This is a genomic window from Bradyrhizobium sp. ARR65 (genome assembly GCF_000472385.1).
In the GTDB taxonomy this organism is placed as follows: Bacteria; Pseudomonadota; Alphaproteobacteria; order Rhizobiales; family Xanthobacteraceae; genus Bradyrhizobium.
Genome location: NZ_AWZU01000056.1, coordinates 1 through 46,237 on the forward strand (window position 1 = coordinate 1; position 46,237 = coordinate 46,237).

Annotated in this window: 33 protein-coding genes and 1 pseudogene; 17 read left to right on the forward strand and 17 right to left on the reverse strand. The window is 58.2% G+C overall.

Translation table 11 applies throughout. The features are described from left to right. The 3 genes from F758_RS0136750 to F758_RS0136765 all read right to left on the reverse strand — a co-directional run. Positions 1 to 260, reverse strand: a 260-nt coding sequence (locus tag F758_RS0136750; protein ID WP_024506404.1) for a helix-turn-helix domain-containing protein, incomplete at its 3' end; no start/stop codon positions are given. A 349-nt stretch (positions 261 to 609) separates the two neighbouring features. Then, positions 610 to 1,686: a glycosyltransferase gene (locus F758_RS46845; protein WP_198026651.1), complete on the reverse strand. Its 1,077-nt coding sequence runs from the start codon at positions 1,684 to 1,686 to the stop codon at positions 610 to 612. 172 nt (positions 1,687 to 1,858) lie between these two features. Continuing rightward, positions 1,859 to 3,040 carry a hypothetical protein gene (locus tag F758_RS0136765; protein WP_157450338.1) on the reverse strand — a complete coding sequence of 394 codons (1,182 nt, stop codon included), beginning with the start codon at positions 3,038 to 3,040 and terminating at the stop codon, positions 1,859 to 1,861. A gap of 636 nt (positions 3,041 to 3,676) precedes the next feature. Between F758_RS0136765 and F758_RS0136770 the strand changes: the two genes are divergently transcribed. Next, positions 3,677 to 4,393: an FkbM family methyltransferase gene (locus F758_RS0136770; RefSeq protein WP_024512528.1), complete on the forward strand. Its 717-nt coding sequence runs from the start codon at positions 3,677 to 3,679 to the stop codon at positions 4,391 to 4,393. A gap of 41 nt (positions 4,394 to 4,434) precedes the next feature. Here F758_RS0136770 and F758_RS48645 read toward each other — a convergent pair whose 3' ends face one another. Then, on the reverse strand, positions 4,435 to 5,400 hold the full coding sequence (locus F758_RS48645) for an aldo/keto reductase (RefSeq protein ID WP_084305960.1): 966 nt from the start codon (positions 5,398 to 5,400) through the stop codon (positions 4,435 to 4,437). Continuing rightward, positions 5,397 to 7,073, reverse strand: a complete 1,677-nt coding sequence (locus tag F758_RS48650) for a GMC oxidoreductase (protein ID WP_084305962.1) — start codon at positions 7,071 to 7,073, stop codon at positions 5,397 to 5,399. The genes F758_RS48645 and F758_RS48650 overlap by 4 nt, the downstream gene beginning before the upstream one ends. A 609-nt stretch (positions 7,074 to 7,682) precedes the next feature. Between F758_RS48650 and F758_RS0136800 the strand changes: the two genes are divergently transcribed. Further along, entirely contained in the window at positions 7,683 to 9,041 is a 1,359-nt protein-coding gene (locus F758_RS0136800) for a polysaccharide biosynthesis/export family protein (RefSeq protein ID WP_024512529.1), read from the forward strand. Here F758_RS0136800 and F758_RS0136805 read toward each other — a convergent pair. Then, a complete protein-coding gene (locus F758_RS0136805; RefSeq protein ID WP_024512530.1) occupies positions 9,011 to 10,759 on the reverse strand; it encodes a Wzz/FepE/Etk N-terminal domain-containing protein in 1,749 nt (582 codons plus the stop codon). The two genes, F758_RS0136800 and F758_RS0136805, sit on opposite strands and share 31 nt — an antisense overlap. Positions 10,760 to 10,994: 235 nt before the next feature. Between F758_RS0136805 and F758_RS53545 the strand changes: the two genes are divergently transcribed. Next, entirely contained in the window at positions 10,995 to 11,147 is a 153-nt protein-coding gene (locus F758_RS53545) for a hypothetical protein (protein WP_502689207.1), read from the forward strand. A gap of 97 nt (positions 11,148 to 11,244) precedes the next feature. After that, positions 11,245 to 12,456 carry a DegT/DnrJ/EryC1/StrS family aminotransferase gene (locus tag F758_RS0136810; protein ID WP_024512531.1) on the forward strand — a complete coding sequence of 404 codons (1,212 nt, stop codon included), beginning with the start codon at positions 11,245 to 11,247 and terminating at the stop codon, positions 12,454 to 12,456. 67 nt (positions 12,457 to 12,523) lie between these two features. On the opposite strand, the gene F758_RS0136815 is transcribed toward F758_RS0136810, so the two are convergent. Beyond that, positions 12,524 to 14,071 (reverse strand): hypothetical protein, encoded by a 1,548-nt coding sequence (locus F758_RS0136815; RefSeq protein WP_157450339.1) that lies wholly within the window; start codon positions 14,069 to 14,071, stop codon positions 12,524 to 12,526. Between the two features lie 147 nt (positions 14,072 to 14,218). Beyond that, on the reverse strand, positions 14,219 to 15,226 hold the full coding sequence (locus tag F758_RS0136825) for a glycosyltransferase family 2 protein (RefSeq protein WP_198026653.1): 1,008 nt from the start codon (positions 15,224 to 15,226) through the stop codon (positions 14,219 to 14,221). A 150-nt stretch (positions 15,227 to 15,376) separates the two neighbouring features. On the opposite strand from F758_RS0136825, the gene asnB reads away from it, so the two are divergent. Continuing rightward, positions 15,377 to 17,299: an asparagine synthase (glutamine-hydrolyzing) gene (asnB, locus tag F758_RS0136830; protein WP_024512534.1), complete on the forward strand. Its 1,923-nt coding sequence runs from the start codon at positions 15,377 to 15,379 to the stop codon at positions 17,297 to 17,299. A gap of 59 nt (positions 17,300 to 17,358) precedes the next feature. Here asnB and F758_RS0136835 read toward each other — a convergent pair whose 3' ends face one another. Both F758_RS0136835 and F758_RS0136840 read right to left on the reverse strand, forming a co-directional pair. Beyond that, positions 17,359 to 18,312: an aldo/keto reductase gene (locus F758_RS0136835; RefSeq protein WP_084305970.1), complete on the reverse strand. Its 954-nt coding sequence runs from the start codon at positions 18,310 to 18,312 to the stop codon at positions 17,359 to 17,361. Next, on the reverse strand, positions 18,305 to 19,888 hold the full coding sequence (locus F758_RS0136840; RefSeq protein ID WP_024512536.1) for an FAD-dependent oxidoreductase: 1,584 nt from the start codon (positions 19,886 to 19,888) through the stop codon (positions 18,305 to 18,307). Before F758_RS0136840 ends, F758_RS0136835 begins: the two co-directional genes overlap by 8 nt. Positions 19,889 to 20,353: 465 nt before the next feature. Between F758_RS0136840 and F758_RS0136845 the strand changes: the two genes are divergently transcribed. From F758_RS0136845 to F758_RS0136860, 3 genes are all read left to right on the forward strand, one after another. Beyond that, positions 20,354 to 21,643, forward strand: a complete 1,290-nt coding sequence (locus tag F758_RS0136845) for a hypothetical protein (protein WP_024512537.1) — start codon at positions 20,354 to 20,356, stop codon at positions 21,641 to 21,643. 562 nt (positions 21,644 to 22,205) lie between these two features. Next, positions 22,206 to 22,931: an FkbM family methyltransferase gene (locus F758_RS0136855; protein WP_035724383.1), complete on the forward strand. Its 726-nt coding sequence runs from the start codon at positions 22,206 to 22,208 to the stop codon at positions 22,929 to 22,931. 45 nt (positions 22,932 to 22,976) lie between these two features. Next, on the forward strand, positions 22,977 to 23,780 hold the full coding sequence (locus tag F758_RS0136860) for a class I SAM-dependent methyltransferase (protein WP_024512540.1): 804 nt from the start codon (positions 22,977 to 22,979) through the stop codon (positions 23,778 to 23,780). Positions 23,781 to 24,043: 263 nt separating this feature from the next. Here F758_RS0136860 and F758_RS0136865 read toward each other — a convergent pair whose 3' ends face one another. Continuing rightward, positions 24,044 to 24,847 carry an FkbM family methyltransferase gene (locus F758_RS0136865; protein WP_210200106.1) on the reverse strand — a complete coding sequence of 268 codons (804 nt, stop codon included), beginning with the start codon at positions 24,845 to 24,847 and terminating at the stop codon, positions 24,044 to 24,046. A gap of 794 nt (positions 24,848 to 25,641) precedes the next feature. Here F758_RS0136865 and F758_RS53550 point away from each other — a divergent pair. Then, positions 25,642 to 26,415 (forward strand): response regulator transcription factor, encoded by a 774-nt coding sequence (locus F758_RS53550; protein ID WP_024512542.1) that lies wholly within the window; start codon positions 25,642 to 25,644, stop codon positions 26,413 to 26,415. Positions 26,416 to 26,732: 317 nt separating this feature from the next. On the opposite strand, the gene F758_RS48660 is transcribed toward F758_RS53550, so the two are convergent. Continuing rightward, entirely contained in the window at positions 26,733 to 27,584 is an 852-nt protein-coding gene (locus F758_RS48660; RefSeq protein WP_024512543.1) for an exopolysaccharide biosynthesis polyprenyl glycosylphosphotransferase, read from the reverse strand. Positions 27,585 to 28,018: 434 nt separating this feature from the next. On the opposite strand from F758_RS48660, the gene F758_RS0136880 reads away from it, so the two are divergent. The 7 genes from F758_RS0136880 (at position 28,019) to F758_RS0136915 (ending at position 38,759) form a co-directional block, all read left to right on the forward strand. Further along, positions 28,019 to 29,239 (forward strand): glycosyltransferase family 4 protein, encoded by a 1,221-nt coding sequence (locus F758_RS0136880; RefSeq protein ID WP_024512544.1) that lies wholly within the window; start codon positions 28,019 to 28,021, stop codon positions 29,237 to 29,239. 51 nt (positions 29,240 to 29,290) lie between these two features. After that, the gene (locus F758_RS0136885; protein WP_024512545.1) at positions 29,291 to 31,459 is read left to right on the forward strand and encodes a Gfo/Idh/MocA family oxidoreductase; all 2,169 of its coding nucleotides are present in this window, start codon (positions 29,291 to 29,293) and stop codon (positions 31,457 to 31,459) included. Positions 31,460 to 31,470: 11 nt separating this feature from the next. Then, positions 31,471 to 33,237, forward strand: a complete 1,767-nt coding sequence (locus F758_RS0136890; protein WP_024512546.1) for a heparinase II/III family protein — start codon at positions 31,471 to 31,473, stop codon at positions 33,235 to 33,237. After that, positions 33,234 to 34,502 carry a nucleotide sugar dehydrogenase gene (locus tag F758_RS0136895; RefSeq protein ID WP_024512547.1) on the forward strand — a complete coding sequence of 423 codons (1,269 nt, stop codon included), beginning with the start codon at positions 33,234 to 33,236 and terminating at the stop codon, positions 34,500 to 34,502. Before F758_RS0136890 ends, F758_RS0136895 begins: the two co-directional genes overlap by 4 nt. A 1,004-nt stretch (positions 34,503 to 35,506) precedes the next feature. After that, entirely contained in the window at positions 35,507 to 36,682 is a 1,176-nt protein-coding gene (locus F758_RS0136905; protein ID WP_024512549.1) for a GNAT family N-acetyltransferase, read from the forward strand. A gap of 50 nt (positions 36,683 to 36,732) precedes the next feature. Further along, complete coding sequence (locus F758_RS0136910) at positions 36,733 to 38,007, forward strand: carboxylate--amine ligase (RefSeq protein WP_024512550.1); 1,275 nt, start codon at positions 36,733 to 36,735, stop codon at positions 38,005 to 38,007. Further along, positions 37,986 to 38,759 (forward strand): metallophosphoesterase family protein, encoded by a 774-nt coding sequence (locus tag F758_RS0136915; protein ID WP_024512551.1) that lies wholly within the window; start codon positions 37,986 to 37,988, stop codon positions 38,757 to 38,759. Before F758_RS0136910 ends, F758_RS0136915 begins: the two co-directional genes overlap by 22 nt. Positions 38,760 to 38,942: 183 nt before the next feature. Here the strand turns inward: F758_RS0136915 and galE are convergent, their stop codons facing one another. The 5 genes and pseudogenes from galE to F758_RS46855 form a co-directional block, all read right to left on the reverse strand. Further along, complete coding sequence (gene galE / locus F758_RS0136920; RefSeq protein ID WP_024512552.1) at positions 38,943 to 39,953, reverse strand: UDP-glucose 4-epimerase GalE; 1,011 nt, start codon at positions 39,951 to 39,953, stop codon at positions 38,943 to 38,945. 1,136 nt (positions 39,954 to 41,089) lie between these two features. Continuing rightward, a complete protein-coding gene (locus F758_RS0136925; protein WP_024512553.1) occupies positions 41,090 to 42,526 on the reverse strand; it encodes an HlyD family type I secretion periplasmic adaptor subunit in 1,437 nt (478 codons plus the stop codon). After that, the gene (locus F758_RS45430) at positions 42,513 to 44,702 is read right to left on the reverse strand and encodes a type I secretion system permease/ATPase (protein ID WP_502689208.1); all 2,190 of its coding nucleotides are present in this window, start codon (positions 44,700 to 44,702) and stop codon (positions 42,513 to 42,515) included. The genes F758_RS0136925 and F758_RS45430 overlap by 14 nt, the downstream gene beginning before the upstream one ends. 156 nt (positions 44,703 to 44,858) lie before the next feature. Next, positions 44,859 to 45,251, reverse strand: a pseudogene (locus F758_RS53555) (cysteine peptidase family C39 domain-containing protein); the annotation flags it as partial. Positions 45,252 to 45,328: 77 nt separating this feature from the next. Continuing rightward, positions 45,329 to 46,039, reverse strand: a complete 711-nt coding sequence (locus F758_RS46855) for a hypothetical protein (RefSeq protein WP_024512555.1) — start codon at positions 46,037 to 46,039, stop codon at positions 45,329 to 45,331. 1 nt (position 46,040) lies between these two features. Here F758_RS46855 and F758_RS51470 point away from each other — a divergent pair. Beyond that, the coding region (locus F758_RS51470) for a hypothetical protein (protein WP_024512556.1) at positions 46,041 to 46,237 on the forward strand (197 nt) is incomplete at its 3' end.

Here is a 46,237-nt window from a genome sequence, read left to right on the forward strand (position 1 = left end):
CGCGTCAGCTTGCGCAAGGTGAATGGCCCTGAGCGAATGCGCTTGCGCAGCCAGTCGGCATTGGCGCCGGACAGGACCGGCTTCTTGTGACCGCCGATCTTGCCGGGTGAAAGGCTTCCGGTCTCCCGTCTCAGATTCTTCCACTTCGTCACACAGGAAGNACTGATCTGAAGCGCTTCGGCAATCGAGCGAACCGTCTCGCCCGCGTCAGCCCGAGCAAGAGCGCGCTCGCGAATGTCTTCCGAAAAGGGTCGTGTCATCCATGCTGGCCCCCGTTCCCCAGCATGGAGCTTGAATCAGAAATCCCTCCAAAGGGGAATCTTGATTCCGGTAAAAAACAACATGCTCTAAATCTTTTCGCCGCGACGGCAGCACCGAGTCGCGAATTCTCGGTTTTGGCGGGTCCAAAAATTCGATCACGGCTTGTTCCGCGAACGCGCTAGGCGTCGGCCCAGGCCGGCTTACCGAACTTCAGACCGGATTAAGCGCGCGGGGCACGATCAAAAATGTCGCTCGCCGACAGAATGTCCATGGGGAATGCTATCTCATGCGCCAGCATGGTCGACGGATTGAGCGCAGCAACGGACGCATCACCCCTGACACACAATCTCATGAGATGAAGTGCCGTTTTGTCTGGATAAACGGAATGACAGTTTCAGCAAAGCTCGACGCCGGCAGCCGTTTCGACATCTCGATGCTCGCGTTCGGAACGCTCTCAAGAAAATCTTCGGATTCGGAAAAGATCCTCATGGCGCCTGCTAGCGCATCGACATTACCGGTCGGCACGATGAATCCGTTGATGTTTTGCTGCACGAACACGTCTCCGGCTCCGCATTCATCGGTACAGATTACTCCGAGGCCGGCCGCGACGGCCTCCTGGATCACGACGCCCCACGGTTCCAGAATGCTGGGCAGGACAAGGCACGCCGCTTCCGCCAGCACCTCAGGCAGCTGTTTCGTCTGGACGAATCCGATGTCTCGGATTCCAGGCACTCCGGAAAAAAGATGCTTGAGGGGCCCGTCACCAGCAACGATCAGGGGCCAGGGTTCAGGGCTCTGGCGCCTGTATGACCGATATGCCTTCACCAGGATCGCAATGCCTTTCGCGGTCGCATAACGGCCCAGGAACAGGAATCTCTTTCGTTCGCGAGCGCTGGCGGGATGCCGTTCGGGCGTCAGCATATGCCAATCACAAACAGCAAAGCCCTCACAAATGTCGTTCGGACGAAAGCCCATTTTGAGCGCGAAGTTCATTTGTCTCGTCCGCTGCGCAGTAGGACCTCTTTGACCGTCGACATACTTGGGACCAGCGAGCAGGGCGCCATCAAACAACGAGTGGAAGAAGTATCGCCGTAGAGCTAACCCTCCCCACTGTTTTAGGAGAAGCGGCAACTCCCTCCTGCTCAGGAGAGCTCCCAGATGGCCGCGCCATTGGCTGTCGAGACATACGATGCGCACGGCCCTCCCGGCCCACCGCTTCATCAACTGGCGGTACGCATCCCTGCGCCACGACAGAACGATGATTCCGTCCGGCTCGAATTTACGGAGAGCACGATCGAGGGCATCGACATCGATTTCAGCGCCGTAGCTCAATTCAGCCTCGACCGGCCCGAAGCTGTCGTCGGCAAACCTGTACTGATCATTTAAAATGCCGACGTGTCCCTGCTGACGCGCACGAAAAACCATTACGTGATGCTCGGACCGAAGATATTGCACGGTCGCGTCGATATACCCGGTCCAGTATGCCCAAAGGAATGCGAGCCGGAGGGGTCGGCAAGAACCAGCTTGCGCGGATCGCCCGCTCATTTCCGCAGCGGCAGTTCTGCCCATGTCGCGCTCCAAATTGTCGCGTCCGAAATTACCGGCTAGTTTGCAAGCGCTCACCTAATTGCAAGCCTTGGGAAGCGCTGCGGGTCGACCTGCTGGCTAGCGGATAGCGAGCCTTCGTCCAACGAAACGTAAAAGCCGCAATGACAAACATAGGCGTCCACGCCGGAGCGATCACGACGGCTCCCATGGTTTGCCCCATAAGTGTCGCCCCGAGCAGCACAAAACCAATTTCGCGGACGCCCAGTTTCGCCAGCGCAAACGCCACGACGGCAGCCACGATGGCGCCGCCGAGAATGCCAAAGGAAATCCAAAACTGCCAAAACGAGTTTGTGAGCAGGTGACTTGTTTTTCCCTCCCTGAAATTGATGGCCATGCCCGGAACGCTGTCCACGTCTAAAGCGTTCACGCCCGCCAGCATGTTTTCGATGGCGGGCCCGAACGCGTCCATCGCGTAAGGCGTCATCTCTGCGTCACCTCCCAATCCGAAACCAAAGAAAGGACTGGTATCAGCCATGCTGGACGCAAGGCGGTACGGGCCAATCTGGCGAGAGTAGAAACTATCTCCTTTGACTATATCCCCGATCACTCCTCCGAACTCGTCGGCGGCTTGCATAAGCAGTGAAGTTGACGTGATGACCAGGATGAAGCAGGCAAACAGCAATGCCGATTTGGCCAATCGCGCGCCGGGATTCGGGCTTCTTCTCAATCGGTGAACGATCAGCCCGATCACGCAAATAGCGACGGCGTAGAATATGGTGGGCGAGCGAATCACAAAGATCGCAGAGGCGGTCAGCAATGAAGTGACAATAAGCCGTCCGACCCCCCACCTATCCGCATCGGCAAGTAGCCATCCGCATAGAGCCAGGCCCCAGAAGATGCCCACGAGCGATGGTTCCGAAGCAAAGACGGTCGGCCGCACAGCGCCGTACAGTTCCAAGTCCCGTGCTGTATCATCGTAATTCTCCTGATGAATCACCGACCGGATTTCGTCGACAAACGGTCTTAATCCGAAATGCACCTCCAATGTCGCAAGTACCAGAACGATGACAGCAACGGATAGGAACAGGCGGGAAGCCGTACGTGATTTCAACGAAGATAGTCCGAGAAAAAGGCCGTAGTTCGTGATGAGGGCCGCGTACAGCTGGACCAACGAGAGCAGCCGGCGTGATGGTTCGATCGCGTAGGGAATCGACAAAGCGAATAATGCCACGGTCGCCACCAATAGGAGACACGCCGCGATGACCACTCCCTTTGAGATTCGTCGCCACTCGAGACAGATTAGGGCGAGAGATGTTGCGAACGCCGCAGCATAGGGGAACAAGAGCCGTCCTGAGACCCAAAGATGGATGGATAGGAAGATCGAGAGTAGGGTGCTAACGGATAGCAGTATGCGAAGATGCGCCCCGCCGAAAAGGCCCGCGGTTGTTGCGCTTGATTGCGCTGCAGCGTGCATGTGCTTTTCCGGGGTACACCGATTGGGTCATCTGGCGGCCGAGCTGGTCCGATGGAGCCACGCGCCACCGACGGGACAGACCTCAGCCGGAACCGGCTGCATATAAACGGAGGCGGGAGTCTAGAAAAGCGTCCCATCCCCCGAACCGTATTATAGCATAGCCGCCAGCAAGTGCGATGGCCGTCTGGCGCGGTCATTCAAGCCACGAGTTACGATGGCATGTGCAAGGTAAGTCTGGAGCGGCTGGCACAATGAGGATGTCGAGCGCTACGGAGACGTTGGCGACCGGCCCTGACACTCGCGTTCGGCAAGAACGTTCGGCAGAAAAAGTCGCCGACCTGGAGATCGGCGGCGAGGCTGCATTGCGTGTGCGCCCAACATAGGGAGGTTGTCATGAACTATGCAAACCCGCTGTTGATCCGAATTCGAGGACTCGCGCAGCAACTGCATATTCTTCGTCCAATCGTCAGGATTTACAGAATGATTCTCAGCGAGGCCTACGAACGGAAGTTTCGCGATTTACTTCTGACCAAAATAAGCGAAGGCGATCTTGTCTGGGACGTAGGTGCGAACGTCGGCCTATATACCAGGCTATTTGCCGATCGCGTGGGTCGCGACGGGAGGGTCATTGCGTTCGAACCGTCGCCTCGAGCTTTTGCGCAATTGCAGTCGTCGTTTGCAACGGAACCGAATGTCATTTTGCAGCAAATTGCATTATCTGACTTCGACGGAGAGGCCGACTTCTATGTGGCTGAGAGAGGCCCAACCGTTACAGACAGCTTAGTTGTTCATTCCGGGAGCAGCGCATCCATTCGAACGCCGGTGAAACGTGGCGACTCAATGTATTCCATCAAGGCACCTGCGATTATAAAAATTGATGTCGAAGGAGCCGAGCTCGAGGTGCTGAAGGGCATGACAAAAGTCTTGGGGAATCCCGGATTACGCGGGGTCTTTGTAGAAGTTCATTTTCTTGCTCTCGCGCGGCGCGGAATGCGAACTGCTCCAGCTGAAATTCAGAAAATTCTGCAGCAGGCCGGTTTTCAGGTAGCCTGGACTGATGCGTCCCATATTGCGGGCTTGAGAAAATCGACGCTTGAGCATCAGCGATGAAGATCAGACTTAAAACGATGAACCGCATCGTTTGGTGGTGGTCAGATATATCTGTTCTTTAGCAGTGAATAGACCTTAGCTGCGAGATCCGCTGTCGGGCGTTTCGCTGCAAGTGAGCAATTGTGATCAATGTGCCACGCGTTAAACATCGATGTTATGACCACACCATCTGGATTGTTAGAAAACGCAAAATGCAACAACAGATCCGCTACAAGTTCCGTTGCATGTGGGTCGTACTCTTGAAGCCAAAACTTCAGAGTTTCTGATGCTCGGGACGAGAGCATGGATATTTCGTTAGAGTTCTCTGTCCCGAATACGCCATGCGTGACGAACTGAGGTCGATAATCGCGCGGCAGCTCGGAACGCAATCTGATGGCGACGCCATTATGCGGCGCATCGCGAAACTGCGCATAGTCAACGTGGAGGCGTCTTGATACCGACGCGATAATGCTATCGGGTGGTCCGGCAACGCAAATTGCTCGGATAAGTCCGCGGTCCAGTAACCGCTCGAGTACATCAAAAATGCGCTTATCTGCTGCCTCTTCCGGCGTTGGCTCGTGAAGTGCCAAGACGTCAACATGATCAGTCCGCAATGATCGTAGGCTCTGCAGAAGGGATGATTCGATGAGGTCTGGATGAATGGTTGTACGGGCAGGAAGCATATGAGCGCGCCTCACAACCGAACGCGCGGCCGGAACGCGAGATACGACAGTTCGGGCCAAAGGCCGTAACAGGCGCTTTGACACCGAAAGGCGAGGACGCGGAATGCCAACTTTGGTGCAAATGACAACTCGATCGCGCCGGCCTCGCAGGCAGCTGCCAAGTAGCTCCTCAGCCTGTCCATCTCCGTATGAAGGCGCAACGTCAAACCACGTCACACCATATTCGAGAGCCATATCTACGGCACGGCGACCACCGCTTGGCGAGATGCGAGAGCCGAGAGATGCACAGCCGAAGCCTATTGCCGACACATTGCGCCCAAGCGCTTTGGAATAAACCTCTCTCATGGCGCAAGACGACGTTTGTGGCTGGCCGCAAACCTTTCTCTGGCTATTTGGCTTGCGAGGTGAGCCGACAATCTGAATCCCAGAGCCACGGTAGGAAATGTTGGACTGGCTTGGCCGGGTGAAGAAAACACCGAACTCGATGCGATGTACAGGTTTTCAAGATCGTGCGTGCGACAATCGGCATTCACGATGCTTTGCTGAGGATCAAAGCCCATGCGGGTGGTTCCGATTTGATGAAAGCCATCCTTTGCGTGGCGAAGCACATACTGAACGCGAGACTCCGCTTCGGTTTCACCGAATTCGAGATAGCCCAATCCTGATTGCCTCAACGCCGTGTCAAGAATTGAATGAGCTCTCACCACGCTTCGCGCATCCGCTTCACTAAACCTGAGCCGGACGTTCAAGTACGGCAACCCAAACGCGTCGAACTTGGAGCTCAAGGTGACTCGCGACTGCGGACTTGGCGATTGCTCGGCATGGTAGTGAAGAGCGTATCGCCCGCGTGCGTTGTACAACAGAAAACCTGGCTTCTTCGGAACGCTGAAGTACCTTTGATTCAGAATGCTTAAAATGCTTACGCACGTTGCCAAAGGCTGCGACACGACATTTCTAAGATGTTGAGACCACCGATAGGGTAGTGGACCTAAATGACTGATCCGTATCCCTTCAGGTGCAAGAAAGCGTCCTAAGATCGGAGTTGCTAGCGCAAGCCAAGCAAGTGATAGTATGCCGATGCGATGGTCGGCAGAATGGAACGGTGGGTTGTCGGCGTAAAGCGCGATGTTGAGAAGCTCCTCGCGTCGTTGGACCTCCGGAGGAAATGTGAACCGCCGGCGCACGAAAACGCCTGAATCGAGGAAATAGTCGTGGGCCGGAAAATGCGCGGGGTCAACCAGGACAAGATTGGCAATTTTCCCGGAAAGATGGCCCGAATAATACCGGCCTAACGGTCCGTCGACTCCTCCAAAGAGTTTTGGGAGCCTGCTTTGCGTCCACAGTAGTAGGCGTGTTGTTTCCAGACCGCCGCAAGCGAGAACGATGTATTTGGGCGAGATGGTGGTCGATTTTTCCTGACTGCGAACGGTCAAGCGGCTGACGTGTCGAGCATCCTCTGAGACGTGAATTTCAGTCAAGGTCGTTTCGGCAATTAATGCAATGCCTTTTGACTTGGCGAGACGGTCCCGATGGCGCTTGCTTACATCCCTCTCTGGCGTCCATCGCTCCAAATCCTCAAACCGCACACTCTCCAATCGTCCCCATGGCTGAACCGGGGAAATAAAATCTGCGGGCGCAATACCAAAGAACTCGGCGGCTTTATCGTAGCAAATTGCCAGTTCTGTGTGGGAGATAGGCCAGTTCGAGTCTACGAAAGCTCGTTTCGCAAAGTCGATTTCGTCGAGGGGCGTGCACCTGCCTCCCCACCATTTCGAGGCTCCACCAAGAGCACGGCAGATGGCTACATGCGGAGCCGCATGCGTCTCTAAGTCAATGTCATGTCCGGTGCTAAGGCCAGCATAAAAACCGTCGACTCTATCTTTTCCTGATTCCAGAAGCAGAACCGAGAGCCCACGCTCCTCGCAAGCAAGCGCAACCGCGATCCCCGCCGGTCCACCGCCCACAATGCAGGCGTCACAGTTTGCAAGTGAAGCAAGATCGGCGAAAGATCTAAACATCAGCCCTGCCTTTGTTGCGCAAGACAGCTAAGCCGCAATTTTCGCATTTTCAAGCGACGTGCAGAAGTCTCACCTGGCGTTCGGCGGAGAGGACCTGCACTCAAAGAGCCTAGTTCGCGATCAGGGCCACGTACAACTCAGCTGGCGCGAGCATGGCGAAGAATGCGCCCCTCATCATTATTAGTAGACAGACCGCAGTGATCGTTGCGCAGCGTATGGAAACAAAAGAGTTCCGGAGATCGAGCATTGGTAATGCATAATATTATGTGTATTGTGTGGAACTGTGTTCTGCCGAAGAAGACCGGCAGTCGTCGCGTTGAGCGTGCATGTTTTCCAGCATACCGATGGACACCGCATCACCGCGCGATCCGAGATGGCCACGCGACTGCGGTCCGGTCGGATCTCAGTCAGGACGTGCCGCAGGTAATGACGCGGATGAATCCCTCTGACCAGGGACTCCACAGGCGGCTGGACGAGCTCTTAACGTCGGGCATCGACCACAGCCGATGCGCCGGCTTCGCGGAGTGCTTCTAATGGAACTCTGACAAAGTAACTCCGGCGGGGCCGCGTTGTAGCAGGTGGCATCCCCGGAACACGGTGGAGGACAGGATGAACGCAATGCGCTTCTTCAGGCCTCTGTTTGGGTCGGCCGCACAGCTCTGGGCACTCCCAATGATTATGGTGGTCCTGCTCGCCCCTGTGACGGCTCGCGGCGAGTACCTCCTGGCACCCGGCGATGTGCTTGAGATCGACGCGGTCGGAATTCCGGATTTGCGGCATCGGGCCATGATCGATCTGAATGGTCAAATCTCATTTCCGTTGATCGGAGACATTAATGCGGCCGGCCTCAGCGTGCCCGAATTGCGCAAACAGGTGAAGTCGATACTTTCAACCAAGGCTTTTCGTCCCCGCGAGCTAGATCGGCCGGGACGCTCGAATTCGCAGGAGGAGGTGGTCACGATAGCTCCTGATGAGGTTACTTTGACCGTGGCAGAATACCGGCCGATATACCTCAATGGCGATGTCGCCAATCCAGGGACTCAGTCGTACCGCCCTGGAATGACCGTGCGCCAGGCCATCGCGCTTGCAGGCGGCTATGACACAATGCGGTTCCGGGGACGGGACCCTTTTCTGGACTCGTCGGATTTTCGCGGTGATTATTACGAACTGTGGACGGAATTTGCCAAGGTGCGGGCCCAGGCTGCACGTTTTCAAGCCGAACTGGACGCTAAGAGCACGCTTGGACAACTAAAACTGAACGATCTGCCGCTCCCAGCGGGGGTGACCTCGACAATCGCGGACGTCGAAGCGCAACGGCTCAGCGTCGACAACTCTGATCATGAGAAGGAGAAGCAGTATCTCGAGAACGCCGTCCGGGAGGAGGAGGGGCGGATCGCGACGCTTCGGAATCAACGAGAGACGGAACAGGCGGACGCGGACGCTGATGCTGCCGAGCTCAAGCAACTCCAGGCCACTTTTACCAAAGGGCTGGTGCCCATGACACGGCTCTCTGACTCGCGCCGAATGATGCTGTTTTCAGCCACTCGGGTGCTTCAGACGACCGCGCTGATGGACCAGGTGCAGCGCGAGCGGAGCGAGTTCGCCAGACGACTGCAGCGCGTGCAGGATCAGAGGCGGGACAATCTGCTAGCAAAATTGCAGGACGCCAACGTGCGACTAGCCACGATTCGGGCCCGACTGCAGGCGGTCGGTGACAAATTGTTGTATGCGGGTGTGGTGCGATCTCAACTCGCCCGCGGATCCGGTGGCGACCCGGTTATCAAAGTGTACAGAGATAACAACGACACGTTGGGCAATATCACTGCCGACGAAGAGACAAAACTGATGCCCGGCGACGTTGTCGAGGTACGGCTGCGACTGGAAGGCCTACCCAAATTTACCGATTCTGGATCGCCCGCATCGGCGCGCGACGAAGATCAAAAGGAAGCCGCCGGAGCACGGAAATAGCACTCATTTTGGTGGTGCGGTCTATAATGTTGCATTAAACGAAGGTCAGTCTTGTTTAAAACCGCACCGAGCAACTTGTGCTGCACGCCCTGGGCTGACGCCAAAGCGCATTGCACCGTCTCGGTCGAGGTCTTGCCCCATTCCACTACCAGGACATAGGCATCGATCGTCACGGTTGAAGCCCGAACATCGATAGTTGACGCAAGCGAGGGCAAATCAACAACGATATAGTCGTACTGGCGTCGAAGCCCTTCAAACATCGTGCGGACGCTCTCAGATGCCAGAAATTCGATCGACTCGAACGGCTCGGGCATTTCCAAGAGGGGGAAGAAATGCATTTTACTCGCGCCACCGGTCCGGAGGACTTCCCCGTCGGTGGCGCGCCCCAGGGCCAAGTCGCACCAGCCCTTCAGGGCACGCGGTGTCATCGAGCGTGACAGCGTCCTCTTGCGGAAGTCCGCATCAACGAGCAGGACTCTGCATCCTGCACGCGATAGGAGCTGCGTGAAATTCGCAGCCAGGGTCGACTTGCCTTCCCCCTCAAGCGCGGACGTAAATCCGACAATCCTCGATGGGTGTTCCGGGAGAAGATCGCACGAGAGCTTTATCGCGCGGATTGTTTCAGCGAAATGCGACGTCGGATTCTTTAGCACATACGAGAACAGGCCGTCCGATCGTATGAGTTTGGGATGCGCTGCTTTGTTCCAAAGCGGCGCGCGCAAGCCCAGAGGTCGCCAATACGGCTTTTGAATCCATTCGAGTGCGCCGAGACAGTCGGTCTTGAGGTAATCTGCAACCTGCTCGGGCGTGCGAAACGTCCGATCCGACAATTCCACCCAGGCCGCGACCCCAAGACCGATGCAAAGGCCGCCGAATACAGCGATCGGCAACACGAAAAGCGCATTCGGCTTGCTCTTGAACGCCGGCGGCAAAGCTGGGCTGACGACTTGACCCTCGGCAAATTGGAACGACTGCTGCTGCCCGGCTTCGGCATACCGTTGGAGAAAGCTATCGTAGAGCGTTCGGTAGATCCTTGCCGTTGCCCGAAGCTCGCTCAGCTTTGCCTGCTCCTCAACTTCATTCTTTGCTTGAAATTCCTGGACTTGCTTCTCTGCATCGGCCGCCCTCTTCTGAAGGTCATGAAGACGACCTTCCAACCAGTTGGCCGCGGTCTCTGCGGCATGGTTTGTGGCATTGATCCGGTTTTCGATGTACGCGCTGGCAACGGCATTCGCAATTCGGGCGGCTTGCCCGGGATCAGAATCAGTAAAGTTGATCTTGATGACCGCCGAAAGGCCGACACGCGCCACGGAGAGATTTCGTCGCAGGACGCGCATGGCGTCCTGTTCGGCAGTCAAACCCGCGGTCCTCGCGCCAATAAAAGCCGCATTTTTCGCCAGTTGGAGGGCTTTGACAACTGACATTGCAATTGCATCTGCTTTCAAAATCTCGACCTGGCTGTCGACCGTTTTAGAATCGACAGAATTGTCGCTACCCGCAGGCTCGAGCTGAACAGGGCGGATTTGCGGTTTCTCGATGTATAAAATGGCTTCCGCGGTGAAGCGGGGGGTAGCGAACAAGAGGTAGAGGACTGATAATCCGATAGTAAGGGCGAGAAATGCCAGGATTAGTCGGAGGTTGCGGCGGACGAATGCGGTGCCGGATGTGACGATCTCGGCCGCCGAAACAGCAGGCGATTGTTCCACCTCGTCGAGCACAGCTGCCGACTTTCGCGTCGCAACATCTGGAGCCGAAACGGTACTAGCGCCCTTATGTTCCGATGTCCTGCAATCGAGCGCCTGGAACAGGGGGCTTGCTCAGCTGGCCATAATCGAACTTTATCCAGATGAGGATGTCAAATCCGCCCTCCTTATTCAAGGGGAGGCATCTTTCCCGTCCGAGGGACAGTTCGAGCGGGCGCAGATGTAAGTAGCAGATGTAAGTAAAGGTGTTGTGGACGGCGATCTGCGAATGTTTGGAGTGCCCAATCTTAGCGTCGTTTCGATCGCAACACTTCGAACTGGCGGTGGATCGAATCCGACTGTGATGTTCGTGATGGCAGCTCTTCGCCCATCTATCCAACGATGCGGGCAAGCGCCGTGTTAAGATAGTTTGCTGGAAAAAAGCTTCGCCTCGGAGACTGATCACTGCAGCTGTTGGATTGGAATCAACGCAAAGCGGATTGCACGAGGTCAAGACAGCAATGATACCGCATCAAATCATTTATCAAATTGGATATATCTCTTGCTGGTATCGGTCTGACCACGACGCTGATCAAGACTTTCGATCTAAGCTGAACGATCTACTTGGCCGAGCAAGCGTCGTAGTGCCGTTAGGACGAGCCCGCTCCGGAATCTTCTTGTTGGTGAAACAGGTCGTTACGGAAGCGCGGCGCAAGGTAATTATGTGCCCGTACACTATCCCTGACGTCATTAACATGGTGAGGTTTGGTGGGGGCGAGCCAGTTTTCGTAGATTTTCGTCCCAATTCGACGAACGTTGATTTGGGCCACCTCAGATCGCTCGTTGATGAGCAGACAGCGTGTGTTCTGGTCACTCACTATCACGTGCCCCAGGCAGACACGAAGGCGATAGCCGACTTCTGTCGCTCCAAAGGCGTGAAGTTCTTCGATGATTGCGCCATATCTTTGGGCGCCAGTATCGAAGGCCAACCAATCGGTACCGTCAGCGATGCAAGCGTATTCAGCTTTTCGGGATTTAAGATACTGAACTTTTTTTGGGGCGGAGCGATAGCCATGCCTCCTGGAGCAATTGCAACAGCTATTGAAGCTGAAGTTGGAACCTGGCCACGGCTAAGCTTCCGGCAGTATCAATACCAAGCAAAAAGAGTTCTAACATACAGGTTGTTGACGAGTCGGTTGGTGTTTCCGTTGCTTTTTCCGCTGCGGCGCAGAAATATTGCTTCGGGTAAAATTGTCGACATCCCTCCGTTGTCGCGCGTTGAGACAGCTAGCCTGGACGACACCATTATTAGCCGGCCCGCCCTCGCTGCCTTAGGTGAGTGGAGGCGAAAATTCAGCGTTGTCGCTGAAATAGTTGCTCACCGCCGCTCGATCGCCGCCGTTTATGATCGTCATTTTCGCAAGATTAGTGTATCGCCCGAGACCGCTGAAGAACGTCGCGCGGAAGCTGGTTTCGTCAACTACCCGATCATCGTCGGTCGCGACATGCGAGATAAGGTCTACAGGGCTTTGATAGCCAGCAACTATGACGTAGCCCTATCGCTTTATCCGAATGTCCATGAAATGGAAGGCTTCACTGATCTACCAGGACGTACCGGTCATGTTTCGGAGCTGGTGCGGTCTATCATCACCCTGCCAACGCACACGCGTGTGACGCCCGCATATGCTGAAAGACTCAGTCAGTTTCTGCTGACGTTGATCCCGAGCCAGTGAACCCGTATCTTGTGATTGTGGGTCTGAACGTGCAGTCAGCGACGCCCGTATATAGCTCATACGCCGCCTAGATGTTTGCAACCACAAGATTAAAAAGCGCGTTTTTCGGGCCCGAAAACGATTGGTCCGTCGAGATCTCGAAATGGACCCGATCTCCGGGGATTACATAATAGTCCGGATGGCTAATGTTCTTGATGAAAGCTGCAGTCTTCACGCCACTGGCGCCCCTCGTGATAGCAAGCTTCAAAGCGCCGGGGTCGACCGGCAGTCCATTCTTGCAGAGCACCAGCTCGATCTCTCCGGCCGTCACATCCGCGTCCAAGCTGAGCTCGATCGCCCATATCCAACCCGCAGCCGCCACGGCTTGGCCCTTGACGGCGCTTGGTGCGTCGTTCGCCATGCGATCCATGCGAGGCGCCAGATCGTTTTTGTAAAAGCGCAGCACTTCCGTGGCCGCGAAAGTGACGTCTGCCAGACGCGGGTTGTCCACCAGCAAGATATGTGGAGAAACAATGTCGGCAACACCGCGGAATAGGATTCGTGCGTCCTGTGTGGTGGCAATCGTTAGCGCACCCGATTTGTGTCTGGTCGCAACCTCCTGATAGCCGTCGATGATCACTTGCGCGCCGGCGCTCGCGTGAAACACGGAGTGCGGTTGCGTGCTGTCTATGGTCACAAATCGCATCTCGACGCCTTGGAAGCGGTAAGTGCCTTGTTGAATCGGCCCGTTGCCGCTCAGATCAAAAATGACGTTCCGCGCGGTGTCCGCTATCGTGCATTCCTCCATTCGCCAGGCGCGAACGTTGACTTCCGTTGTTCCACCCCAGCAGACGAGCTGAGGTCCGCGGCCGAAGTTGATCTCGACATTGTCGATGTTGACGCTTGAGCAACCCGCCAAGTGGATGAGCTCCTCTTCCGCCCTATGCCGAAGCGCGTAGAGGTGCGAAATCAAGATATTCGGCATCCCCTCGACCGGGTTGGTCCTCAGACGGACGGCCGCGCCACTCGCCTCGTAACCGCTGAACAGATGCGACATAATGCATCCCCATACGTTCAGTTGGCGACCGGGCGCCTGCACTTCTCGAGTTGAGACAAGTCGACAGCCATTGTGGTTTTCGCAGTTTTCGATCTGAAAATCCGCGTACCCACCATCGTCGAACAGGAACATATTGGACTCTTTGTTCGTGATGCCCTGATTGCGCGTCCACGCGGCTCGCATGTTCTTTAGACTGAAAGCACGGTTGGTCATTTCGCGATAATCGTGACCTTGGCTGGAAAACAGGAAAATTGGCTTGTTGTCGGCACTTTGCGTAATGGTGACTCGCCCTGCCTCTCCCGTGATCGCCCAATCGTGCGTGCCAGGTGGAATTGATAGAGAGTTGGAAATCAAATACGATTGGAATGTACCGGGGATCGCTAGTCGCATCTTGTTGGTGCAGGCGTAATCGATCGCCCGTTGAAGAGCATTTGTGTCATCGTGCAAACCATCACCGACTGCACCGAATTTCCGAAGATCTAGTCGGCCTTCAATGCTTTCCGACTTGTTTGACCGCGCACTGGCGGCACCGAAGACGCCGCCTGAAGTACCCAGGATGAGCAAGTCCCGGCGGTTCATGTCGTCTCCCCTCGCGTTTCCATTTACTCCGGCCACGCTGGCACGTAGGCGCGCAATTTGAATTGCACCGCCGAGTCGTTCTTCCGAAGTTCCGAGCGATCCATTCCTCTACGGGAATGGCACGGCAACCGGGGCGCGCAACGCGTGCTACGCGCTCCGACTGGATTCGTTTTCCAAATGAAGAGGTCCGAGTTCGAGCCCGTGCGCGTCGTGTAAATGTTTGATGAACGACTCAACCCCCATCGCCGCGATCATCCGCCGGGCCTCATAGAGCTTAGCGTCCACGAGAAACAGATTCCACAACGCCTGCAGGAAACAGAAGACGAGACCCTGCTGCCCGTCGAGAAACCCAAGTCGAAACACGTAGCGATACAGGTAGTACGCGAAAGCTCGAAGGTAGGGCGGGAGAGCGGGATATATCTTCGTTTTGATCTTGTGGTAGATGACTTGGCGCCGGGACATCTTGCCGACCAATTTATGCTGCGACAGCCCCAGCTGCAATTCGCGGTCGAGCAGGTCGATCATCCTGCGGCTCGAATATTTGTTGTGTTTGTCCGTCCACCACGTCAGGTCGCGCAAATTCTCGTCGATCAGGTCACCCGGGCAGTAATCCACCACGCCCCGCTCGACGACGCAGTACTCGTCGATCCACCGCTGTTCCACCCGGCCTAATCCCGTCCGCCAGATTTTCAGGACTCTCATCGGGTAGAAACCACCGTGACGAATTGGCCGTCCGAGAAATACGACAAGACGGTCGACGTAAAAGCCGGAGACGGAGGCGGGCGCACGCGGGATGAGCTTGGTCATCGATGTGGCGAGCTCTGTCGAGATGTACTCATCTGCGTCAACACGCATGACCCAATCGGTGTCGATCGGCAGGTTGTCGAGCGCCCATTGAAATTGATCGGCTTGGTTTTTGAATTTTCGCTGGATCACCTCGGCGCCCTCGCGCCGGGCAATCTCAACCGTCGCGTCTGTCGAAAAGGAATCGACGACATAGAGTCGCGATGCGACGGGCTTGAGGCTGCGAATGCAGCGTTCTATGTGCAGTTCTTCGTTGTAGGTCAGGATAATTGCCGTGAGCGACAGGCGAAGGGACCGGCTCGCATCTTCTGCAAGCGCGATCACGCCTTCGCGCGCGCCAGCATCGGCCAAGTTCTTCTCCTGCAACACCCGGGAACCGAAGCGGTAAACGCTGTTGACGGCGCTAGGTTCCGTAAGGAGTGGCATTTTGTTCCGCCTTGATGCAACATGGTCTCGCCCCGATGCGTTCCGCATCTGGGTTAGGAACGGATGATTCCTCACATGTGCGGTATTGCGGGCTTTCTCGGTCCTTGGAACGACCGGCTGCTTGATGCGATGCTCGATCAAATCGCTCATCGTGGCCCAGATGGCCGCGGCATCTGGCGGGATCGGGAGGCGAATTTCGCGGTCGGCCACGCGCGTCTGTCGATAATCGATTTGAGCCTAGCCGCCAACCAGCCAATGCATACGGCCGATGGTCGTTACGTCATCTCATTCAATGGCGAGATTTACAATTTTAAAGAGTTGCGCCGCGAACTCGAGAGCGCAGGGCTCGTATTTCGCACCAAGAGTGATACGGAGGTGCTTCTTCGTTTGTTCGAATGCGAAGGCCAGTCCTGCCTTCGTCGGCTGAACGGCATTTTCGCTTTTGCGGTCTGGGATCGCGCGTTGCGGCACCTCTTTATTGCTCGCGACCAGCTCGGCGTCAAACCGTTGTACTATGCCGCGATACCCCACGGGTTTCTGTTTGCATCAGAGCTGAAGGCGTTGACAGTTTGCCCGGATGTATCCCGTGACATCGACGTGGGATCTGTCGCGAATCATGTCGCATTCGTTTGGTCATCCTCTGCTTCCACCATGCTCAAGGCTGTTCGGAAGCTGCGGCCCGGACATTGCGCTTGGATCGACGCAAATGCCCGGCTGACAATCGAGCAATACTATGAAATTCCCCTCCCGCCCCCCAGCTGCGAGCGAGTTGAACCAGCGGCTTTGCTGACTCTGTTCGATAGCGTTGTCGCAGATCAGATGGTCGCGGACGTGCCCATCGGCGCTTGTTTGTCTGGAGGCGTTGATTCCAGCGCCGTTGTGGCCTCGATGTGCAGAACGACTGATCCTGCTCGCGTGGTCACATTCTGTGCAAGCGTGCCGAAGGACCGTACCCATGCCGACAATTTCGGGGATGATATTATCCATGCTCGTGGGATGGCAAGAAGGCTAGAGATCCCGCTGGTCGAAGTGCCGACCACGGCGCAGCTTGTCGACCAGCTTCCCCAAATGCTTTGGGAGCTGGACGAGCCGACCGGCGATTTTGCCGCCCTGCAGACCCGGATGATTGCTGCAGAAGCGAGGCGACACGGCATCAAGGTGTTGCTGACGGGCACGGGAGGGGATGATCTGTTCACGGGATACGGCAGGCACGTCGCGGCATTCATCTGGGCGGCGCTCGATCAGATCCCTTACGCACGTCGGCTGACCTCGCGCCTGATCAGCAGGTTTCGCAGCGATTTCGTTCTTGGTCGTCGGCTTGGCCGCCTTGGTCAGCTGTTGGCCTTGAGCGAGGAGGAGATGCTGACAGAAGCCATGAGCTTCTCCAGCTGGCCGGCGGGAGAGCGAAGCTCGCTGGTGGCGAAAGCGGCGGGCCAGTGGCAGGCGAGTCACAGCGCCCCGTTTAGCTGGTTATTGGGCAAGACACGTGAATTGCATCCAGTGGAACGACTGCTGCAACTGGATCTTCATGGATTCTTACCGGACCTCAATCTCAACTATACGGACAAGATGGGCATGCAGGAAGGGGTCGAGTTCCGCGTGCCCTTGCTTGACCTGCGGCTGGTCGCGTTTGCGATGCGCACTCCGGTCTCGCAAAAAATCGGGCTCTGGCAAACGAAGCGCATTTTGCGGGAGGCGATGGCGGCCCGGGTGAATGGTGCTATTCTGCGTCGCGCGAAGCAAGGCTTTGGCGTCCCACTCAGGGCTTGGATGGCCGGTCCTGCACGCAGCTTGGTTGCGGAAATGACATCGCCGCGCGTCCTGGCAGCACGGGGCCTTTTCGATCCTGCCGCAGTCGCTCGGTTGCGCAACGCGTTCGACCAGAATCGGAGCGACGTGGCGTTCATGCTCTTCACACTCGTGTGCATTGAGATCTGGTGCCGTCAGCTGAGCTGCCGACCGTCACTCGCGAGCACGGATGCGAGAGATGCTGCTTAGTCGCAAGACTGGGCGCCCAGCTTGCTGCTCATAAGCAGCCGGCCGTACACATTCGATTTTTAGCGCGCCGCAGCTGCGGTACTGTCGGCGGTCAGGAATGCACCGACCCGCTCGACGTACTCCGGCGTGTCGCCGCGCGCAATCGACCAATTGACCTGCGCGAGGCAGCGCCTTATCCGCAACGGATGGCGGGACGAAACGAGAAGCACCGAACGCGGGTCGGCTGCCAAGGCCAGCGTTGCCAAAATGGCCGGATGGGCATCGGGATCAAAGAAGTCGAATCCATAACGGCTGGACATAGCACTCGCCGTTGCGGACCGAGCGGCAATTGCAGCCCGCAACAGCGGGAGGCCATGACGCACCACCCCGTGAACCACGCGCAATCCCAACTTATTGGCAGGCAGGGCGTCACCCGGCGCGTACCGATGCTGCCACACATCCCCATAGCGAATCGAGTGTTCGGCAGGTCCCTGGGTGCCGGTACCTAAGAGACGGACCCGTCCCGAGGATACAAATTGGTCTAGCTCTCTGAGCAGCTCCGGCGTGATGTCCCTGGTCCTTGGCTCGTGTAACAGCAGGATGTCGACCCATTCGGTCTTCAGCCTTCGCAGGCTGTCCTCGAGTGAGGAGCGGACTTGGTCGGGATGGAACAGTCCGGTCGCTACGAGACCCTGCGTTTGACGCAAGGCGAACTGCTTGACGGTCGGAAGCCGCACCGCGATGGGACGCAAGGTCTTGCGCAGCAATGAAAGCAGACCGGGGAGCCGCGGCCGGGCAATTCCGACCTTGGTGGCCACGATGAAGTCGCCACGATGTGACCGGACAAGATTGCCAACGACGTCCTCGGCGAGCCCGTAAAGGGGCGCGACATCGACGTATCTGATTCCTGCCTCGTAGGCTGCTTCGAACACGGCAACGCTCTCCCGCAGGCTCGCGCCGCCGATCAAGCCTCCGCCGCCCAATCCTATGCGGCACACTTCAGCCGCCGAACCGGGTATCTGGACCTTATGCATTGCAATGGCTCGTCAGCCGGTCACACAAGCGAAGTGCGAGCGCCAGGGCGGTGTAAGTGCAATTTGCATATCCCGACGTGGGAAAGGTGGCCGCGCCCGCTACATGAAGATTGGTCGTACCGTGAACCCGAAGATATGGGTCCACGACTCCTCCATCGAAGGTTGCTGCCATCCGCAGCCCGCCGCATTGGTGATAGCTATCGACGCATTCGTCCAGGATGGAGATGTCGCGCGCAGCGATCTTCGGATGAAGCTGCATGTCCGCAATGCCCGTTTTCGTCAAGGCATCCCGAACGATCTCGCAGAAACGGGCTATGGTATGGAGTTCCCGGCCATCAATCCTCCAATCGAGGCGCACCACGGGCATGCCTAGGAAATCACGCCGCTCGCTATCTAGCCTGATCGCACTCGTACGGAGGGGGACCTGCTCGCAATTTATAAGCAGTCGAATGCCCATGTCGGAATGATTGAAGATCCTGTGCTCTCGAAAATAGCGGCGGATCAGCGGGCCCCAGATCCTCAGCAACGTCAGACTATGACTTGGGATCGTTGTCAGGTTTGGCGGGACCGCTCCGCGTAGTATGGACGAGACGAATAACTTTAAGTTGTCGATATGGTGCTGCAGCGAAGAGTCAAACTGAAGAACACCGCTGATATTGAGTAGCCGTTCCGCCTTCTGCACGCGCTCTGGCAAGCGCAGTTTGGGTTGATACTTGTGGCCGCCGAACAGGATGGAGTCAAAGACGTTATCAAAAGTATCGGTGCTCTTGCGAAGTAGCCGGGCTGCACTGATTTCCAGATGATCTTGGAAACAGCATCCGAGCCATCTGTTGCGGGCCCACGGAGCATCTCGATCATTCTGCGCGGATATCAGCAAGAGCCGGTTGGCCTCGATCGTGCCACAGGCGATCACGAAATGCCTGGCCGATAACCGAGCTTGCCGCCCATTGATCGATTTCACTACGACCGCCTTGACGCGATTTGTCGCCTTATCAAAAATGAGATCGGTGACGATTGCATGAAGCAGCAGCTTCAGCGTCGAACGCGTCGTGAGATCCTTCCGAAACAGTCGCGCCAGATTTCTTTCGCGCAGGGATCGCGTAAGCACGACCTCGATGGCCTCATCAAGCACTGGAGCGGCAAAGCCAGTCCGCTCCCAGATCTCCTCGTCACAGCCGATTCCGGGCTTAACCCCGAGGAACTCGGCCGCACGGTCGTAGTAAGGCGCGAGATCCTGGAACTGCAGCGGCCATCCGCTGTTCTCGACCCATTCGCGGTGCACAAAATCGATGGGGGTATAAGGCAGCAGCGTCCCGCCCCAGACGATACTGTTTCCGCCGAGCACGCGAATGCGCGCTTTCGAGAGCCCCTGGTGAGAATGCCCCTCATTGATTGCCGCGTTCAGCTTTTGCGCGGCTGGCTCGACCGATCTTCCGCCGGCTTCCAGTACAACTACCTCGTGTCCGGATCGCGCAAGCTGAACGGCGACAACAATTCCGATCGGGCCGCCGCCGACAACAACGATATCACAGGCGGGCAACTCCGGGGTCGGTATCTGGTCAAGCTCAAGGATCACTCCGGCGGCAAACTCCTCAGGTCTGAGCGCTGGCGTCTTCGATCAGGTGCGAAGGACGCGGGCACTCGAATGATTTGGATTCCACCAGTGCTCCTAGGGCCGGTCGATCATGCGAATGCGGGAAGAAAGCATCCGGCGCTTACCGATCATCGGAGTTGACCTGGCGACGCTAGTGAATCCGGGGCAATAGAGCTCAGGTGCAAGCAACCACGGCAAGACTGCACCTCGGAGAACACTTGATCAAGAGCATCTAAGGCCGACATGCGGCAGCCCCACAATAGTTCCATCTCGAGGCGAATGAGAATCTAACTGCCATTCAGGGCTTGATTTGTCGTGACCGCAGTCCAAGACCTTATTACCACTCGACTGGTGGCCGGTAAGCGTTATCATTCCACAGAAGTGCATAGGAGCTTACGGTCAAATTCCGACCGTGCGCGTCCTCGCAGCCCCGGCCGGAACGTAGCGATGGATATCTATGCTTATTTCACGCTAAAGGCCTCGAATACCGCCTTCCAACTCGTGTTTGGAATTCTCACCACGTACGTCTTCTTGCGGATTCTCTCACCAGATGTTTTTGCCACCTACATCTTGATTTCGGCCATAGGCAGCTACGCGAGTTTGGCCGATCTTGGCTGTTCGAATCTGATCTACGTTAACATGCGTAAGGCGTATTTGGACGGCAATCATCTTGGGACGGCTTTGGAAGAGGCGTTGGCGGCGCTGCTTACATATGGCGTCGTGGTCCTGCTCGTGCTTTTTGTCGTCGGCGCATTGATTGTAGCTGACGTCATGCATAACCATGGTGTGCCGCTGAATCTGATCCTGTACTTGCTGTTCTGGCTGCTGCTGTTGCCATGGAACGTTGTGAGGACAACCGCGAACGCGGTCGATCTTTACGTTCCTTTCGAAGTCATCGAGTTGATGCGGCGGTCCCTGGTGACCGGATTGCTGATAGCGCTTCTGGTAGGAGCTGAGGTCCGAGAATATCTGATTGCGATAAACGTCATTTGGGGGGCCTGCTTTTTGGTCGCGGCATTTTACGGCCGTCGCGTCTTTGACGAATTCAACGCCGGGAAAAGCGCGATCGCCGCGGCCGTGGTTCGTTTGTATCGTGATCGACTGGCCAGCATGAAAGCCGTCGCTGCTTTCAACGTGAGTGCATTCACGATCTACGTCTTTCCATATTTCATAATTCCTGCCATGTCGTTTCCCAGGGATGCTCTCGTAGTATTTGATACGTTTTATAAGGTCGGCCGCTTTGGCGCGACGGCATACCGAGTGGCCGGAGATGCTTTCCTGCCCATGCAGACAAGGGCAGTTCATGAGGGCAGGACTCGAGATCTGATGTCATCGGTCGGCACGGTCTTGGCTTTTCAATTCGCGATCTTCCTGATTGGCGCAATTTGCTTGTTAGGCGGGTCGAACTGGATCTTTCCGATACTCCTCAATGGAAAAGTGGAGATCAGCCAGGCGATCGTTTTGATGATGGTCGCAATGCTCTTCCTAGAACTCATCCAGCTTACGCTCGAGGTGATACTTATCAATTCGGGTTTGTTCGAACCCATGGCAAAATTGTACGTCGCCGTGGTGACCGCGCTGGGCACGGTTGCTCTTGTGAGTTACGTGTGGGAAGTCTCATTCCCGGTGTTTCTTGGCGCGTACGTTCTGGTGTACGGGATCGGCGCGATACTGCACGTTCCGCTTTTCTTGCGCTATCTCGGCCCAAGTCGGGCAAAGCCGCGCCGGCTAGGCTGACTGCAGGTCCGAAATCTGCGGAGATACCCAGCCCAACGCGGTGGCCAGCCAAAAGCTCGCTATCGTCGTGATTGGAGCGAAGATCCGGTCTGCCGCCGCGTCCGGAGCGCCCAGGGATGCAACTGGACTGCCCGCTGCGAGGATTTTCGGTCTACGGACAGTCAGGTCGGCGAGCCGCAATGGCGGTATCCTGGCCTCAACCGCGTCAAGCACCACAGTCCCAGTGGCCGGGCGGCGGCAAGCTCGCGCTTGCGTTTCTGTGCGTGCGGTCCGAAACTACCTTGCGTCCGGCGTGTTCCGCACATGGCGAGTCCCTATGCTGGGAATATGCGTTGGCGCGCGACCCTTTCAACGAACGGTCACCACTTGCGGCCGTTTTCGGTCCTGATGACCCAGGGCCAACTATTTGGGCCGAGGGGCTCAGCACGGTGATGACCGGCCGGCCGATACAGCTGCGAATTCGCCATGAGTATCACCCATGAAAGTTTCGCGCGTGGCCGCGCTCTTCCTGTTGACGTGATATTCGAACCCAACAGAGGTGGCACTGTTCATGCTAAGGAAGATGCGCAAGCTGACGGAAGTGCTATCAAACCCGAGATATTGGAGCGGACTGCGACGCGGGATAGCTCCGACCATCGAGCACAAACTGGCGCTGCAGGGTTTGAACGTAAGGACGGTGCTCGACGTCGGCGCCAACAGTGGCCAATTTTCCCTGCTTGCCCGAACTCTCTACCCCGGGGCGACCATTTATGCATTCGAGCCTCTCCAGCGTCCCGCTGAACGCTTCCGTGCGCTGTTTGCTCATCAGGCGAATGTGCATCTCTTCCAGGTAGGGATTGGCGAGGCTCTGGGCGACACCAAAATGTTCGTTGCCAACGATCATCATGCCTCGTCGTCGATCCTGAAAGCGCACAAACAATCACAGATATTCGGCTCGCGGGAAACAGGAGAGGAGACGGTTCGTATCGGCCGACTCAACGACTTTTTGCCGCTTGATCGCATTTGTCCGCCCTGCCTGCTCAAGATCGATGTCCAAGGCTACGAGCTACAGGCCGTCAACGGCTGTCGTGAGGCGCTGCCCCTCGTTGATTATCTGTACGTCGAATGCTGCTATGTCGAGTTGTATGCGCGCCAGGCGCTCGCTCACGAAATCATAGCTCGGCTAAGGCAGTTTGGCTTCGCTCTCCGGGGCACCTTCAACCAATACTACGATCCGGAGGAGGGCCCTGTAGTAGCCGATTTCCTTTTTCAATCCTTGAGATCGATGACCTCGGTCCACAAAATGTAGTTGAAGCGGCGGCCTTCCTCAATAGCGCCAGGAGTGTCCCCCGACATGCTCAAGAACGATGTTCGCAGCTTCTGGGACCAGGGCTCCGCCGGCGAATTCTGGGCTGTGGGATCGGACCCGAAGTCGCGCTTCCTCGCCGAGGAAAGGTCGCGGTACCGGTTTGAGCCTTTCATACCCGGCTTTGCTGACTTCGCCGCCGCGGCGGATCGCGATGTGCTCGAGATCGGCATTGGCATGGGGTGCGACCATCAGCAGTGGGCGCGCGCGCGCCCGAGACGTCTGCTCGGCACCGACCTGAGCTGGCGTTCCGTCGCTTACGCGCGCGAGCGGTTCGATTTATTTAGCTTGAAATCGGACCTCGTCCTGGCCGATTGTGAGCGCCTGCCGTTGGCTTCTGAGTGCATTGACATCGTCTATTCGTGGGGGGTCATGCACCACACCCCAAACACCCCACTGGCAATTCAAGAGGCGTACCGCGTGCTGCGCCCTGGCGGAATCGCCAAAATCATGATTTATCACAAATGGTCGCTGACCGGCTACATGCTCTGGATGCGCTACGGCTTGATGCGAGGGCGACCTAAATCGGGGCTGGACCATATCTACGCAAATTTCCTGGAGAGTCCCGGAACCAAAGCTTACACCGTCGACGAGGCGCGCCAACTCTTTAGGCAATTTTCGGACGTTCGCATCGCGATACAACTGAACTATGGCGATCTGCTCCAGAGTGAGGTCGGCCGACGGCATCGCGGCCCGCTTCTCAGGGCTGCAAAAAAGCTATGGCCTCGCTGGCTGATTCGCAGATTGTTGAAGCGGCATGGCTTGTACCTGCTGATCACCGCAGTGAAATAAAGCCGCGCTGCGTCCACGCGTTCTGCAACCCGCTCGGCCGATCGAACGATCCGACAACACGGAAGCACGTTCGGCGTTCACGGATCTACTGCGCTATCACTGCCTGTATTCCTGTTTTGTGGTGCTGTTCCGGTACGGATACAGCTTCGCGAACACGCGAACACGATCGCCCTGCCGCGCACAATGGGCGAGCGTTTCAGTAACGGACATTGTAATGCGCAGCTTGGCGGCCGCCAAGCTGGTCCTTGTAGGGGAGCCAGTGATTACAGATGCTCCGCTGCGATCTTCTCGCTCGGAATCGCAATCGTATTCCAAGCGGGGCGTTGCAACGGAGACCAGACCTCGGCTTCACCGTCCAACAACACATAGCGGTGCTTTTGGAAAAACGCCGCGATTGGCCCCTGGAGCTCGTTTGCGCACTCGATGAGAATATTGGGACGAACCGTCCCAATTGTCTGCTCGCCCCCATGGAGAACCTCCGTTTCCGCGCCTCCAACATCTATCTTGAGAACGGTCGGCGCGGCCAGGCTCCTGGCGAGCGTGTCGATCCGCATTGTCGGTACCGATCTCGTTTCCTCCGGAACGATGAAGGTCTCCCGCCACTTGCCGACTGACTGAAGCTTGTTGAGTGCCCGACTGAACTTGGATATCTGAAAGGGAGCCGCACCATCCTTGTTCGAAATCGCCACACTCATTACCGACAATTTCAGGTTTCGGTTCTGGCTCAGCCTGAGGCTCCGGATCAGGTTGCTGGCGAGTTCCAAATCTGGTTCAAAAGCATAGACGCGGCCAGAGCGGACCTTGAGTGCGGCGGGAAATGCAAACAGCCCGAGATTCGCGCCTATGTCCCACACGACGGCGTCTGTATCGACCCATTCGCGAATGAATCGTTCATGGACGGGATCGACGAGCGATTTCCGCAGGTCGAGAACGCTTAAGATGCTGCCCGGCGAAACGTAGGCCTGGAAAACACCATCGCCTGTTCTGGCCGTTCGGCGAAAATACCTCGACCGGAAAAATCTGTACAAGGCGCGCCGGTAAAAGGAGGATTGTGCTCCAATTCCCATCATTGATCTCCACCGGCCCTGCGAAAAGACCGCTCCCAGATAACGGTCTCTTTAAACAGCAAAGGTTAGGTCAGACGAGTTCGCCAAGTGCAGTTGTGCAAGTGTTGCCAGCATGCTCCCGTTTTTACCCAACTGGCAAGGTGGACAAAACTCTGCGCTTAGTCGTGCCGAGTTTTCGGCGATACCCATAGCTCTGCTTCTAGTAGCATCTGTACTTCGTTATTCGGGGCGGCGAGAGCGACTTAGAATGGCTCGCGTCAGCAACGATGTTGAACTTTCCACCTCGCTCGGAGGGAGAACACAGCTGGAGGCGGATCTGATGCTGCGAAGCAGCTTCATAGTTCCGCCATTCTCCAGCACCAGCCACACAACCCTGCCGACCGGTAAAGACCGCTGCCTCATCAGTTTGAATCGTTCGGCTGTCTCTTGAATTCAAAGTGCCTATAAGTCGAATAATACCGTCGAACCTGGCGCCGAGCTGTACACGGAACCGATAGATCGAAAATCGTGGTGGCCGAAATTAAATCCTAGCGCGTTCAGGTACTCGCTCGTAAGGACTAGTCCATCTGGATGAGGCGACCCTTTGGAACGGTCTTGTTGCCAAAAGCCTCATTTCGGACTTGAAACAATTGTTTTCATCCTAAGTTGTTGTGCTTTTCTGAGTAGCTGGGGAATGTCATCGGGGTTCGCGACCGAGCTGGACAAACACAAAAGAATAAGCAGGAGAGAAAAAGGAGGTCGACTAGTTCGCAAGCGAAACGGCTGATAGTCGTAATCCAACAGGCTACCAAAGTATGTCGAGTGAGCCGATTGTACCGACTTTTATTCTCGAGATCGACGGGCTCTTTAGAGAAGGCCTTCGCCTCATCCTGTCAAGAACCCGCTTCCGCCCGCAGGCTTGCGGAATTGAATTAGACGATCTGACGGAAGTACCCAGCGACGGGCCTGTGTTGTTCATCGTCGGGGTCGGACCGAAGCGTTTTTCGATCTGCAGGAGGATTCGGACCCAGTACCCGTTCGCTCTCATCGTGGCCATTGGCGACGACAACAACTCGAAGTACTTGGCGAACGCGCTGGATGATGGAGCGAACGCAGTTCTCCTTAGTTCAGTGAGGCCAAACGCTCTCGTCAATTCGCTTCATGCCGTCGTGAGCGGGTCTCTCCTCGTTATAGATGCTCGCCTCTGGTCATTAGAAATCCAGCCGAGAGCCGAAGGAGTGGTCTCAGCTCCCATCTCACAAGTGTCGCCTCCGATCCAAAGTGAAACGACGTGGGAAGTCGAGGACGGACCGCAAGCAGTAAGGCAGTTGTCGGCGCGGGAAATCGCAATCCTTGCGCGGATCGTCCTGGGCGAATCCAACAAGCATGTTGCGCGATTTTTCAAAATCGCTGAGCCAACCGTAAAGGCTCATGTTAAAACAATCCTTCGGAAGATAGGGGCGAGCAATCGTACTCAGGCAGCGATCTGGGCTCTTAGCCATGGGCTTTTCGATAGCCGGGGCCATGAGCTTGCCGAGTTGCTTCAGACTGAAGTGAGCCACGAAGCCATAACAGGCCGTGGCGATTGAATAGGCAGCCATCGGATTTATTGCACAAGAGATCGAGACTCGCATCACCCAAAAATCTTTCGAGATCTCCCCTCCGCTTCAAGCGCGTCGCCTCGCATCTATGCAGTACCAGGCAGCATTAGTGGCATTGGCGAGCACTAGTATCCTCTTTTCTTTCTGAGCGGGATGGATCGATGCTGCAGCCGCGCTCCGCAGTTGCAGTTCGTCGCCGATTTAGGATTCAAAAGTCGCGCCGATATACAGATAAATAGCCTTCCCCAATAATCGGATTGAAAAAGCGCGCATATTTATATGTCTATAATGGGGTGTCGTCACGATCAGTACGCATTGCTAGCTCGTACCAATTCGTTCACGGTCTTAGCCATGATGAGGAGATCGAACCGAAGCGACCAATGCCGAATGTACTCAAGATCGCGCTCGACACGTCGTTCCATAGCCGCTATGTCTCGCGTCTCACCCCTGCATCCATTGACCTGCGCCCACCCGGTCATCCCCGGCCTCACCAATTGTCGGTCTTCATATCCTTTTATCAGCCTTGAGTAGATCGCGTCGTGGATCAGTGCATGTGGCCGTGGACCAACGAGTGACATGTCGCCACGGACCACATTGAAGAGCTGCGGCAGCTCATCGATGCTGGTTTTCCGGAGGAACCGTCCAACCCGCGTAACACGGGCATCGCCCGGGCAAGCCTGGCAAACGTCGGCGCCGTCCTCCAAACATGTCATTGTTCGGAACTTCCAGATTTGAAAGCGTTGACCATTCTGCCCGCCGCGCCACTGGCGAAAGAAAATCGGGCCCCGTGTATCGAGAGTCAGGGCTATTGCCACAGCTACGAACAGCGGTGACAGAGCAACGATCCCGATCAGAGCAACCACAAAATCGAAGACTCGTTTAAATGTGCCATTTGGGTCATGTTGAATCGGTCGCGATGCAAATGGCCTTGCGAGGCTCGACACAGTGTCTACAAGTTCTAGTCCGTTGTCTGGCTCCTGGTTGGGTCCGACCAGCGCCTCGACCACCGCTGCCGAATCCAATTTGCCGGCACCCGACCGACCGGTTGCACCAGCGCGTTCGAAAATACCGAGACGAGCCGCGCAATCGCCGGAGGATTGCCGCGCAATGTAGGTAGCCTGCGAGCCATAGATGTCGCGGATATCGCGCCAAAGCATCGTGACCCTCACTTGAGAGGGCGCCAGCCTGCCCTGCCCCCGGGAAGCTGTCCCGCCCGGGCGGCGCCTTAAATCGTCTTGCTTATCTCGCCGTGCCGTTCTGCGGTCTCGGACCGCATCTTATGCAGCCACTGCAGGGGCGCAGCACAATCATGGGCTGCGATAATACATGCGGTACCGGCGCCAAGTGAGAATTCAATGGTTCTAATTCCGATGCGCCTCATTGATACCTTCGGAAATTTGCCGACTGATCCTAAAGCGGCACTAATAGCGGTGCGACCCGAGTATCACTAAGCTATCGACCAGTCGCAGGCGATCAACCGTTTAGGCGAAGAGTCATGGCACCCAACACGACGTTGCCCTCATCCATGAATGTATCGCCAGCGGCCCATCGGCTAAGAATTGCACTTGTGTGCAGCCGGCTGCCATTACCGATGACCCGCGCAGATCAGTTGGCCGTCGCGCATCTCATTTCGTTCTTGGCCGCGCGTGGTCATGCGTTGGACCTTTTCACGCTCGACACAGGAGAGAAGCCGACGCCTGAGCAGTGGGTTTGGCTAGATCAGCGCTGCCGTGGACTCTTTGTGTTCCGACAATCCCCGGCGCGCAGCATTCTGGGACTGATCGGGGCTGTCGCAGTCGGCAAACCGATGCAGGTCGGCTGGTTTACGAACCGCGCTCATATCCATGCCGTCCGGCAAGCCCTCTCGGTCAGGCAATACGACGTCGCTTACGCCTACTACATCCGTAGCGCCGAGGCGCTCCGCGCGGTCTGCCCCGCCGAGGCTGGACCGGACGTAGGCCGCCCTTCCACGATTCTCGGCATGCAGCTGTCGCAGTCGCTGAATACGCGGCGGCTAGCGCAAAGCTCCGGCAGGCTACCGGATAAAATCATCTATGCCCTGGAGCAGGGCCTAGTACGTCGATACGAGGCTAACATCTGGCGCGACTTCTTCAGGACGGTACTCATCAGCGAGAGAGACGCGGAGGAAATTCGTCTGGCCTGTCGCGAAAGGTCGATGCCAGAGATAAGCAACTACGTTCTTTACCCGCACGGTGTTGATACGAGCCGATTCCGGCCTCGTCCAGACATTGATCCCGATCCAGCCACGCTGATCTTCTCAGGCGTGATGGGGACGAACACCAACGTTCACGCGATCACCTGGTTCGTCAAAAACTGCTGGCCCCGCATAAGAGCGGATGTCCCGGGCGCGCATCTGCTCGTTGTGGGTCGCCGGCCGGCGCGCGAGGTCGTCCGTCTTGCTGCTCTGGACCACGCAATTACGGTAACCGGCGAGGTTCCCGATCCTGCTGAATACATTGCGCGCGCGACGGTGTGCATAGATCCTGTACAGATTGGGGCCGGCATGCAGAACAAGCTGATCGAGTACATGGCCTGCGGCAAGGCCATCGTGACAACGCCGGTGGCCAACGAGGGGATTAATGCAATTTCCGGAACGCACCTCCTCGAAGCCGCCGGTCCCGAGGCATTTGCGGATGCCGTCGTCGCGCTTCTGCGTAATCCGGAGAGGAGAGCAGCGTTAGGAAAGAGCGCACGCGAGTATATCCAGCGCTACTGGACGTGGGAAAAGCTGTTTTCGGCGCTCGAAGCTGAGATGTTGGCGATGGCTGGTTTTCAGAGAAATGCTGCTTAGCCGAAGACTTGACGCACACGTCGGCGCAACAGTGTTTGCCGGAGCGCGAGGATGAAGCAGATCGTCCAAAGTGCAAGTACTGGCGTCCTGTCGGTTCGGGCCGTACCAGCGCCGCGCGTGAAGCCGGGGCATCTCCTGGTTCGCACGGTAGCCAGTCTAATTTCCGCTGGCACAGAGCGGATGGTTGTCGAATTTGCAAAAAGGAGCTTGCTCGGGAAGGCAACGAGTCGGCCCGATTTGGTCAAGCAAGTAATGGCCAAAATTCATCGTGATGGGCTTGTGGCCACCCTGGACACCGTGCGAGCGCGCCTCGACCAGCCACTGCCGCTCGGTTATTCTGCCTCAGGCGTCGTTGTAGAAGTGGGGCATGGGCTCGAAGGCAAATTTCAGGTTGGCGATAACGTCGCGATTGCGGGAGCGGGAATCGCCAACCACGCTGAGTACAATGTTGCTCCAGGCAACCTGGCGGCAGCTGTCCCAGAGGACGTGTCCCACTTCGAGGCGTGCTTCGGGACCCTGGCATCCATAGCGCTCAACGGCATCCGCCTGTTAGAACCGAAGCTGGGTGATGTGGTCGGTGTCATCGGGGTGGGTCTGGTTGGTCAATTGGCCGCTCAGCTGCTTGCGATCCACGGATGCCGCGTGCTCTGCCTAGATTACAGCGCCCAAAGGCTCGCTCTTGCCCGCTCACTCGGCGCCGAATTTACCTGGAATCTTGCTGACGGTAGTCCCTCTGCGTTCGTCGGATCTCAGACCAACGGCGTTGGCTGCGATGGCGTCGTGATCACCGCCGCTACATGTTCAAGCGAGCCGTTTGACACGGCGGCGGACATTGCGCGCGACCGCGCAAAGATCAGTCTGGTCGGCGTCACAGGGACAGAATTTCCGTATCGCGAGTTTATGAAGAAGGAGCTTTCGGTGGTCGTCTCGCGTTCCTACGGGCCCGGAAGATACGACAATGACTTCGAGAAACGTAACATCAAGTACCCCGTCGGCTGGGTACGCTGGACTGAAGCAGACAATCTGGCTGAGTGCGTTCGTCTGATGAGTCCGAACCGTACACTTCGCCTCACCCCAACAGCACTCACGACGCATCGGTTTCCGATAAACGATGCCGAAAAGGCCTATGAACTGGTTACGGAAGGAATGGAACCGCATTTGGGTGTCGTAATAGAGTATCCAACCGATCAGCAAGGAAGTGTCGAACCGATCCCGGCAATCGAAATACGGCCTTATGTGATTCCGCATCGCGGCCGGTGCACCTTGGGGGTGATCGGCGCCGGGTCTTTCGCGCGATCAAAATTGTTGCCCATACTGGCCCGCCATCCGCAGGTGGTGCTACACACAGTTGTGACGCAGCGCGGCGTTTCGGCTGACGACACCCAACGCAGATTTGGTTTTCGCCACTGTGGGACCGACGAATCATCAGTTTTCGACGATCCCCAGATCAATGCAGTTGTCATCACCACGCCGCATAGTACCCATGCGACCTTCACCGCTCGCGCGCTGTCGGCAGGCAAAGCCGTCCTGGTCGAGAAGCCATTGGCCTTGACGCGCGACGAACTGAATTCAGTCGTGCGAGCTCGCAACACGTCTTCTGCTTTTTTTCAAGTCGGATTCAATAGACGATTTGCGCCAATGATCGTTTCCTTGTGTCGGCATTTGGCGCCGTTGCCTGCTCCGAAAAACGTTCTCATGCGCATCAATGCGGGGCAACTCGCAGCGGACAGCTGGCAGCGAGAACCGGACGAGGGGAACGGTCGCATCATTGGCGAGCTCTGTCATTTCGTCGACTTGGCCCGGTGCCTGATCGCGGTACCGATTGTAGCGGTCCGAGCTGATGCCGCGCGCCTTGTTAATAGTCTGTGTGAAGACGTTACGGTCGCCATCCGGTTCAGCGATGGTAGCCTTTGTACCCTGGTCTATACGGCACTCGGCGATCCAGCCTACAGCAAGGAAAGAATTGAATGCTACGCTGGCGGCACAGTGGCCACCATCGACAATTTCCGGACGCTGGAGATCGTCGTAAACGGCAGCGTTCGACGCCAATCGAGCAGATTGAAGCAGGACAAGGGCCATCACGGTGAGCTCGACGCGTTCGTTGCGGCGGTCGTGGAAGATACCGGCGCTCCTATTCCGGAACCCGAGATTGTGGAGACGAGCGTGGCCACTATTGCCATTCTCGAAGCCCTTCGAACCGGATCGGTGGTGCTTCTATGAAACCCGGTCGCATGCTCCGAACCGTGCGCCACCTGGGTGCAGAGCAATTGTATTGTCGCGCATGGTCGCGGGGGCAATGGGCCATAGCTGAGAAGTGTCCCAGTCTGTTCCATCGATGGATCGAAAGAACAGCGCGGGACCTTCCGGATCCGGAATTCCGCGATCCGCTGCGCCACGTAGCAAAACATGTACTGCACCTGCAGAATTGCGTTCACGGGGCGCACCTCGCGGAGATCGCGGAAGGGAGATTCGAGTTTCTCGGCAGGACGATGGATTTCGGCGGCATCGATCGCATCGCGTGGCGCGTCGAAATGGGCGAGGGCAACAATCGCCTTTGGCGGATGACGTTGTCGTATCTGGGTTGGACCGTACCACTCCTCGCCCGAGGCACTGCCAGCGACGTAGCCATGATACATCGGACAATTGAGAGCCTCGTGGCCCAAAACCAGTGGAACGTGCCGGGCGTCTTTCGAGACGTTTGGCATCCGTATTCTGCAAGTCACCGCCTGATAAACCTGATCGCGGGATACGCACTCTTGCGTGCCGCGGGCGGGAGCCACTCCGATGACCTCGCGGCTTTGCTCAAACATGCAAAGTTCTGCGCTGCATTTGTCCTACGCAATCTGGAGCACGACCTCCGGTTCAATCATCTATTGAAGAACTACGTGGCGTTATCGATATATCGCGCGGCCCTCGGGCAGAACACGCCTCGCTTGGGATTCTTGGACCGCGCGATACGACAGACCCTCGATCAGGTCGTGCTAAGCGACGGCGGCCATGCGGAAAGGTCGCCGATGTATCACGCGCTGTGTTTGGTCGACCTGCAGACTTTGCTGGCCGCCAACTCGCTGTCCCATACGCCTTGGCTGGAGGCAACGATTTCAGCGATGCAGTCGGCCCTTGGCGTCATGTGCCATCCAGACGGCGACATAGGACTGTTCAACGACTCGTGGTTGGGCGAGGCTCCATCGGCGACCGAGCTCGCACCACCGCCAGCGGACGGCCGGATTGCGCTGCCGGAAACAGGATACATTCGACTCTCCCGCCAGAACGATGCCGTCATTTTCGATTGCGGCCCCTGCGGTCCTGATTCCAATCCAGGGCACGCTCATGCGGATTTCCTTAGTGTTGAACTCTCGGTCGCCAGCAAGCGGTTCATCGTGGACCCCGGTGTGCCAACATATTCCCAAGGTCCTGCGCGGGATGATTGCCGATCCGCTTCCCGTCACAACGGACCGCACGTCATCGGCGCCGAGCCCATCGAATTTTGGAGCTCGTTCCGTGTCGGACGTCGCGGTTCGGCACTTCCTCTAGAGGATCCGACCCTCGGGAGGATAGCGCCGCTGTGGGCGGCGGGATATCAAAACGGCTTTCGCAGGCTGGGGACTGATGTGGCCCGCTGGGTCGGACTATGGCCCGGGTGCGCCTTGCTCATTGTAGACGTTTGGCGCGGTCTTGAATCCGCTCGTGCAGGCGTTCGATTCCTCGTGCCGGGAACGTGGTCCGTGTCGCCTTCCCGCACATTTGCAGCAGGCGGGTTGCAGGTAAGCCTCGACGTACTTTTGGGAAAAGGACCTCATATCGAAAGCGCCAGATGGTGGCCGAAATTCGGTGAGTCGCATTCTGCACACAGCATATTCATACATCCGTTACCGGACCGCGATGGATCGGTCGCAGCGACTTTGTGGAGTTGGGGGGAAGAAGCTCCTGCAGGGATTGTTGAAGCTCGCAGCATAGCACGGACGTTGCTTGCACACTGCCCCGGACATTTGCCATGAGAATCGTCGTCTGCGGACTCGGATACGTCGGCGTGACAGTGGCAGCCTGCATGTTGCGCAAGGGCGCAACGGTCATTGGGGTTGACGTAAACCCGCAAAAGGTGGAGATCGCCAACGAGGGTCATTCTCCCGTGAAAGAATCCGGGGTAGACGAAACCTTTTCAAGGGCTCGAGCCGAAAATCGCCTCACGGCTGCGACGACGCTAGGGAGCGCGCTCGCAGATGCGGACGTAGTGGTCGCGTGCGTCGGAACGCCGAGTCGTGAGGACGGCTCGCTCGAACTGTCGTACGTCTCCTCGGTTTCGGAGGAAATCGGTACGGCGGTTCGGCAACGATCGGCCAAGTGCCGGCCGCTGCTCTGCGTATTCCGATCGACAATGCTGCCTGGCACCATGGAAACGGTGGTCATGCCTAAGTTGAGCGCGGCGGCAGGAGAGCCCGCGGGTCAGCGTTACGAGCCGGTGTACAATCCAGAATTCATGCGCGAATCGACTGCCATCACGGACTATTTCAACCCTCCAAAAATCGTCGTTGGCGAGCGATTTCCTGGCGCAGCGCAGGATCTGCACGGCATGTACGATGGGATCGATGCGCCCGTATTCAAAGTCCCGTTTGCCGTGGCGGAGATGGCCAAGTACGTGGACAACTATTTCCACGCTCTCAAGGTCTCGTTTGCTAATGAGATCGCAAGATTGGCGCTCACCTCCGCCATCAACCCGCGAGACGTCATACGTATCTTCTTGTCGGACACCAAACTGAACGTCTCTCCTTACTACCTGCGACCGGGAAATGCGTTCGGGGGATCCTGCCTTCCCAAGGATGTTCGCGCTCTCAGCGCATTTGGGAAAAAACATGGATTGGAGGTGCCGCTCCTGCAGAACGTGATCGCCAGCAACACGGCCCACAAGTCCTTTATCGCGCGCTTGGTTCTAGCGCACGCGCCGAGAGGGGCACGCATCCTGCAGATGGGGCTTACGTTCAAACCAGATACGGACGACTTGCGCGAAAGTCCGCTGGTTGAACTCGCCGCAACGCTGCTCGAGCGAGGATACGACCTGTGTTTGTTCGAACCGGACCTGAAGCCGGAGCAGCTCATCGGCGCCAACCTGGCGTTTGCAAACGCGCATTTGGCGCGACTGCCGGAACTTCTGGTCGCCGATTTCGCGCGCGCAGCGGCGAGGGCGGATCTCATCGTACTCGGAAAGGCCATGCCCGGCGTCAGGCTGCCATCTGGCAAGCAGTTTCTCAACCTCTATCGCTTGTAGGCGATTAAATTGGGCGACTGGGTTGCTGATTGTGACGAGGATATTCCCAAGTACGCAGCATTCGCGGCGCAAGCAGTCACGACGTCGAGGGTCACAGACGAGGCGCCGAAATTGGGACAGAGCCACCATTGATCGGGAACGGCACCGAGAAACATCCAAGCTATATCTTGTGCGGTGGCGGCGAACAATCTGCATACACTGTCGGCGGCAAGGATGGCGCTGTGAACGTGCGCCTAGGCACCTTCTCATGGCCCCTCCAGCCCAGCGCTTACACCTTCGTCGCTACTGCCACGGCCGCGCATCCAAGCGCCGATCCATGTGCGGCCGTAAGGTCTATCTCACGTACTCCAAACAATCGGTCGATCCCGGGCCGCGGCGGCGGACCGACGAAGTGGCGAAGCAGCGGGGTAATCCGAAAGGGTCGCACCTAGGGCGAATCTTACAGTAGGACAGGTGCGTGTGACCAAGTTATCTTGGACCTTCCGCATATGGTTTGCTGGGGCGCTGCGGCCCTCTGTCCTGAAGGCGCATGTTGCGGCGGAGATCATGATTTGGGGCATGAGAATGCCTGGTCTGTCGGGTTTGCCTATAGCAATCGTTGGGGCAGGGGCGCTCGGTCTCTCCGTCGCCGCACATTTGCGGTCCTGTGGCGTGCCGTTTCGAATCTTTGTTACGCTGATGCACCGGTGGCTGGCCCAAATGCTGACGAGTACGCGTCTGAAGTCAGAATGGGCCCCCTCTAGCCCTGCCGATCCGGCCAGGCGCTACACGCTCCAGCAATTCTGCGCAGACGTAAGGCCATCCTACGGAAATGCTTCGATTGCGTATGACACATTCGCCAGATGCGCCTTGTCATTTCAGCGGCATCTGGTTCCCATGCTGGGAGACGTATTGGTGACGTAGGCCAGACGGCTTTGCCCTCAAGCTTGCGAACGGGGAAGGCATCAGGGCGAAGAGCTGTGTGATCGCGATGGGTTTGTTGCTCGGCTTCGACGGAGCAAGCCATGCCTCTTGATGGAGTCATCGATGTCAGGCTGGAAGCCTTGGAGAGCATTGCGAGGCTTGAGACGTCCTGGAAGGAGCTCCAAGCGCGCGCAAATCACTCATTCTATTTGTCTTGGCTCTGGATCGGCACTTGGCTACGGCATCTGCCGAAGGGCGCACAACCACACGTCCTCGTCGCTCGGTCTTCAAGAAATATCGTCGGCTTGGCGATTATTTGCCGGCGGGGAGCGTGGAGTCTCGGCCTGCATGCGCGGGCGCGTTGGCTGCTCAATGAAACCGGAGATACTCGTTTCGACAGATTGTCCATCGAGTACAATAACATTCTTGCAGAGCAATCTTTGGAGGATGCCATTAGAGTGGCATGTCTCGAGGCTTTGACGTCCCGCTTGCGGCACTCGGACGAGCTAGTGCTTTCCGGAATTGACCCAGACCTTGAGATGGCAGCTTGTCGCACCGCGAGCCGAGTTGGGCTTGTTACCGAGGTGAAACGGGCAGATACGGCACCGTGGAGCGATTTTGCCAAAGTCCGCCAGCAAGGCGGTAATTACCGCGCCACATTGGGCCGCAATACTCGGCAGGCCGTGAGCCGTGCGATGCGGTTATATGCAGAGCGCGGCTCCGTCGAGCTCCGGACTATGGAAACGACAACAGAGGCCCTCGCTGCGTTCGATTTGCTGGAAGACCTTCATCAGGCGCGATGGGGACGCAAGGGATCCTTCGCTAATCCGGGCTTCCGTCCGTTTCACGAGGAGCTAATTGCGCGCGGCGTGCCCTTGGGGGCCGTCCGCATCTCACGGACGTTGGCTGGGGACCAGACGATCGGGGTCTTGTACAATTTCGTGCATGACGGCTGTGTCCTTAACTACCAAAACGGCTTTCTCTATGAGCGCGATAACCGGCTCAAACCCGGGCTCATCAGCCATGTGCTGTCTATTGAGGACAGCATCGCACGCGGGGAGCGCGGCTACGACTTCCTCGCTGGCGCCGCCGGGCATAAGTCCCATCTGGCTAATGCGGGGTATGGCATGAACTGGATCGCAATAGGCAGAGACAGTGCAGAGGGCCGCATCGAGGCGAAGCTCCGCCGAGCCAAGCGGAGGCTAAAGACCATTGCTACGGACCTTCCAAAAAAGAAGCTGCGGCTCTGTATTCCGCATTCGGGGGCAGGTTCTTAGACGATTGGTAGGTGGGTTGGGACCTTCACGATGGCGCAGGCTCACGACGCGTGGCCAGACGCAAGAACTTCGGAGCGAAAGCAGTGGCCGGCATGCTCGAGGTGAGTTATCGGCATCTCACGATGGACCGGCCGCCGGTTCTGCTCGCGGCAGGCCCCGTCTTACTTCGGCCATTGGGAATGGCGGGTATTCCGGCGATCGTCGCCTCGACCGAGGACGATGCTCCGGCATTCGCTTCACGCTATTGCGCGGGCCGCTGCATTCTTCCGCCGCGCAGCGAGCCCAGTGCGCTGGTCGATGCGTTGATTGACGCCGGCGAACGGCTTTCGAGCCAGTTCGGCCGCCGCGTTCCTCTGATGTATGGCGAGGATTACTTTCTCGAACTCATCTACATGCATCGCGAGCGCTTGCAGCAGAAGTTTCTGTTGCTTCTGTGTGATCCGGCCGTCGCGACCGGGCTACTGACGAAGGATCGTTTTGACGAACTCGCGCGCGCGAGAGGGATTCCGGTGCCACGCAGTCTTGACTGGGATATGCTTTCCGAGATCGATGGGCCGGTGCTCGCGAAGCCGCGCTCCAAGTGCAATTGGCACCATTCGCCGCTGCAGGTTCGACTGTTCGGACGCAGCAAGGCCCTTGCCTTCGAGAATGGCAGCGCAGTGATGGCGCAGCCTTTCGTTGCCTCCTTTCGGGAGCAACTCGTATTCCAGGAATACATCCGGGGAGATGATCGCCAGCTTTGGTCATTTCATGGCGTCTCCGACGAGCGGGGTAAGATTCTCGCTTCCTTCCTTGGCAGGAAGTTGCGGGCCTCGCCGCCGTTCACGGGCGAAAGTTCATTCATCGAGATGATCGAGAACGAAGAACTCGCGGCGTTCGGACGGCGGCTGGCCGAGCGACTGCCTCTGAAAGGTCCGTTCAAAATTGATCTCAAGACCGACGTCGAATCCGGTCAGCACTTCGTTCTTGAGGTGAATGCGCGATTCAACCTCTGGCATTGCCTCGGCGCGGCGAACGGGCTCAACCTCATGGAGATCGCTTACGACTACGTGGTAGCCGGGAAACGGCCACCCCCTCTTTCCTATCGCACAGACACGCGCTGGCTCTGCCTGCCGCTCGATTGGCGCGCCTATCGCGCGCTTTCGCGGCAACGGCAGTTGACCCTTGTGGACTGGGTTTCCTCGATCCTCTTCACGCGAACCGTCTACAACGTGTTCGCGTGGAGTGATCCCGCGCCACTTGCGATGACGTTCGTGCGGAAGGTTCGCAAGTTGTTCAGATTGATGGATGTATGGTGGCGCCAATGGCTCTCTACGGCGTCATAGGCGACATCCACGGCAATCGCGAGGCCCTGATCGCGGCTCTTGCAGCGCTCGAGGCTTACGGTCCCGAACGGCTCCTGTGTATCGGCGACATCATCGGCTACAACGCGGACTCCAACGAATGCGCGGCCATCTTGCGCGAGCGCGGAGTGGTCTCGATCGTTGGCAATCACGATCTCATCGGCATCGGCCTCCTTGGTTTTGAACGCTGCTCGAACAAGGCAATGCATGCTCTCAAGCGCACGCGCTGCTCGCTCCTGCCTGGCACCGTCGAGTACCTGCGTTCGCTGCCGAGGAGCGTTCCCGTCGAGGATCGTGCGGTATTGATTCATGGCGGCGTGCGGGACGTGCAGCAGTATATGACCGGTTCCCATCATATCGCGGAGAACGTCGCTTACCTGCGCGCGGACCTCCCGGGCCGCAAGATCTGCTTTTACGGCCATGTGCATGAGCAAAGAGTGTTCGAGATCGGGCAGGGCGGAGACATTCGCGAGCTTCCCGCGAACGGGATTGTGAGACTGGACCCCGATCGCGAATATTTCATCAACGCGGGATCGCTGGATGCCTCCCGCAAGCCTCAACCGAGATTTGCGGAGTTTGCACTATTCGACAGCAGCCCGCTGACCGTCGAGTTCTTGCGTGTGTCATATGATGACGCCCTGACGGAAGCGAAGGCTGTCATGGCCGGATACCGTATTGGACGTTGGCGTGATAGATACTATAGCTTGCGTCGCAAGCTCCTCGGCCGTTCGTAAGTGAACCCCAGGATCAGTCCGCGCCCAACCAGCGACGGCGAGCGTGACTACCGCGAACGCGCAGATCCAGAGCCCTCGTCTCTGCAGGGGCCTTGCAGCGGTGGAGGTCGCGAGGCGGGCGCACCCGTGCTACCGCCAGTTCCATGTTCGCCGCCACTCGACGATGGACCCGCGGATATTGGGCTAGGTACCACGATAGCCGCAAGGATTCTTCAACTGCCAACGCCAATGGTCCGCACACATTTGTGCTAACGACCGCCTCGATTGCCAGCCCAAGGTTTCTCCCGCAAGCGTCGGATCGGCATAACAGATGGCGACATCACCAGCCCGGCGTTCTCGGATTTCATACGGAATCGGCCTCCCGCTCACGGTTTCAAAGGTCCGAATGACTTCCAGAACGCTGCTGCCGTTACCTGTTCCAAAATTGAGCGTGAGCACTCCGGGCTGTTTCAGATGGTTCAGGACACTTAGATGGCCGGAAGCAAGATCGACGACATGAACGAAGTCGCGGATTCCAGTGCCATCCGGAGTGTCATAGTCGTTTCCAAAAATCGTCAGCTTCTCTTGCTTTCCAATTGCCACCTGCGCCACAAACGGCAACAGATTGTTCGGAACGCCAACGGGGTCTTCTCCGATGAGCCCGCTTTCATGCGCGCCAACGGGATTGAAGTAGCGCAGAATACCAATCCGCCAATCATCGTCGGACCGATACAGATCCTTCAGCATTTCCTCGATGAAAAACTTTGTTCGACCGTACGGATTTGTCGGCCCGAGGGGATGCTTCTCGTCGAGCGGCAGATACGTCGGTCTCCCGTAAACGGTCGCGGACGAACTGAAGACGAGCGTCTTTACGTTTGCCTTCTTCATGGCCGATACGAGCCGCATTGTTCCCACGATGTTGTTTTCGTAATAGGTCATGGGCCGAACGTTCGAATCGCCTACGGCCTTCAGTCCCGCAAGGTGAATAACCGCACTGACTGCGCAATCACGAAGTATTGCGTAGATTGCCTCTTCATTCCGGATGTCGGCGTGCCGAAAGACGAGCGACCGTCCGCACAAAGATTGTACCCGTTGGAGAGAGGCTTTGTTACTGTTGGAGAGATTGTCGAGTGCGACGACACCGAGGCCGGCGTCCAGCAATGCCATGCAGACATGGGACCCAATGTAGCCGGCGCCTCCGGTCAACAAGATCATGTCGAACACTTTCCGTATTCGTCCGAATGCCTTCCGTGCGATGCCCGTGCCGGTGCCGGCTATGCTTTCCGGAGTCGAACTTGCGATCAGAGATGCCGCGACAGCTTTCGGCGGTTCGCCGAGGCTTGTACTTGCGTAGGTGAATGCCGTAAGGGCAAAGCGCGCTCGGCGGCATCGACCTTGCCGCGTATGGCCGCCCTAACGTCGCTCGCCACAGCGCGCGAGGGTGGCTTCCGGATATAAACTGCCCTTTCGCTCCGAGACCCATTTTCGGAGCGAGCGAGATTCGCCACCACGGCTTTCGCGGTGCTCTTGATGAGGCCGCGGTAAACGAACTCAGATAGTGGTCCTTGACGCCCCTCACGAAAGACGGCCCGCCGTCAACCGTGAAATCCGCTTCCGAAGTCTTGATCAAGGACGTACCCGACAAATCCTCCGCGGTGCTTCCGGCGGCGGCGCGAGAACATCACCTGCAGTCCGGCGTTCTGCTGCTCGTTTTTCGCGCCAGTCAGCCGATATTCATGTCCCCAGCTCACTCTCGCCGAAGATCAAGTGCAACGTCGCCGAAGGATTACCCCTTCTGGATTCGCACGGCCCGGCGCCGATCGCGCGTGGTGTCGATTGGCCAACGCTGGTCGCTTCAGCATGGCCCATTTCGTAAATCGGTCTCAACTAAGTGCGTGCCTCTTGGATTGGCGGGCCGGCACCGTAGTCATCGGTGGGAGCTCAACGCGCTCGGAGCATGCCGCAGCCCCGAGTATGGGCGGGATGCTCGTTCGTGTGTTTGACTGAAAAGCGCTCGAACCCGCTCGCTACGCTCAGTTTAAAGGTGCGGCACCCGAATCTTCCGAACGAATCTATTGGCTGCTTGCACCGGGCGCGCGGAACGCTTGGACGGCATCCTCCTAACCGATGGCGCGTCAAGATCACGTATTCATGCGGCACGTTGGTCGAGCTCGTGGCCGCCTGAGTTCGAATGTCGATGAAACCGAGACACCTTCATAGCGAACGGCGACAATCGCATTGCACCTTATGGCCGCTTAGAACGAGCCTAGCCTCAGGTCGCTTCCTGATGTTCGGGGGCGCGCGACTCCCGCTGAGCTTGGCACTTTGGTGCAGAGCCAACAAAGCGGTTCCTACCGTTCACGCAGGACGTCATGCTCGTACCTGGCGAGCGGCGAGAGCAGATAGCCGATAATCCGGCGGGATCCGGTCTTTACCTCCACCGTGACCGCCATGCCCGGGCCGAGATCGACGACGCGTTCCCCGGCCTTCAACTGCCGCTGATCGAGCGATATCCGGGCGGCATAGACGAGATCGTCCTGCCCCTGTTGCTGGCGGCCTTCCGACGTGTTCTCGGCGCGAGATCTGGGCTCGGCGACGTCGCGACCGTCGCGGGCGATGGTGTCGGGCGAGACGCTCAGCACCTTGCCATGGAGCACTCCGTAGCGTGTGAAATTGAAGGTGTGGACCTTGATCTCGGCGTCCTGTCCCGCATGAACGAACCCGACGTCTTCGTTCGACAGCGTGGCTTCGATCTCGAGGTGGCTCTCCTGTGGGACGACCACGGCGAGCACCTGGGCCGGCGTAACGACGCCCCCCACGGTATGCACGGCAAGCTGCTGGACGACGCCGTCCACAGGGGCGACGAGATCCTGGAGCTTGGTCCGCCGCTCGGCCTTGATCACGTCCTGGGCGATACCGGCGGCCTTCTGCTCGGCTTTCGCCAGCTCGTCGTACAGCGTGCGTCGGAACTCTGCCGCGGTCCTGTCGCGGGTCTCTTTGAACGCGGCAAGCGCCGCCTCGGCCTCTTTCAGCTTGCTTCGCTGAATGAGGAGATCCTGCTGCTGGCTGACCAAGTCCTGGTATTCGGTCAAGTAATTCAATTTCGATCCAAGCTGCTTGTCGAACAGGTATTTGCGTGTGTCGACGCGCTCCTGGAGCGGCGGGATGGTAGCCTCGAGCTTGGCGATGCTCGCCTCCACTGTCGAACGCTCGGCCTCCTTCTGCGACGACTGGCGGTCGAGTTCGGCGAGCTTGGCGCGCTGTTCGGAGGTTTGGCTGACCAGGAATTGCCGGTGCATCTCGATCTGGGCCGGCGTCGCGCCCTCTGGCGGATGGAAATTCGCGAGCGGATCGTCGCCATCCGAGAGCGCCGCCTGCAGTCTCGCGACGTCGAGCTGGGCGGCGACGAGATCGGCCTTGACGTGGCCCTGCTCGGCCGCCGTCATGGTCGGGTCTAGCTGGATCAGGCTTTCGCCGGCGTGGACCTGTTGGCCGTCATGGACATTGATGGCGCGTACGACACCGGTCTCCAGTGGCTGGATCAGCTTGGTCCTGCCGCTGGGTATGATCTTGCCGGTGGCCGTGGCGACGATATCGACCTTACCAAAGGTAGCCCATGCGAGCGCGACGCAGAAGATGGCGATTATGGTCGCGCCGATGGCGCGGCCGACGGGCGAGGGCGGCGTCTCGGCGATCTCAAGCGCTGCCGGTAGAAAGGCGAGCTCGTAGTCGTTGCGGCGAATCGGGCGCCTGGGAAAGTGAACGACGGAGTTGTTAGCGGACGCCATGGATGCCTGCCTGCAGGAAGTGGAGCTTCGCGTAGCGGCCGTTCGAGTGAAGCAGCTGCTCATGGGTGCCGTCCTCGACAAGGCGGCCGGCCTCGAGGGTGATGATGCGGTCGGCAGTCCGAACCGTCGACAGGCGGTGCGCAATGATGAAGACGGTCCGGCCCGCTGCGATCTGTTTCATGTTCTGTTGAATCGCCCGCTCGCTCTCGTAGTCGAGCGCGCTCGTCGCTTCGTCGAAGATGAGAATCCGCGGGTCGGCGACGAGGGCGCGGGCTACCGCGATGCGCTGCCGCTGGCCGCCGGAGAGGCTCGATCCGCGCTCGCCGACAACGGTGTCGTAGCCTTCGGGCAGGGCGAGGATGAAATCATGCGCGCCGGCGAGCATCGCAGCGGCGAAGACGCGCTCCATCGGCATCATCGGATCGGCAAGTGCGATGTTCTCGCGGATCGTCCGATTGAAGAGTACGTTCTCCTGCAGCACTACGCCGATCTGCCGCCGCAGCCAGGCGGGATCGACCACCGTCAGGTCGATGCCGTCGACGAGCACGCGTCCGCGCTCCGGAACGTAGAGCCGCTGGACCAGCTTGGTGAGCGTGCTCTTGCCCGATCCTGACGAGCCGACGATGCCTACCACCTGACCGGGCTCGACCTCGAAGGTGAGGTCGTGCAGGGTCTCGGGTCCGTCGGCGCGGTAGCGGAACGTGACGTGGTCGAACGTGATCCGGCCGCGGATGGGGGGGAGCGCCGCGCGGCTCGGGCTTTGGGCCGGCTCGGGCATGGTGTTGAGGACATCGCCCAGTCGTTCGACCGAAAGCCGGGCCTGGTGGAAGTCCTGCCAGATCTGCGCTAGCCGTAGTACCGGCGTGCTCACGCGTGCGGAGAGCATGTTGAACGCGACGAGCTCGCCGACGCTCAGGCTGCCGCCGATGACGAGCTTGGCGCCGAGATAGAGCGTCGCCGCGGCGACCAGCTTGTTGATGAGCTGTACGGCCTCGCTCGCCACGTTGTTGAGGCTCACGACGCGGAAGCTCGAGGCGACGTAGCCGGCGAGCTGCTCCTCCCATCGCCGCTGCATCTGCGGCTCAACCGCCATTGCCTTCAGCGTCTCGATCCCGGTGACGCTCTCGACGAGGAACGATTGGTTCTCCGCGCCGCGCCGGAATTTCTCGTCGAGCCGTCGGCGGAACAGCGGCGTCAATCCGGCCGAGATGCCGATGTAGAGCGGGAATGCCGCAACAGCGACGAGCGTCAGCAAGGGCGAGTAGTACGTCATCACCGCGAGGAATACAAAGGTGAACAGCAGGTCGAGGACGAGCGTGAGGGCTGAGCCAGTGATGAACTGACGGATGTTCTCGAGCTCCCGCACGCGGGCGACCGAATCGCCGACCCGGCGCGCCTGGAAATAAGCGATCGGCAGCGAGATCAGATGACGGAACAGGCGGGCGCCGAGTTCTACGTCGATGCGGTTGGTCGTGTGCGCGAAGAGGTAGGTGCGCAGGGCTCCGAGGATAGCCTCGAACATGCCGATAGCCACGAGGCCGAAGATCAGGACGTCGAGCGTGCTCAGGCTGCGATGCACCAGCACTTTATCAATGACCACCTGGAAGAACAGCGGCGAAATCAGCGCGAAGAGCTGGAGGAAGAGGGATGCGGTCAGCACTTCGGTGAGCATCCGCCGGTACTTGCCGATAGCGCCCATGAACCAGGTGATATCGAAGCGGCGCGCAAGGTCCGTCAGGCCTGCGCGGCGCGCCATCAGGATCAGGCCGCCGCTCCAGATCGCCTCGAACTGCTCCCGCGTCATCGTCTCGGGCCGCTGCTCCGTCGGGCGCTGCACCAGCACCTTGTCGGGAGCGGCTCTGCCGAGGATGAGAAAGCTGCCGTCGCGGAGGATGGCGATGCCCGGTAGAGGCGTGGTCGCCAGCCGCTCCCAGCGCGTCGAGAGCGCGCGCGCCTTCAGATCCATTTCTTTGGCGCAGCGGAGCATCTCAGGGACGCCGATCCTTGCGGTGCCGATGCGATGGCGGATCTGTTCCGGTTCTGCACCTATTCCATGACAGCGCAGCAGTATCACCAGCGCTAGCAGCGCCGATTCGGTTTCGTCCGGGTCTGGAGCGGTCGCCTCGTCGTTCGGCTCGAACTCATGATGCGCGGCATCCTCTGAGGTGGGCCGCAACCATTGCCACAGCCGCTCGGCGAAGATTCGGACGTGTCCGACGGCGGCGATCGTCGAACCGGCGACCCCGATGTCAACGCGTGGTAGGTAGCCGACGAGGTTGCGCAGGCGGGGGCGCCCAAGCGGGAAATCCTTCCAGCTCTTCCGCGCGGCCAGCGCGACGATGCGGCCGTCCCAAAGACGTTCCAATTCCTCCTGCGAGATGTACTTCGGGCGTCGTGACTTCAGATCGGCCGCCACCACGCGGTCTTCGATGATCTGGCCGAGAAGCAGGAACCCACCGCTTCGAAGCACGGCGATAGCGGGCAGAGACAGGCGAGAAAGGCCCGCCCAGTCGCTATTGTGCGCCCGCAGCTTCATCCCCAGCGCGCGGCCGCAATTCAGCATCTGAGTGACGTCGAAGACGTCTCCTTTGCAGTGCCGGCCGACTTCCTCCCGCGCGATGCTGCGCCCATGGAGGCGCGACAGAACCGTCAGCGCCGTGACGCCCTGCTCGAATGCGTCGTCGTGGTGCTCGGCCTGCGGCCGCTTTGTGCTTCTCGTCGTCATGTCCCGAAACTCCGGCAGCGCGGCACCGCGACCGCCCCGCAGGGGCGGCCGGATGCCGCGTGGCCTTGGTTGGCTGGTTAGTGCAGAGGCCTGGTCAGGAGGTTGGCCTGCTGCTGGGACGGCGCGGACAATGCCGTCGCCGCCTGCGCGAAATGCGACTCGCCACCGAAATCGCCCGCCATCATTTGATTGAAGAGGGCGTAGGCTTTCGCGCCGGCGCTAGCAACCGCATCGGTCGTCGTCCCAAGGTTAAGTACGTCGCCCGACTTCGATGCTCCGGCCTCGCTGAGCGTCGTCGCCGCCCGGGCGAAGTCGGGATGAGTATTGAACCACTGACCGACATCGATGTGGGTGCTAGGCGACCGACCCGATAACGTGCTGTTGTCCGTCGTCGTCGGCGTTGACGTTCCGGAGTTGGCTGCGGCCGACATTGTCGTTGACGTGCTCGAGCTCGTCGTGGTCGCCGGAGGATCCTTCACCGTGATGGTCTGGGCCGCGCTCGTGACCGGGGTGCCGGTGGCATCGGTCGTAGTGACCGTCAGCGTCGCAGTCGGATGCCCGTGACCGCGGTAGGAGGAGTTCAGCGTGAGACCGCTGTTGACCTCCCCCGCAGTCAGCGTGACCGACCTTCCGCTGAAGGTTTTGCCGTCCAGATTGTCGGTGATGGTTTCGTAGTTCGGCAATCCGGAGATGTTGACGGTCACGTTATCGCCCGCATGCGGCACGCTCACGCCGATGCCGAGCGATACCTGGCTGCCGGGGCTGACTGATAGCGCGTGATCGGCCACGGTGAGGGTCGGTGCAATCGGAGTCGTCGGCGTGGTCGTGTCGGATCCGCTCGTGCTGCCCGAGGTAGTGGTGCCGGTCGGATCGGTTACGGTGGTGCCGCCCGACGACGTGGTGCCGGTCGGCGTGGTCACGCTAGTCCCGCCCGATGTCGTGTCGGACGAGGAGGTGCCCGACGATGTCGCGGCGGAGCCGGTGGT

What these genes read in the sequence shown, in the direction of transcription:
- F758_RS0136815 (WP_157450339.1), bottom strand. Translation starts at nt 14,071, where the DNA reads ATGAACCGCCGGGACTTGCTCATCCTGGGTACTTCAGGCGGCGTCTTC.
- F758_RS0136890 (WP_024512546.1), top strand. Translation starts at nt 31,471, where the DNA reads ATGCTCCGAACCGTGCGCCACCTGGGTGCAGAGCAATTGTATTGTCGC.
- F758_RS46845 (WP_198026651.1), bottom strand. Translation starts at nt 1,686, where the DNA reads ATGGTTTTTCGTGCGCGTCAGCAGGGACACGTCGGCATTTTAAATGAT.
- F758_RS48645 (WP_084305960.1), bottom strand. Translation starts at nt 5,400, where the DNA reads ATGAGAGAGGTTTATTCCAAAGCGCTTGGGCGCAATGTGTCGGCAATA.
- F758_RS53550 (WP_024512542.1), top strand. Translation starts at nt 25,642, where the DNA reads ATGTCGAGTGAGCCGATTGTACCGACTTTTATTCTCGAGATCGACGGG.
- F758_RS0136770 (WP_024512528.1), top strand. Translation starts at nt 3,677, where the DNA reads ATGAACTATGCAAACCCGCTGTTGATCCGAATTCGAGGACTCGCGCAG.
- galE (WP_024512552.1), bottom strand. Translation starts at nt 39,953, where the DNA reads ATGATCTTGTTGACCGGAGGCGCCGGCTACATTGGGTCCCATGTCTGC.
- F758_RS0136915 (WP_024512551.1), top strand. Translation starts at nt 37,986, where the DNA reads ATGGCTCTCTACGGCGTCATAGGCGACATCCACGGCAATCGCGAGGCC.
- F758_RS0136880 (WP_024512544.1), top strand. Translation starts at nt 28,019, where the DNA reads ATGACCCGCGCAGATCAGTTGGCCGTCGCGCATCTCATTTCGTTCTTG.
- F758_RS0136865 (WP_210200106.1), bottom strand. Translation starts at nt 24,847, where the DNA reads ATGGGAATTGGAGCACAATCCTCCTTTTACCGGCGCGCCTTGTACAGA.
- F758_RS0136855 (WP_035724383.1), top strand. Translation starts at nt 22,206, where the DNA reads ATGCGCAAGCTGACGGAAGTGCTATCAAACCCGAGATATTGGAGCGGA.
- F758_RS0136895 (WP_024512547.1), top strand. Translation starts at nt 33,234, where the DNA reads ATGAGAATCGTCGTCTGCGGACTCGGATACGTCGGCGTGACAGTGGCA.
- F758_RS0136810 (WP_024512531.1), top strand. Translation starts at nt 11,245, where the DNA reads ATGATACCGCATCAAATCATTTATCAAATTGGATATATCTCTTGCTGG.
- F758_RS0136885 (WP_024512545.1), top strand. Translation starts at nt 29,291, where the DNA reads ATGAAGCAGATCGTCCAAAGTGCAAGTACTGGCGTCCTGTCGGTTCGG.
- F758_RS48650 (WP_084305962.1), bottom strand. Translation starts at nt 7,073, where the DNA reads ATGTTTAGATCTTTCGCCGATCTTGCTTCACTTGCAAACTGTGACGCC.
- F758_RS48660 (WP_024512543.1), bottom strand. Translation starts at nt 27,584, where the DNA reads ATGCTTTGGCGCGATATCCGCGACATCTATGGCTCGCAGGCTACCTAC.
- F758_RS0136905 (WP_024512549.1), top strand. Translation starts at nt 35,507, where the DNA reads ATGCCTCTTGATGGAGTCATCGATGTCAGGCTGGAAGCCTTGGAGAGC.
- F758_RS0136860 (WP_024512540.1), top strand. Translation starts at nt 22,977, where the DNA reads ATGCTCAAGAACGATGTTCGCAGCTTCTGGGACCAGGGCTCCGCCGGC.
- F758_RS0136800 (WP_024512529.1), top strand. Translation starts at nt 7,683, where the DNA reads ATGAACGCAATGCGCTTCTTCAGGCCTCTGTTTGGGTCGGCCGCACAG.
- asnB (WP_024512534.1), top strand. Translation starts at nt 15,377, where the DNA reads ATGTGCGGTATTGCGGGCTTTCTCGGTCCTTGGAACGACCGGCTGCTT.
- F758_RS0136925 (WP_024512553.1), bottom strand. Translation starts at nt 42,526, where the DNA reads ATGGCGTCCGCTAACAACTCCGTCGTTCACTTTCCCAGGCGCCCGATT.
- F758_RS0136845 (WP_024512537.1), top strand. Translation starts at nt 20,354, where the DNA reads ATGGATATCTATGCTTATTTCACGCTAAAGGCCTCGAATACCGCCTTC.
- F758_RS0136835 (WP_084305970.1), bottom strand. Translation starts at nt 18,312, where the DNA reads ATGCATAAGGTCCAGATACCCGGTTCGGCGGCTGAAGTGTGCCGCATA.